This window comes from Gemmatimonas sp., from assembly GCF_036405635.1.
Lineage (GTDB): Bacteria > Gemmatimonadota > Gemmatimonadetes > Gemmatimonadales > Gemmatimonadaceae > Gemmatimonas.
The window spans coordinates 1-43,126 of record NZ_DASWXE010000196.1 but is presented as its reverse complement, the minus strand read 5'-3'; the positions used below and the strand labels follow the sequence as shown (position 1 = coordinate 43,126).

The 43,126-nt window shown below is 64.1% G+C and carries 37 protein-coding genes and 1 tRNA gene; 19 read left to right on the top strand and 19 right to left on the bottom strand.

The genetic code is table 11. From position 1 onward, the window contains the following. The 4 genes from VGE27_RS15420 to VGE27_RS15405 form a co-directional block, all read right to left on the bottom strand. Positions 1 to 439, bottom strand: a 439-nt coding sequence (locus VGE27_RS15420) for a thioredoxin family protein (protein WP_331050561.1), incomplete at its 3' end; no start/stop codon positions are given. Continuing rightward, positions 436 to 648, bottom strand: coding sequence for a hypothetical protein (locus VGE27_RS15415; RefSeq protein WP_331050560.1), 213 nt, complete (start codon positions 646 to 648; stop codon positions 436 to 438). The genes VGE27_RS15420 and VGE27_RS15415, both read right to left, overlap by 4 nt. A gap of 13 nt (positions 649 to 661) precedes the next feature. Further along, a complete protein-coding gene (locus VGE27_RS15410; RefSeq protein WP_331050559.1) occupies positions 662 to 1,441 on the bottom strand; it encodes a Stp1/IreP family PP2C-type Ser/Thr phosphatase in 780 nt (259 codons plus the stop codon). 74 nt (positions 1,442 to 1,515) lie between these two features. Continuing rightward, on the bottom strand, positions 1,516 to 3,423 hold the full coding sequence (locus tag VGE27_RS15405; RefSeq protein WP_331050558.1) for an ABC transporter ATP-binding protein: 1,908 nt from the start codon (positions 3,421 to 3,423) through the stop codon (positions 1,516 to 1,518). Positions 3,424 to 3,466: 43 nt separating this feature from the next. Between VGE27_RS15405 and uvrA the strand changes: the two genes are divergently transcribed. The 4 genes from uvrA to VGE27_RS15385 all read left to right on the top strand — a co-directional run bounded on the left by uvrA (position 3,467) and on the right by VGE27_RS15385 (position 8,247). Continuing rightward, entirely contained in the window at positions 3,467 to 6,331 is a 2,865-nt protein-coding gene (gene uvrA, locus VGE27_RS15400) for an excinuclease ABC subunit UvrA (RefSeq protein WP_331050557.1), read from the top strand. A gap of 107 nt (positions 6,332 to 6,438) precedes the next feature. After that, positions 6,439 to 6,511, top strand: a tRNA-Asn gene (locus VGE27_RS15395). A gap of 598 nt (positions 6,512 to 7,109) precedes the next feature. Continuing rightward, complete coding sequence (locus tag VGE27_RS15390; protein ID WP_331050556.1) at positions 7,110 to 7,736, top strand: hypothetical protein; 627 nt, start codon at positions 7,110 to 7,112, stop codon at positions 7,734 to 7,736. A 379-nt stretch (positions 7,737 to 8,115) separates the two neighbouring features. After that, complete coding sequence (locus tag VGE27_RS15385) at positions 8,116 to 8,247, top strand: hypothetical protein (protein ID WP_331050555.1); 132 nt, start codon at positions 8,116 to 8,118, stop codon at positions 8,245 to 8,247. A gap of 25 nt (positions 8,248 to 8,272) precedes the next feature. Here VGE27_RS15385 and VGE27_RS15380 read toward each other — a convergent pair whose 3' ends face one another. The 3 genes from VGE27_RS15380 to VGE27_RS15370 are packed head-to-tail and all read right to left on the bottom strand — an operon-like array spanning position 8,273 to position 11,479. Next, positions 8,273 to 9,418, bottom strand: a complete 1,146-nt coding sequence (locus VGE27_RS15380; RefSeq protein ID WP_331050554.1) for a glycosyltransferase — start codon at positions 9,416 to 9,418, stop codon at positions 8,273 to 8,275. Positions 9,419 to 9,426: 8 nt separating this feature from the next. Then, positions 9,427 to 10,218 (bottom strand): phytanoyl-CoA dioxygenase family protein, encoded by a 792-nt coding sequence (locus tag VGE27_RS15375; protein WP_331050553.1) that lies wholly within the window; start codon positions 10,216 to 10,218, stop codon positions 9,427 to 9,429. Between the two features lie 34 nt (positions 10,219 to 10,252). Then, positions 10,253 to 11,479: a glycosyltransferase family 4 protein gene (locus VGE27_RS15370; RefSeq protein WP_331050552.1), complete on the bottom strand. Its 1,227-nt coding sequence runs from the start codon at positions 11,477 to 11,479 to the stop codon at positions 10,253 to 10,255. Between the two features lie 90 nt (positions 11,480 to 11,569). Between VGE27_RS15370 and VGE27_RS15365 the strand changes: the two genes are divergently transcribed. Then, entirely contained in the window at positions 11,570 to 12,100 is a 531-nt protein-coding gene (locus VGE27_RS15365; RefSeq protein ID WP_331050551.1) for a GNAT family protein, read from the top strand. Positions 12,101 to 12,167: 67 nt separating this feature from the next. Here the strand turns inward: VGE27_RS15365 and infA are convergent, their stop codons facing one another. The 5 genes from infA to VGE27_RS15340 all read right to left on the bottom strand — a co-directional run bounded on the left by infA (position 12,168) and on the right by VGE27_RS15340 (position 14,167). Continuing rightward, positions 12,168 to 12,383, bottom strand: a complete 216-nt coding sequence (gene infA, locus VGE27_RS15360) for a translation initiation factor IF-1 (RefSeq protein ID WP_012683674.1) — start codon at positions 12,381 to 12,383, stop codon at positions 12,168 to 12,170. A gap of 101 nt (positions 12,384 to 12,484) precedes the next feature. Beyond that, positions 12,485 to 12,694, bottom strand: a complete 210-nt coding sequence (locus tag VGE27_RS15355) for a cold-shock protein (protein ID WP_331050550.1) — start codon at positions 12,692 to 12,694, stop codon at positions 12,485 to 12,487. A 292-nt stretch (positions 12,695 to 12,986) separates the two neighbouring features. Continuing rightward, positions 12,987 to 13,565: an NADPH-dependent FMN reductase gene (locus tag VGE27_RS15350; RefSeq protein WP_331050549.1), complete on the bottom strand. Its 579-nt coding sequence runs from the start codon at positions 13,563 to 13,565 to the stop codon at positions 12,987 to 12,989. Between the two features lie 63 nt (positions 13,566 to 13,628). Next, entirely contained in the window at positions 13,629 to 13,835 is a 207-nt protein-coding gene (locus VGE27_RS15345; protein ID WP_331050548.1) for a hypothetical protein, read from the bottom strand. A 23-nt stretch (positions 13,836 to 13,858) separates the two neighbouring features. Continuing rightward, the gene (locus VGE27_RS15340; protein WP_331050547.1) at positions 13,859 to 14,167 is read right to left on the bottom strand and encodes a hypothetical protein; all 309 of its coding nucleotides are present in this window, start codon (positions 14,165 to 14,167) and stop codon (positions 13,859 to 13,861) included. Between the two features lie 118 nt (positions 14,168 to 14,285). Between VGE27_RS15340 and VGE27_RS15335 the strand changes: the two genes are divergently transcribed. Genes VGE27_RS15335 through VGE27_RS15325 form a run of 3 tightly spaced genes read left to right on the top strand, consistent with a single transcriptional unit; the run spans position 14,286 to position 17,753 of the window. Further along, entirely contained in the window at positions 14,286 to 15,629 is a 1,344-nt protein-coding gene (locus VGE27_RS15335; protein WP_331050546.1) for a sigma-54 dependent transcriptional regulator, read from the top strand. A gap of 7 nt (positions 15,630 to 15,636) precedes the next feature. Continuing rightward, positions 15,637 to 17,112: a HAMP domain-containing sensor histidine kinase gene (locus tag VGE27_RS15330; RefSeq protein WP_331050545.1), complete on the top strand. Its 1,476-nt coding sequence runs from the start codon at positions 15,637 to 15,639 to the stop codon at positions 17,110 to 17,112. Further along, positions 17,109 to 17,753, top strand: a complete 645-nt coding sequence (locus tag VGE27_RS15325; RefSeq protein ID WP_331050544.1) for a hypothetical protein — start codon at positions 17,109 to 17,111, stop codon at positions 17,751 to 17,753. The genes VGE27_RS15330 and VGE27_RS15325 overlap by 4 nt, the downstream gene beginning before the upstream one ends. An 80-nt stretch (positions 17,754 to 17,833) precedes the next feature. Here VGE27_RS15325 and VGE27_RS15320 read toward each other — a convergent pair whose 3' ends face one another. Further along, positions 17,834 to 18,211, bottom strand: coding sequence for a hypothetical protein (locus tag VGE27_RS15320; protein WP_331050543.1), 378 nt, complete (start codon positions 18,209 to 18,211; stop codon positions 17,834 to 17,836). 211 nt (positions 18,212 to 18,422) lie between these two features. Further along, complete coding sequence (locus tag VGE27_RS15315) at positions 18,423 to 19,313, bottom strand: dienelactone hydrolase family protein (RefSeq protein WP_331050542.1); 891 nt, start codon at positions 19,311 to 19,313, stop codon at positions 18,423 to 18,425. Between the two features lie 138 nt (positions 19,314 to 19,451). Here VGE27_RS15315 and coaBC point away from each other — a divergent pair, with 138 nt between their 5' ends. The 5 genes from coaBC to VGE27_RS15290 all read left to right on the top strand — a co-directional run bounded on the left by coaBC (position 19,452) and on the right by VGE27_RS15290 (position 27,474). After that, positions 19,452 to 20,633 carry a bifunctional phosphopantothenoylcysteine decarboxylase/phosphopantothenate--cysteine ligase CoaBC gene (coaBC, locus tag VGE27_RS15310; protein ID WP_331050541.1) on the top strand — a complete coding sequence of 394 codons (1,182 nt, stop codon included), beginning with the start codon at positions 19,452 to 19,454 and terminating at the stop codon, positions 20,631 to 20,633. A gap of 69 nt (positions 20,634 to 20,702) precedes the next feature. Continuing rightward, a complete protein-coding gene (locus tag VGE27_RS15305) occupies positions 20,703 to 21,059 on the top strand; it encodes a DUF1304 domain-containing protein (RefSeq protein ID WP_331050540.1) in 357 nt (118 codons plus the stop codon). A 135-nt stretch (positions 21,060 to 21,194) separates the two neighbouring features. Next, positions 21,195 to 23,108 carry a DUF5689 domain-containing protein gene (locus VGE27_RS15300; RefSeq protein WP_331050539.1) on the top strand — a complete coding sequence of 638 codons (1,914 nt, stop codon included), beginning with the start codon at positions 21,195 to 21,197 and terminating at the stop codon, positions 23,106 to 23,108. Continuing rightward, the gene (locus VGE27_RS15295) at positions 23,105 to 24,130 is read left to right on the top strand and encodes a hypothetical protein (protein ID WP_331050538.1); all 1,026 of its coding nucleotides are present in this window, start codon (positions 23,105 to 23,107) and stop codon (positions 24,128 to 24,130) included. Before VGE27_RS15300 ends, VGE27_RS15295 begins: the two co-directional genes overlap by 4 nt. After that, positions 24,121 to 27,474: a TonB-dependent receptor gene (locus tag VGE27_RS15290; RefSeq protein WP_331050537.1), complete on the top strand. Its 3,354-nt coding sequence runs from the start codon at positions 24,121 to 24,123 to the stop codon at positions 27,472 to 27,474. The genes VGE27_RS15295 and VGE27_RS15290 overlap by 10 nt, the downstream gene beginning before the upstream one ends. Before the next feature lie 81 nt (positions 27,475 to 27,555). Here the strand turns inward: VGE27_RS15290 and VGE27_RS15285 are convergent, their stop codons facing one another. Continuing rightward, positions 27,556 to 28,425, bottom strand: coding sequence for an endonuclease I family protein (locus tag VGE27_RS15285; RefSeq protein ID WP_331050536.1), 870 nt, complete (start codon positions 28,423 to 28,425; stop codon positions 27,556 to 27,558). A gap of 294 nt (positions 28,426 to 28,719) precedes the next feature. Between VGE27_RS15285 and VGE27_RS15280 the strand changes: the two genes are divergently transcribed. The 4 genes from VGE27_RS15280 to VGE27_RS15265 are packed head-to-tail and all read left to right on the top strand — an operon-like array spanning position 28,720 to position 36,063. Next, positions 28,720 to 29,697: an SH3 domain-containing protein gene (locus VGE27_RS15280; RefSeq protein ID WP_331050535.1), complete on the top strand. Its 978-nt coding sequence runs from the start codon at positions 28,720 to 28,722 to the stop codon at positions 29,695 to 29,697. Positions 29,698 to 29,730: 33 nt separating this feature from the next. Continuing rightward, complete coding sequence (locus tag VGE27_RS15275; protein WP_331050534.1) at positions 29,731 to 31,632, top strand: CocE/NonD family hydrolase; 1,902 nt, start codon at positions 29,731 to 29,733, stop codon at positions 31,630 to 31,632. Positions 31,633 to 31,687: 55 nt separating this feature from the next. After that, complete coding sequence (locus tag VGE27_RS15270) at positions 31,688 to 34,672, top strand: SusC/RagA family TonB-linked outer membrane protein (RefSeq protein ID WP_331050533.1); 2,985 nt, start codon at positions 31,688 to 31,690, stop codon at positions 34,670 to 34,672. Between the two features lie 2 nt (positions 34,673 to 34,674). Next, entirely contained in the window at positions 34,675 to 36,063 is a 1,389-nt protein-coding gene (locus VGE27_RS15265; protein WP_331050532.1) for a RagB/SusD family nutrient uptake outer membrane protein, read from the top strand. An 83-nt stretch (positions 36,064 to 36,146) separates the two neighbouring features. Here VGE27_RS15265 and VGE27_RS15260 read toward each other — a convergent pair whose 3' ends face one another. From VGE27_RS15260 to VGE27_RS15245, 4 genes are all read right to left on the bottom strand, one after another. Then, complete coding sequence (locus tag VGE27_RS15260; protein WP_331050531.1) at positions 36,147 to 37,937, bottom strand: hypothetical protein; 1,791 nt, start codon at positions 37,935 to 37,937, stop codon at positions 36,147 to 36,149. A 47-nt stretch (positions 37,938 to 37,984) separates the two neighbouring features. After that, positions 37,985 to 38,656, bottom strand: coding sequence for a DUF305 domain-containing protein (locus VGE27_RS15255; protein ID WP_331050530.1), 672 nt, complete (start codon positions 38,654 to 38,656; stop codon positions 37,985 to 37,987). Positions 38,657 to 38,673: 17 nt separating this feature from the next. After that, on the bottom strand, positions 38,674 to 39,810 hold the full coding sequence (locus VGE27_RS15250) for an NAD-dependent epimerase/dehydratase family protein (RefSeq protein WP_331050529.1): 1,137 nt from the start codon (positions 39,808 to 39,810) through the stop codon (positions 38,674 to 38,676). A gap of 68 nt (positions 39,811 to 39,878) precedes the next feature. Next, entirely contained in the window at positions 39,879 to 41,066 is a 1,188-nt protein-coding gene (locus tag VGE27_RS15245) for an MFS transporter (protein ID WP_345788029.1), read from the bottom strand. Between the two features lie 71 nt (positions 41,067 to 41,137). Between VGE27_RS15245 and VGE27_RS15240 the strand changes: the two genes are divergently transcribed. Further along, entirely contained in the window at positions 41,138 to 42,067 is a 930-nt protein-coding gene (locus VGE27_RS15240) for a LysR family transcriptional regulator (protein ID WP_331050527.1), read from the top strand. Positions 42,068 to 42,198: 131 nt separating this feature from the next. Continuing rightward, a partial coding sequence (locus VGE27_RS15235) for a hypothetical protein (protein WP_331050526.1) occupies positions 42,199 to 43,126 on the top strand: 928 nt, incomplete at its 3' end.

Here is a 43,126-nt window from a genome sequence, read left to right as displayed (position 1 = left end):
CGGGCACCTGCGACGCGAGCTTGGCCACATACGGCACCGAGTTCATCGAGTCACCGCAGCTGTCGATGGCGATGACCATGATGTGCCACGTACCACCCACGGCGCGCGCCCTAGCCACCAACGCCTCGGAGACCACCGCACTGTCTGCCATACGGAGCCAGCCTTCGCGACGGGCCTTTGCCGCTGCGAGGAAGTCCGGGAAGCTCTGTCCCGACTGATGCAGCGGGAGCATCGAAGAGTCGGCAACCATCGTGCTTGTCACTCGACCCGATCGGGGTCCCGGGACCGTCGCAGCCCCGTTCGCGCCTTCACCGCAGGTCACGCTGGTGCCGAGGGCGTGCAGGGCCGGCACGAACACCGTGGAGCCGAGGAGAGCAGCGGCGACGGCGAAGCCCTGAATGCCGAAGCCAGCACGACGCGGAAGCGGGGCGAAGGTCATGGGGTGTCGCCTGAAGGAGGGGAACCAGCGGAGGCATTGCGGGTCCTGCCATGCGCTTCCGCCAACTTGCGTCCGATACCGCGATAGAACGAGGCATCCACCGGCTTACCCTCCGCTTCCAGCGAGAGGGCACAGCGCTCGATGGCGTACAGCACGTTGCCCAGATACAGCGTCGCCAGTTCGCCGACCGTTTCGTCGGGCGTCGTCATGAGCGGTCCGGTATCAACCGCGGCCGACGGCAGCCTGTTCGCCCGTCTGCCCAGTCAGCACGTTGATCACCTGCACCACGATGGCCGTGATGTTGTCGAGGCCACCACGACGGTTGGCTTCGGTGATCATCGAATCCACCATACGTCCCGGCGTCTGCTTGGACTCGAGAATGCGCTTGAGCTGCGGATCCTCGACCATGCCCGTCAGCCCGTCGGAGGCGACCAGAAAGAGGTCCCCGTTGCGGATCTCACCAGTGAGCACGTCGGCCTCGACGGCCGCGTTGGCGCCCACGCAGCGGGTGATGACATTGCTGTAGGGGTGATAGCGCGCCTGCTCGGGGGTCAGGAAACCGGCGTCGACCTGTTCCTGCACGTAGGAATGATCCTTCGTGATCTGCCGGAACACGCCATCGCGAAGCAGGTATACACGCGAATCGCCGATATGGCCGATGATGTAGCGCCCCTGTCCGATCAGCAGGCAGGACGCGGTGGTCCCCATGCCCTGCTTTTCGGCTTCCTGGATGGTACGCTCGTAGATGGACCGATTGGCCGCCTTCAGGGCGTCACCCATGCGGGTGCCGCTCTCGGCCTTGGTCAGGTCGCGAACATCGGTGAGGTCCCGGGCGACAATCTGCACGGCCATTTCACTGGCAACTTCGCCAGCGGCGTGCCCACCCATGCCATCTGCGACGATGAAGAGACCGCGCTCTCGATCGGCGTCCGCATATAGGCTGTCTTCGTTGCCTGCCCGAATGCGTCCGACGTCGGTGCCAGCGGCGACAGAAAGCTGCACGTGGAAAGGGTGGTTCGTCTCGGGAAAATGACGCGGGGCGCTCCTTCGGGGGTGCGCCTTCGTAAGTTGCGAAGCTACCCGGAAGCCGCGGCGCTTGGCAAGCTTTCCAGGGGGGCAATAGTGCCCGCTTGCAGCCGGAAGAGGCGTTCATACATGCCCCCGGCAGCCACCAGTGCCCGGTGTGGCCCCCGCTCCACCACCTCTCCGTGGTGCAGGACCAGGATTTCATCGGCATCCACGATGGTGCTCAATCGGTGGGCAATGGCCACCGTGGTGCGTCCCTGCATGAGCGTGGCGACCGCCTCCTGGATCTGCGCTTCGATGGTGGAGTCGACCGCACTGGTGGCTTCGTCGAGGATGAGCAGCGAGGGATCAGACGCAATGGCGCGGGCGAAAGCGAGCAACTGACGCTCTCCCACGCTGATGCCGCCGCCCCGCTCGCCCAACTCGTGTGCCCAACCGCCCACCAGTCGCCCGATCACCCGGTCGGCGCCCACCCGCGCCGCGGCCGCATGCAAGGTGGCATCATCGATAGGCGATCCCAGTCGCAGGTTGGCGCTGATGTCGCCGGCAAAAAGAAAGATGTCCTGCTGGACGTATCCCATCACCGACCGCAGGACATCCACCGGAATATCCCGGATATCTTCGCCATTCATGAGGATGCGCCCGCGCTGCGGGTCGTGGAACCGGAGCAGCAGGTTCACGATGGTGGTCTTCCCTGCCCCGGTGTGCCCTACCAGCGCCAGCGAGTGTCCGGGCTCCACGGTGAAGCTCACCCCCTTGAGCACCCAACGGGGCGCGTCCGACGCGGCGTCCGGGGCCAGGACCTGCACATGGTCCTCGCTGATGCCACTCCCCGACTCGTACGCGAACCAGACGTCGTCGAACGTGATGGTGACGCCTGCGCGACGCACGCGGGCCACCCGATCGGCGAGGTCCGGCGTTGGAGCCAGGCCGGGCGCCGGTGGCGTATCCAGCAACGCGAAGATGCGCTCGGAGGCAGCCATGGCCGCCTGCAGGATGTTGTACTTCTCCGACAGATCCTGCAGTGGTTGGAAGAAACGGCGCACCAGCTGTAGAAACGCCGCCACCGTACCCACGGTGAGGGCCTCGCGCTCCACAAGAAATCCGGACGTCACCAGCAGGCTCGCCAGCGCCAGTGTGGTCAGGAACTCGATGGCCGGGAAATAGAGCGCGTAGTACGTGATGGACTTGAGCTGGGCATCGAGGTGCCCCTGGTTCAGCCCTTCGAACCGCGCGATTTCATCGGCCTCGCGACCAAACAGCTGCACCACGCGAATGCCAGAGAGTCGCTCGCCGAGATATGCGTTGAGCTGCGCGACCCGCGTGCGAATGATGCGATAGCTCGAACGCACCCGATTCTGGAAGACGCGCGACACGATCAGCACCAGCGGGATCACCGCAAAGGCCGCCAGCGCCAGCTGCCAATCGATGAACAGCATCACCACGCCAATGGTGCCCAACGTGAACAGATCACCAATCCCGGCGACCACACCGGCGGTGAACAACTCGTTCAGCGCTTCGACATCGCTGGTGACCCGCGTGACCAGGCGCCCCACGGGTGTACGATCGAAGTAGCTGATGGGCAGCTGCTGCAACCGCGTGAACAGCTCCTGGCGCAGGTCACGCATGACGCGCTGGCCGATGAGCGCGGTGAGCACCGTCTCCCCGTAGGAGGAGGCAAACTGCACCAGCAGCAGCGCCGCAAACGCCCCGGCGGCGCGCACCACCAGCCCCGCATCCCGGGACGGAAACGCCGTATCAATCACCCAGCGGGTGAGCATCGGCCCAGCCAGCTGCATGCCGGCGGTGATGGCGATACAGCCCAGGGCCGCGGCCACCAACGGTCGGTACGGCCGCACATATGTGAGCAGCCGGCGCACAAGACGTGCGTCGTAAGCGGAACCGTTGGCTTCGTCGTCGTGGGCGCCTGCGGGGCCCCCTCGTGGTCCTGGCGGCATGCGACCGAGGAATCTAGTTGGCCCCGCGGATAGTTTTCAGGCGATGAAGGACACGATTCGCATCCTCGGCGCCCGCCAGCACAACCTCAAAGGCTTCGACCTCGAACTGCCACGACGCGCCATCACGGTCGTCACCGGTGTATCGGGCTCAGGAAAGTCTTCGCTCGCCTTCGACACGCTCTATGCCGAGGGCCAGCGCCGCTATGTGGAATCGCTGTCCGCCTATGCGCGCCAGTTCCTCGAGCGCATGGAAAAGCCCGCGGTGGACAGCATCGAGGGCATCTCGCCCGCCGTGGCCATCGAGCAGAAGAATCCCACGCGCACGTCGCGTTCCACCGTGGGCACGGCCACCGAGATCTACGACTACCTGCGCCTGCTCTGGGCCCGCGTGGGCCGCACCTTTTGCCCCAAGTGTGGTCGAGAGCTGCGTCCCGACACGGTGCAATCGGTCACCGATGCGGTACTGGCATTGCCCGACGGCACACGGTTCATGGTGGCCTGCCCACTGGTACGCTCGAGCAAGGTGTCGCACACGGTCATCGCCGAGAACCTGCGCGCGCGCGGTTTTGTGCGTGTGGCTGTGCCGTCGAAGAAAGGCCTCGAGGTGCTCCACCTCGATGACGTGAATGAGGAGTCGCTCAACCTCGCCACGCGCGAGCAGGTGTCCATCGTCGTAGACCGATTGCGTGTGGAGGACTCGGCACGCGGCCGTATCGCCGATGCCGTGCAAACGGCGTTCACTGAAGGCGACGGCGACGCGCGCATTCTCTTCACCGAAGCCATCGTGCCACCGGACGTGGTGGCCGAGCGCGTGGGAGCGGCCGCGGGCAAGGCAGTGTGGCAACTGGCATTCACCGAACGGTTTGAATGCTCCAACGATGGCACGCGGGCGCCCACGCCCACACCGCAGCTCTTTTCGTTCAACAACCCGCGTGGCGCCTGCGCGACGTGCAATGGCTTCGGCGCCACGCTCGATTACGACCTCGGCCTGATCGTTCCCAATCCCGAGCGCACGCTGCGCGACGGCGCAATCGATCCGTGGACCGCGCCGCGCTACGAAAAACAGCGGCGCCTGGTCGTGGACTTTGCGCGTACGCTGGGCGTGTCGGCCGATGCACCGTGGAGCAGCCTGCCTGCCGAAGCGCAGGAGAAGCTGCTGCACGCCCGGACGCGTGCCTACACGGGCATCTTTCCGTTTCTCGAGGCGCTCGAAGAAAAGAAGTACAAGCAGTACATCCGCATCTTCCTGCGGCAATATCAGGCAGCGCGGTCGTGTCGTGATTGCGGCGGCACCAAGCTGCAACCCGAGGCGCTGCAGGTGCGCGTGGACGGCCGCACAATCGCCGAGGTGGCGCAGTGGCCGGTGCGCGACTTGCGCACGTGGATCGAGGCGCTGTCGCTGAGTGGCAGTGACGCCGTGATCGCCGATGCGGTGTTGCGCGAAGCGCGCGCCCGCACACGCTTTCTGGCCGATGTGGGGCTCACCTATCTCACACTCGACCGGGCGACACGCACGCTATCGGGTGGTGAAGCGCAGCGCATCACGTTGTCGAATGCATTGGGTGCCGCGCTGGTGGACGCCACGTATGTGCTGGATGAACCGAGCATCGGCCTGCACCCGCGCGACCTCGACCGGTTGTTGTCACTGCTCACGCGACTGCGTGACCTGGGCAATACGGTGGTCATGGTGGAGCACGACCTCGAAGCCATGCGCATCGCCGACTACATGGTGGAGATGGGGCCGGCTGCCGGGGAACACGGCGGTCAGGTGGTGTTTGCCGGGCCGATGTCGCAGGTGGAACAGAGCCCGCTCACCGGCCAGTACCTCACAGGCGCCCGTCGCATCAAGGTGCCTGCCAAGCGCCGCGCCGCAGGACCACGTTGGCTGGAGCTCAAGGGCGCGCGTGCGCACAACGTGCATGGAGTGGACCTGCGCATCCCGCTGGGCGCGATGACCGTGGTGACCGGCGTGTCCGGTTCGGGAAAGAGCACGTTGGTGCACGACGTGCTGTTTCACGCACTCGAGTCCAAGCTGCACGGTGAGCATTCGGCCAAGGAGCATCTGGGCGAGACCGTGGGCAGCTATGCCACGCTCGCCGGCTTCGAACATCTCGATGACGTGGTGCTGGTGGACCAGAGCCCCATCGGCAAGTCACCGCGATCGAACCCGGTCACATATGTGAAGGCGTTCGACGAAGTGCGTCGATTGTTCGCCGAGTCCCCGTTGTCGAAAACGAAGGGCTTCGCGGCCGGGCACTTCTCGTTCAATGTGGCGGGCGGGCGCTGTGAACATTGTGAGGGTGCCGGCGCCATCGAAGTGGAGATGGTGTTCATGGCCGATGTGTTCGTGCCATGCGACGCGTGTGGCGGCAAGCGCTTCAAGCCCGAGGTACTGGAGGTTCGAGTACGGGGCAAGAACATCGCCGATGTGCTGGAGCTGACGGTGGATGAGGCCATCCGCTTCTTTCCGCGCGAGGACAAGCTGGCGCAGGCCTTGTGGCATGTGCAGCAGGTGGGGCTCGGATACCTGCGGCTGGGTCAGCCGGCCACTACGCTGTCGGGTGGCGAGGCGCAGCGTCTCAAGATCGCGCGCGAGCTGGCGCTGACGGCGCGTGGTGAGGCGCGGAAGCTGTATGTGATGGACGAACCGACCACCGGCCTGCACCTGGAGGACATCCGCCGGCTGGCCCAGGTGTTCGAGCGGCTCCTCTCGCAGGGGCACACGCTACTGCTGATCGAGCATCACCTGGATGTGATCAAGCTGGCCGACTGGATCGTGGACATGGGTCCCGATGGCGGCGACGGGGGCGGCCGGGTGGTGGCGATGGGCCGGCCAGAGGAGATCGTGCAGGTGGCGGCGTCGCACACCGGTCGCTGGCTCAAGACCGTGCTTCCCGGCACCCCATAGAGCCATCCGCAGGGCGATTGTGCGCCGGTTCCGCTTGACTGGGGCGCCGGCGGAGGTGATTATATCAGGCTCTGGCGCGCTCCAAACGGGGCCGTTGGAGGTGTTATTCCCGGGTAGCTCAGGTGGTAGAGCAGGTGACTGTTAATCACCCTGTCGGGGGTTCGAGTCCCTCCCCGGGAGCTGCAATAACAAAGTGTTTGCAAGAACAGGCGCTCCGGAAACGGGCGCCTGTTCTTGTTTGGTGTGACTTTGGTGCATGTCTCGCCTCCTCCGACGCTCAGCGGCCGTCCTGCTCGGTCTCGCGACCTCCGCTTGTTCAACTACCTCGGCTGACGTTCGCGATGGACAACGTTGGACAGTAGCCGACCGTCCCTCGGTGGACTTCGGGGATGATATCAATGGGGAGGCGGAGTCAGCGGGGGATGCAAATGGCGTCACGCGCTCCCCGGATGGCGGCTTCATTGTGGCAGACCGTCAGTCGTCCTCCATCCGATTCTTCTCCGCCAATGGCACCCTTACGAACAGCGTAGGTCGCCAGGGGCGTGGCCCAGGTGAGTTCGCCCGTCTCTCGCACCTCATGCGGTGCGGCGACTCGTTGTTCGTGTTCGACAGCGGTAACTACGGCGTGTATTCGCTCGGAGGCGTGCGACATCGCCAGTTCACCCTGAAAGGACCAGGGCCTACCGATCGAGCGTACCGTACGGCGTGCAATACCAACGGTGTGTTGCTGAGCTATGCGTGGGACCTGCTGAAAGACCTCCCCCATCGATCACAGGTCATGCGCACCACGGTCGCGTATTGGCTTTCCAACAGCGACGGACACCCGATCACCATACTCGGTCGACTGCCCTCCTCCGAGCGGTGGGCGTCCATCACGAACACGGTGAGCGGATCCTCGCCGCTGCCCCTGGGTCGGCAACCTGTGATAGCGGTGGGGAGCACACAGGCCTATGTCGGGCTTGCCGACAGCTTCGCGATCGATGTCTTCAGTCTTGATGGACGTCGGACCGGTACGATCAGAAGAGATGCTCCATTGCGACCGACCACCGCCGAGGACATCGAGCACTTCAAGTTGGTGGATTCGCTGGGGCGCAGCGTGGCCGACAACATGCAGAAGGTGGAGGAATGGAAGACCATGCAGTTTTCGTCGACCCTCCCGCCCTACGCCGCAATGATTGTCGACGTGGCCGACCACCTCTGGGTGAAGATCTTCCCTGATAGCAAAGAAGTGCGCGCCACCTGGGTCATCTTTGCGGCGGACGGTTCCGAGCAGGGAACGATTGAGCTCTCACGAGACTTCCAGATCAACGAAGTAGGAGTGGACTACGTGTTGGGGATAGAGACCGATACACAAACCGGCATCAAACGGGTGAAGAGCTTCCCCCTCACCCGCCCCAAGCCCTGAGATGCGCTGCGTTCGTATTCACCGCGGCGTGAGCGTCTCACTTCGAACTTTGTCCATGCACAGCATTCTTCGCGCGTCGATTCTTGGACTGGCAGCGGGGATCATCGCCTTGGTTGATGCGTCAGCACTGTCATGCCAAACGCGAGCCGAGGCACCCTGCCTCACCACTGACACCGCACACGAAGCCGAGCTGGTCCGAATCGCCCGCCAGTTCGGGCGTGACCCATGGCCTGGCTCCCGGCGCGTGGCGTTGGGTATCCCCATCATCACTCCCGACAGTATTGCGTTGAGCAGTGACCGAGCGACCCGCGATTCAGCGGCCACGGTCTATCAACGATGGAGAGTGGTGCACCATGAACCCAGCATCCGGGTTCCCTTCATGTTGGTCCGCCTGGGCAATTCCGGGTACTACCTTGGCACGGCCTTTATTCGCCGGGAATCGGCAACGGTGGAGTACGTGGTGTTCGACAGCAACATGACCATCGCGGGCACCGTGGCGTATATCCGCTAGGTCTGTACACGCACGAAGCAGCGGCTCAGCGTCTGGTCGGCTCCCATGTGACCTGATGCGCGCCACGAGCCAGGCGAATGCCGGCCACCAGCACCGAGGCATGCACGACGGCGAGGTACAGAAGTGCCCGGAAGAGGGCCAGCTTGCTGAGACTGGGGATTCCGACCGCCAATAGCGCGCCACTCCAGGCCAGCAATTGCATGGACAGCATCATGCGCCAGAAGGCGGAATCAGCGGCCAGGTGTGCGCAGGCAGCCAGGATGCCCAGTGTGAGTAGGGGCAAACTCCAGCGCAGGACCTTATGGCTGATTACCTGAAACACGAGAAACCACGCCTTCGCACGCAGGAACCGCGGGAAGAACACCCAGATCACTCGCATGCCGTGAATAATTGTTCGGACTTTGCGTTCGAACTCCGCCACGGGATTGCTCACCACCCGATAGCTGCACCGCGCCTCTCCTTCCGTGACCACGCGAAAGCCCTGCAGTCGCGCCGTGAGCGGAAGCGCCAGATCGCTGGAGAGATTGCCAGGCCAGTTCTCACAAATCGAACGACGGACAGCGAAGAAGCATCCGCTGGCGCCAATCATCACGCCGAGGGCCGACTCCGCCCGACGCACCAGCATCTCATAGCGTACATACAAGCCTTCACCTTCTACCTGATCTTTGTGGGTCTCCGGCACATCGACGCCAGACACACAACCGACCGTTTCATCGGAGAACCCGTGAGCGATCGCGACCAGGGACGAATCTGTCAAATCCGTGGTCGCGTCGGTGAATACCAGAATGGATGCACGCGCGCGTTCCACGCCCAACTGCTGGCAGAGATCCTTTCCGAGGCGTTTCGGTGCGACGACCAACTGCACACCCTGCCCCTGAAACTCGCGAACGATTTGGTCGGTGTCGTCCGTCGAGCAATCCGAAACGACAATGACTTCCCGATGCGCCGACGGCCAGGCAATCGAAAGCAGGTTCTCCAGCTTGTTGCGAATGCACGTCGCCTCGTTGTACGCCACAACCACAACAGCGATGTCCACCTCCCCGGTGCTCTGGGGCATGGCCGACGAAAGGACGGAAGAGCGTCCTCGGGCCGCCAGCCACAGTGCGAGTGGGTAGCCGAACCAGCTCCACGCCATCGCCAAGAAGCATACCATGCCCAGGACCAGTGCCATTGAGACACTCATGACGACGCCTTCATCGCATGGGGAGTTGCACGGGGTTCTATTCCGGCGAGTCGCGCAATGCGGTCGATCAGAATTCGCGGGCGATACTTCGAGAGACGTCCCCACGGGCCGAAATGAAGGATCCATGCGCGACGGATCTCGGCGGAAACATTCGGTCCTGTGTAGTGCATGGTAAGCGGGCCGTGGATCGTGCATCCCCCTATGGGGACCGGACAAACGCGGATATGCTCCTCCGCAGGGGCGTTCACGTGCAACGTATGGCCGTTGGGGTGATGAACGTGCGGAACAGGCCCGGAGAGATGGCTCCCCGGCACGAACTGCATGCATCCATTCTGCAGAGTCGCCTCCTGGAGTGGCACCCAGAAGTGAACCGTGTTCAGCACCCTTCTATGGCCACTGTAGGCCTGATCTTGATGCCAGTGAGTGGGCCGCTGATTGTTGGGAGTCTTGTAGATCGCGTGATCAAAGGTGTATGCCGCCGCATGGCCAGTCAGTTGACGCGCCACCGCGCGGCAGACACGAAACACCCCCGAGGCACGCAGGCGCGGTTCGAGTGAGGTCGGACGGTTGATTTCCGCGCTCCGGGCCTCGGCTTCCAGACTGTCGCGGTGTTCGGCCCCAAGATCACGCCTCACGTGCGTTGGCAACTCGTTGAATCGACTGAACAGCGGATCCAGAAGGCTCCTCACCTCATCGAGCATCGCAGCCGAGAACAAATCGGACAACACGACGAAGCCATCAGCCTCGAATGCATTCAGCTGAGCGGCTTGCAACGGTCCGTGCTTCATGGGCAGACCGGATGAGAGGGCATCTCGGATTCGCTCATGAAGTGCCCAACGCGCCTTCGGTATGCCGATCGACCGACATGCGCATCAGGCGCTCTTGTTCGTTGCCCAGGACCGCCCAATCGTGTCGCGTGCGTACGAACTCGCGCGCGCCCTCCACCAGCTTTGTCCGAAGCGTCTGTTCACGCAGCAATCGCACAATCGCGGTCGCGAAGGCACCCGGCTGATCTGCGATGAGTAGCTCCCTGCCATCGGCTACCTCCAAGCCCTCACAGCCGATGCTTGTGGACACGAGGGCTTTGGACGCCGCGAACGCATCAAGGATCTTGAGCCGGGTACCGCCGCCAAGCCGAAACGGCGCCACGAACACCTGTGCTGAAGCCAATTCCCGCGCATAGTCGTCCACGTATCCCACCACGTTGACTGACGGATGGCGGGCGGCAGCCCGCATCAGTGCATCAGGTGGCTGTGCACCAACAATACGCAGGAGGGCGTCGGGTTCCTCTTCGAGCACCAGCGGAAAAATCTCGTCGCAAAGGAACATCGCGGCGTCACGATTGGGCAACCACGTCATCGGCCCCGCGAACAAGACGGTCGGCCGCGCCGCATCGCGCTCGGCGGCAGGTGCCTTGAGTGAGGTACCATTCGGCAGGACCTCAACTCGTGCACGTGGGACGTGCTCCAGCAACCGCTGTCTGTCGACTTCGGAGACAGCGATATTGATCGCCACCGAGGTCATGGCGCGTGCTTCCAGCCGACGCAGGCGACGCGCCTCGCTCCAGCAGTACGCCTTGCGCAGCACACCAGACTCAACACCGACACGCTTGCGCATGAGATCCGATTCCGCGTTGTGATGCACCAACGCCACCGGGATTCCCTTCGGCAAGCGGAGTACGGGCATCAGCGCGATCGTGTCGACCTGAATCAGATCGTAGCGGACCTCGGCGAAGCGTTGTGCGAGCACCCGGCTCATCTCACTGGAACGAAACCTCCAGGAGGAAAACGGCTGACTCGAAAACACACCGCGGAGCAGTGTCGATGCGCTATGCCACGGCGACCGATCTGCTTCGACCTCCACCACCTGGAGCGAATTGCATTCCTGGCGAAGGGCCGCGATGGCCGCCTCCCGCGCAGGCCCCCGAGGATGCGTCTTGCGCTGCACAAACGCCACGACGTCGACAGTGTGCCGGCGGGCCGCCTCTCGTACGAATCCGAGATTTCGGCGCGCAGCCCCAGAGTCTGGCGGGTAAGGCAAGAAGTGCATAATCAAAAGCAGCCGCATGACCTAATATCGTGACCTGAGACACATTTTGCACCTGCAAGCCTCCACGCATTCCCGGATCTGAAACAGCCAATGACACCCTTCCAAATCTCGATGCGCTGTCCGGCGCAATCTGACGCTCCCGCGTTGGCTGCGGCCGTGCAGGAATCTGTAGCTGAAATTGCGCTCTGGATGAGCTGGTGCCATGCCGCCTATGGCGAGCAGGACGCCACGAACTGGATCGACTCGACCCTCGCCGCCCGCTTATCAGGCGCGGCGTACGAGTTCCTGATTGTCGACGTCGACGATCGGATCGTGGGCGTGTGCGGCGTGAACCACGTGAACGCCGTGGATCGATTCGCCAACCTGGGATACTGGGTCCGCAGTACAGCGATGGGCCAAGGCATCGCGCCCCGTGCGGTGCTGCTGGTGGCGGAGTGGACTTTCGCCAACACCAATCTCAATCGATTGGAGATCGTGGTGGCGGAGGGCAATGCGCGCAGCCAGCGCGTGGCGGAGAAGTCAGGCGCCAAGCGTGAGGCGATACTGAGGCAGCGCATGATTGTTGGCGGTCATCCGGTGGATGCCGTCATGCATTCGCTCGTGCGACCCAAAGCAGACTGAAGGCCCTGCGCACGGCGGTACCCACAAACGACGCGCGGCCGAAACGGCCGCGGTGCGTCCTACTCTTCTACTTGTGGCGGAACGTGATCCGACCGCGGCTCAGATCGTACGGCGACACTTCAACCGTGACGCGATCGCCAGCGAGGATACGGATGCGGAACTTGCGCATCTTACCTGCCACCGTGGAGAGCACCTCATGGTCATTCTCCAGCTTCACCCGGAACATGGTGCTCGGCAGCACGTCCGTTACCACACCTTCAAACTCGATCATGTCTTGTTTCATGCACGCTCCATAGTGATGGACATCAGCTGGATGCCTCCAGCGTGAACTGCGCCGAAACATCGAGGGCGCGCGACCTGTCGGTCGCGCGCCCTTCAGATGTCTTAGCGCGAGCGGGTGACGTTCTCGGCGGCGGGGCCCTTCTGGCCCTGCACGATGTCGAACTCCACGGTTTCGCCTTCGGTCAGGGACTTGAAGCCGCTGCCCTGGATGGCCGAATGATGCACGAAGCAATCCTTCTGGCCGTCCGACGGCGTGATGAAGCCAAAGCCCTTCGCGTCGTTGAACCACTTCACGGTGCCGGTCGTACGCATGTTACTGTCCTCTGGGTGTTGCTCGGTGTTCGGATGGTCGGAGCAATAGCCCGGAGGCCCTGCAAAACGATACCGACTTCCACGTGCTCGTGATCGCCCTCACGACGGGCGCCACCATTTGGCGGCTACGGTGACAACACAAACGGGCCCGCTCGCTTTGGCAGGCCCGTTCAGTCAGAACTTGTCTACGCGCGAGTGCGCATTCACCGCTTCGGGAATTGTAGGGCATCCTGTGCAAAATTGCAAATAGTCCATGGAAAAGATTTGGACTTTTGTCACAGGTCGTGTCCGGTCAGCCTTCGGAGCCCAAACGACGGGTCCAACTCGCAAGCCCGGACAACAGTTTACCTACGAACTCTCTGGTCTTTTCGTCGGTCAGCCGCCCCGCAGCATCGAACTTTTCGTGCGCCCGGTAAACAAGGATTTCCGGCTGAGGGAGTACGGGCGTGTCGGTGAAGACCAAAGACTGACGGAGTTGCGACTGAGCCCTGGCGGTGCCGGTCACGCCTGGGCTGGCGCCGAGAATGGCCGTTGGCTTGCCGGCCAGGACGGCCCCGCGAGGCGGCCGAGACGCCCAGTCGATGGCGTTCTTGAGTACGCCAGGCACCCCGTGGTTGTATTCCGGGGTGGCAATGAGCAGGGCATCGGCTTCGGCGATGGCTTGCCGCATGGCGACGACGGGTTCGGGATCGCCCTGTACTTCGAGATCCTGATCGAACAGCGGGAGCTCGCCCACCCGGTCAAAAATGCGGATCTCCATGCCGGCCGGGGCCAGCTCCTGCGCGGCACGCAGTAACGCGCGATTGTACGATGCCTGACGCAGGCTGCCAGCGATCGCACAGACAATCAGCGGACGTTCGGTCGAGCTCATGGTGTCACCTCCTGCGTTCAAAATGGCGTGCGCATTCGTACGGGCCAACCCTGCTCTCTCCGGTTACTCCCAAACGTCCGTCAGCACACGTGTGAAGCTGCCGCCGAGCAGCAGGCGAATGTTCGCATCGGAGTGCTTGCGCTGCACCATGGCCTCGGTGAGATCGAAGACACGCTTGGGGTGATTCAGCCCATGCACATGTGCCATCCCGTAAAACGTGTTCACATCGGCGGCGGTACGAAAATGATCAGAGATCTGCGCAGTGAGCATGACACCCACTTTCCCGGACGCTTTCACTGAGCGCAATCCGTGGCGTCATCGATGCGGGTGAACCACTGGCTGTTGGACGCGATGAAGCCATTCCACTGCGCGTAGCGCATGGCGTCGTCATAGCTTCCAGGTCCACTACCGAGTGCGAGCATACTCACACCGGAATCGCGAAGCTGCGCGAAGTCCTCGGCGGTGAATGTGCGCGGATCGCGGAGCCACTTCTGTCCGAGCGGGCCACCGGGTCTGCGAAAGTCGTCGAAGGCGAACTGGCACAGCATGTCGATGACCGTCGAATCACGACATGAGTGCGATGGTGCGCGTCGAGTATTCATTCCAGGCGCCAGTGTGTGCGGGACGTCACCATAACACGTAACGCACGGCGGATTCACGGTCTCCATTCGGCCCGCACGTGGGTACTACGCTGCGATCGTTCCCTGAACCCGTGTATCCATGTACGTACTCGTTGTCGACGATGAACCTGCGCTGCGTGAGGTGCTGTCCCAGCGCCTGACGAGTTGGGGCTATCGTGTGGCCACGGCTGGCGATGTGCCGGAGGCCGAGGCTGTACTGCAGGCTTCCGAACCGGATCTGGTGCTGAGCGATGTCGTACTGCCGGGGCTGTCCGGTCTCGACCTGCTGCGACGTTTCAAAGCACGCGATGCGAGCCTTCCCGTGGTGCTCATTACGGCCCATGCCAATGTCGATGCGGCGGTGGAAGCCATGAAGGCGGGTGCGACAGACTTTCTGACCAAGCCGATCGATACGGCCACGCTGCGCGCCGTGCTGGAGTCGGTGCGTAGCGACCAGCGGGAGCGTCATGCGGCCAGGTCGCTGGACGAGGCCCTGCAGGAGCCGGCGGCGGGAGGCCTGATCGGGCCGAGTGCTGCGATGCGCGAGGTGCGTGCCCAGTTGGCCTTGATCGCGTCGAGCGACGCGGCGGCACTGATCTCCGGTGAGAGTGGTACGGGCAAGGAGGTCGCGGCGCGTACCATCCATGACATGAGCTCACGATCGGCGAAGCCTTTTGTGGCCATCAATGCTGCGGCGATTCCAGAGGGGCTCATGGAATCGGAGATCTTCGGTCATGAGCGCGGCGCGTTCACGGGTGCCGTGAGCTCGCGCCCCGGGTGTTTCGAGCAGGCAGACGGCGGTACGCTGATGCTGGACGAACTGGCCGAGATGCCAATGGCCCTCCAGCCAAAACTGCTGCGAGTGTTGGAAGACGGTCGCGTGCGGCGCCTTGGCTCCGCGCGGGAGGCATCGTTCGACGTGCGCGTCATTGCGGCCACCAACCGCGATCCCATGGCAGCAGTGAACGACGGGCAGCTGCGATCTGACCTCATGTACCGCCTGAACGTGTTCAGCATCGTGCTGCCGCCGCTCCGTGACCGCGTGGAGGACATTCCCTTGCTCACGCGGCACTTCATTCATCTGTTCAACCAGAAACACGGTGCCGACGTGCAAGCCATGCGTGAGACCGCGGTGGAACGGCTGCAGGCATGGCATTGGCCCGGCAACGTGCGCGAACTCCGCAACGTGATAGAGCGATCGGTGGTGATCGCGAAGCACGGCTGGATTGAGCCGTCGCACCTCCCGCCGCACATCGGCACGTCGCGTACGATGAGTCAGGCGCTGGAATTGCCGGCCCATACCACGCTGGCCGAAGCAGAACGCCTGCTCATCCGCACCACACTGGAGCGCACGGGCAACAACAAGGCGGAAGCGGCACGTCAGTTGGGTCTCGACGTGAAGACCATCCGCAACAAGCTGCGCAGCTGGGCGCTCGACGGGTGAGGCCGGTATGACGGTAGCCCGACGACTCTGGTTGGTGCTGGGCCTCAACGTGTTGCTGCTCGGCGCAGTGGAACTCTATCACCTCCGGGCCCTGCACCGCGTGGTACGCACCACCGAGCGCCTGACCGAAGTATCCACACGCGTCGTACTGGCGCAGGCCCGCCAGAACGAACGGATTGCCACGCTGGATGAGACGCTCGCCAAGTATGCGGTGACCCGAGATCGAGGCTATCTGGCCAAGTCCACGTCATTGCGGGAAGAGTTTTCGGCGGAGCTGACCGCATTGCTGGCACTGCCGGTCAATGATGGCGAGCGAGACGCCATGTCCCGCGTGGCCACCGCATGGGATCGCGTGAACGAGGTCGCCGACCGTCAGGACCGGCCAGCCGCCCGCGCCTCTGCACAAGCCGCGGCGTTGGCCGAGATGCGGCAGGCGCTCGATACCCTGCGAGCATCGGTGGATGCGCTGGGCGATGCGGCGCAGACGGCTATGCGCGACGGAGCCGCAACGGCACGGGTATCGGCGGACAATGCGGAGCGTGTGTCCTGGATCGCGGCCGGCGCGGCGCTGTTGGTGGCGCTCATTTCGGGGCTGCTGCTCCGACGGTCCATCACCAAGCCGCTGCGCGCACTGAGCGCGGGGACGCGATCGGTGGGACGCGGGCAGTTCGACCATCGTTTGCAGCTGGAGTGGAGTGACGAGTTCCGACAGGTGGCATCAGCCTTCAATGCCATGACGGCACGCCTGGGTGACCTGGACAAGATGAAGCACGAGTTCGTGTCGAACGTGTCACACGATCTCAAGTCACCCTTGGCGTCGCTGCGAGAAACCACTTCGTTGCTGCTGGACGAAGTACCAGGTCCACTCACCGATTCGCAGCGGCGTGTGCTCGTGCTGCAACGGGAGAGTGCCGATCGCCTGGGCGTGATGATCGCCAAGCTGTTGGAGCTGTCGCGCATCGAGTCCGGATTGCCGCTGCAATGTGAGCGCATTCCGGTGCAGGTCATGCTGGAGAATGCGGTGCAACATGCCGACGCCGCGGGGCGAGAACGTGAGGTGCGTGTGCGCCTGCTTCGCTCTCCGGGTTCCTCGGCGGTGGTGCATGCCGATGCCGATCGCATCCGTCAGCTCGTTGACAATCTGCTGGAGAATGCCGTGAAGTTTTCCCCGCGTGGCGAAGTGGTGTCAGTGGACGCCACAGTGGACGGATCACACCTGACGTTGTCGGTCGCGGATCGCGGCCCGGGGGTGTCGCGGCAGGATGCCGAGCGCATTTTCGAACGGTTCTACCAGACTCCGGCGGGACGCGCCGTGACGGGGCGTGGCACGGGGTTGGGGCTCACGATCTGCCGCGAGGTCGTCAACGCGCATCGTGGTCGCATCGGCGTGCTGCCACGAGAAGGAGGAGGGAGTGTGTTCGTTGTCGAATTGCCGGGGGCGACTCACGCAGACGGCATTGGCCGCAAGGAGGTGGCAGCATGAATGCCATGTATCGTGTGCAGGCGGCACTGGCCGCCGCGTTGCTGATGTCCACCGGGTGTGCACGCAGTGCTTTTCAGCAGCAGGTCAAGGCGGGCCAGTGGCAGGTCGCGGCGAATACCTTCCAGCGTGACTCCATGCTGCTGCGGGACGTCGAGGCGGTCAGGCGCGTCGCCCGTATTCATTCAATGCCGGACAGTGCGACCTGGGATCCCGGACGCGCCCTGGAGCTGCTGCGGGCATCGCGTTTGTATATGGGCACGGAAAAGGTGCCAGAGGGGGACCTGCGCCTCGAGCAACTCTTGCAACTCATTTTGCAGGAGCGTGACACCCATCGCATAGTGCTGGATTCGCTGCGCGATTCCCTACGTCAGCAGAGCGACACGGTGCAGCGCATGCGCGCTGAGCAACAACGGCTCGAGTCTGCGAGCACGGCCACGGAGGGTGAGCGGGTGCTGCTGCAGCGTCTCGTGGCGAGACTCGAAACCGACTTGCGCGAGCGAGAAGTGCAGATCGCCACGTTGCGCTCTGAACTGGAGCGTCTCAAGGCGATCGACCTTTCACGTCCGTCTCGCCCGGCCTCTTCGCCGGTGCCAATCATCGAACGTCCACGCGAACGAGGCGTCGAGCCGCCGGGGCGCTGAACGAGCGCTCCGACGACCGACGCCACGGTGTCCCTCACGAGTCAGCTGGGGAATGACACCGGCCGAAGCCGGAGCGTCGATCATTCCGCCGGCGTGACCTTTACTTCACCGGCGCAAGTGGTCGCGCCGGCCGTGAGAGTCAGGGCCCATGCACCCGCCGCGGCATTGCTGGCATCCACCTTGAGCGTGTAGTTCTTGTTGTCGGCGCCCTTGGTCACCGAGCTCACCTTGAGGTTGCTCTCACGCGCCACATCAGCCTTGGGCTGTTCCATCAGCTCTTCGGAGAGCGTGACCGTTACTTCCTGCTCGCCCGGACGTACCGACACCGCCTGTGAGACCGTCGCAGAGCACGCCGCCTTGATGGGCGGCACCGGAGCGGGCTTGGCACCGACCGACGTCGTGAGCACGATGGCCGCAATGGAAAGTCCCGCGAATCCGGCAGAGAGTTGGTTCGTCATATGGCCTCCTGGCACAAAGGATTTACCTATTGAACGCTGGCATGACGGCGCGTCTTCCAGTCGGTTCTCTATAAGGCAACCCGCGTGCCAGTCGCTCTCATTCTGTAAAGCACAACCAATCAACGCCTTGAACGGTTGAGTGCACGGGTCGTGCGTGCAGGGAATTCAGGGAATCGGGGAGGTTCTCCCTGCACACGACGTCCGTATGTGATCAGCGTACGTGCTGACGGAAGAAGGTCACCGTACGCCCCCAGGCCAGCTTCGCCGCTGCAGCGTCATAGCGCGGTGTGGTGTCGTTGTTGAAGCCGTGCTGGGTGCCGGGGTACAGGTGTCGCTCATAGGACACCTTGGCGGTCTTCAGTGCGTTTTCGAAGTCCGGCCATGCCGCATTGATACGGGGATCGTTCTCAGCAGACTGAATCATCAACGGCGCCTTGATCTTCGGCACGTCTGCGAGGTTCGGTGACGAGCCATAGAAGGCCACGCCAGCCGAGAGTTCTGTACCGAGTTGTGTGGCGAGGAAGTTCACCATGCCGCCGCCGTAGCAGAAACCGACGGCGCCGATCTTCCCGTTGCACTCCGGGCGCTTTGCGAGGAAGCGCGACGCCGCGATGAAGTCCTGCTGCGTCTTGGGTTGTTCAAGCTTGGGGAAGAGTTCGCGCGCCTTCTCTTCGTCGCCGGGATAGCCACCCAACGGAAAGAGGGCATCGGGCGCGAAGGCCACGAATCCGTCGACCGCCAGGCGCCGTGCGATGTCTTCGATATGGGGATTGAGTCCACGATTCTCGTGAATGACGAGCACACCCGGGGCCTTGCCCGACGCTCCCGTGGGGCGCGCCAGATACCCGCGCATGGTGCCATAGCCATTGGGCGACGGAAACTCGATGTGTTCCTGTTCGATGCGCGAGTCACCCGGCTTGATGACCTGCGCCTCCAAAAACTTGGGACTCAACTGTTCGAGCAGCATCGCGGCGGTGACACCACCCACCGCATACTTGGCCGCCTTGTCGAGAAACGTGCGGCGGTCGATGCCGCCGTGCACATACGCGTCGAACAGGATCAGGAGTTCCTGATCGAAGTCGTGAGCCGTCTTCTGTTCCATGGGATACCTGGGAGGCGCAGGCTGAGGGAGCGGGCGGGAACGTCGCACTGTTGCGAGCCGAGCCAATCTACCGCCTCCGGAGCGGTGGCGGCGGCTCCGCTGGTGGCAGGACTCCCGCCGCGCGCACTACCTTTGGCTATGCAGAAATCCCGGATCCTCTTTGTCGTTACCGGATCGATCGCGGCGTTCAAGGCAGCGCAGGTCGTGTCCCGCCTCGTGCAGAACGGCAACGAAGTGCGTGTCGTGGCCACCCCTGCCGCACTCCAGTTTGTCGGCGCGGCGACCTTCGAAGGGTTGACCGGACATCCGGTGCTCTCGGACCTGTGGGAGCACGGCCGCGCCATGGATCACATCCACCTCAGTCGATGGTGCGACTTCGGCGTGATCTGCCCTGCCACTGCCAACACCATCGCGCACATGGCGCATGGCTTGGCGGAGGACCTGGTGGGCGCGCTCACATTGGCCTGGCCACGCGAGAAAGCTTTGCATGTGTTCCCGGCGATGAATCGCGAGATGATCAGTCATCCGGCGACCGTGGAGAACATGGCCAAGGCGACGCGCGCGGGGGTGATCATGCATCCGAGCAGCGGGGGCAATCTCGCTTGCGGGGAAGTGGGCGAAGGACGATTGCTCGAACCCGATGACATTGTCGCCCGCCTCACCCCTGCCCGACTCGGCAAGATCCTCATCACGGCCGGCGCCACGCGCGAACCCATCGACGGCATTCGTTTCGTCACCAATGTGAGCACGGGGCGCACCGGCGCGGCGATCGCGGACAACCTTGCTGCCAAGGGCTGGCAGGTGACGTTTGTGCATGGACAGGGCTCGGCGCTGCCCAACGCGTCGATCGCCCGGGTGCCGTACGGATCCTTCGCTGATCTCGATGCCACCCTGCAACGCGAACTGGCCGCGCAGCGCTACGATGCGGTCATCCATGCGGCGGCCGTGAGCGACTATTCGGTCGACTCCGTGAACGGTGGTGCGGCCGATGGCAATGTGAAGCTGCGCAGCGGCGAGGCGCTCGAGCTGCACTTCAAGCCGAACCACAAGATCCTGCCGAACATCAAGCGGTACTCGACCAACCGCGATGTGCAGGTGATCGGCTTCAAGCTGACGCTCAACCAGACGGAAGACGGCACCGCCGAGATTGCGCGTGGGTTGCTGGGCGAATCGGTCGACGCGGTGGTGGCCAACGACTGGTCGCGTATCGACGGGTCGGCCCATCCGGGCCAGTTGGTCTCGCAGGCCGGTGCGGCGTCGTTCACCAACGTCGCAGAATTGAGCACGTTGCTGCATCGTCGGCTGCAGTCTGGGCGGTAGCCTCGTTGGGGACGGGTGCCCCTGCTGGAGCAACGGACTTTTAATCCGTAGGTCTACCATAGGTCTACCATGATGCTGGCCAGCCAGATCGCGACCGCACTCGTCGCGCTGATCCACGTCTATATCCTCGTCCTCGAGATGTTTCTGTGGACGACTCCCCGCGGACGCCGAGCGTTCGGGCTGACGCCGGAGTTCGCCGAAGCGACGAAGGTGCTGGCCGCGAACCAGGGCCTGTACAACGGTTTTTTGGCAGCGGGACTCGTGTGGGGGCTCTGGCTGGGGACGACGGGCACTGCCGTCCGCGGATTTTTCCTGGGCTGCGTGATCGTGGCGGGCGTGTACGGGGCGGCCACGGCCAGCCGGAAGATCCTTTATGTACAGGCTGTCCCTGCCCTGATCGCCTTGGTCCTCCTGATGGCCGCCTGAACCTCACGGCCCAGATCGGTTCCAGTTCGGTACAGAACGATCGGATGTCGAGGGACGGACGCGGGAGCATATTCCCCCGCGTAGATGAAGCGCACTGGCTGCAGGGCGCTTCAAGGCTTTCCTCCAGATCCGTTTATGACCGCCCCCATGATTCCCGCATTGGACGGGCCACGATCCCGGCACAGGGATCGCACCACCGCGCTGCTTCGCGGCGTGTTCCTCGGCACCGCAGTGCTCGCGCTGACCGCCTGCGACGAAGCCGTCGCCCCAGCGGGCAAGTCTGCCGATGTCGCCATTCGCGTCTACCTCGATCGCGACAACTCGGGCGACTTCACGGCTGCTGACAGCGGCCTCGCCGGCGTCGCCTTGTCGCTGGCACCGGTGGAAACCGGCGATGGTTCACCGGCGTCTGCGACATCAGCGGCCGGCGGACTCGCCACCTTTCCGCAGGTCGTTCCCGGATCCTATACGGTAACGCTCCCCACGACGGCGCCCGCTGGTGCGGTGCTCGCCACCACCACCGTTCCCCGTGTGGTGATCAGCGCGACCGGTCAGGTGCGGGCAGACGATGTGCGGTATGGCTACCTGCCTGCCACGGTGAGCGGACGCGTCTTCCGCGACGACGATGGCAACGGCTCGTTCAACACTGGCGATACACCGGGTGACGGTTTGTACGTGGTGCTGCGCCGCGGCACGACACGCGTGGATTCGTTGCTGGCGGACGCGCAGGGCGCGTTTGCGTTCCGCTTCCTCGCGCCGGGCACGTATACGGTGGAGCTCGAAAATCCTGCCACCATCACCTACGCCGGTGGCGCAACGCGCACGGTGACCCTGGCGGCAGGAGCCACCAATGCTGTGAACGCCATCTTCACGGGTGCCTTGATTGTTCCTATCGCCGACGCGCGTGCGCGTGCGGTGGGTACGACGGTCGCGGTGGTAGGCAACCTGGTGGTGCGTCCGGGGCCGTTCGCTTCTGGCGCCAACTCCGAGATCTGGGTGCAGGACGCTACGGGTGGCATCGCCGCGTTCTCGGTGCCCAACGCCGACAGCGCGCAGTACCGACTCGGTGATCGCCTCGAGATCACGGGCGCCCGCAGCGTATTCAGTGCGCAGTCGCAGATCACCATTTCGCGCGTGCGCAACCTGGGCGCTGGTACGCCCGTGGTGCCTGCGGCGCAGAGCGCGGCACAAGCCAACGCCCTCACGCGTGACGGCCAGCTGGTGCGCGTGCCGAATCTCACGGTGGTCTCCATTCCCACTGGCACGGGCGCAGCATTCACCGTGCTGGCGACCGATGCGGCGGGCGATACCCTGCAACTGCGCATCGCCGGCGTGGCCACAGGTCTTTCGCGCGCCAGCTTCACCGTGGGCAACCGCTACAACGTGACCGGTGTGCTGACGCGCTTCAACGCCATTGCGCAGCTCAAGATCCGCGACACTGGTGACCTGGAACTCGGCGCCGCGATCACGCCGATCGGTACCGTACGCAGTGCCGGTGTGAACGGCACGAACTACACCGTCGCCGGTCGTATCACCGCACCGCCGGGCGCGATCACCAGTGGTACGAACAACGTGAACTCCGAGCTCTGGATCCAGGACGCCACGGGTGGCATCGCCGTGTTCAGCGTTCCCACCGCCGATAGTGCCACGCTCAAGCTGGGCAACACGGTGGAAGTCACCGGCAGCCGCGGCCTGTTCAGCGCGCAGATGCAGCTGGGCACGCCCACCGTAGCTCGCACGGGCAACGGGTCGGTGGTCGCACCAGTGGCCGTCACGGGTACCGAAGCGGCGTCGCTGGCCCGCGATGGACAGCTCGTACGAATCAGCGGTTTCACCGTTGCGACCATCGCCACCGGCACAGCCACCGCGTTCACGGTGACGGGCACCGTGGACGGCGTCTCCATTCAAGTGCGCGTCGGCGGCCCCTTGCTTGGCCTGACCCGCGCCAACTTCACCGTCGGCTCGACCTACTCGATCACCGGCATCCTCACGCAGTTCAACGGCACCGCGCAGATCAAGCCGCGCTTCGCGAGTGACGTGACGCCATGAGCCTCTCCATGAATTTCCGAACGCTGTTCACCGCATGCCGCTCGGCCGGCTTGCTGTCGCTGCTCGTGGGCGCCGCGGGTATGGGCGCCTGCATCGACGATCCGGAGCCGGTCACGGCCATCGAGGCCACCGGCAAGGTGTCGGGCATCCTCTTCTTCGATCGCGACAACAACAACGTGTACACACCCACGGCGGGTGATTCGGCCATGGCCGGCGTCGCGATCCGCGTGCTCGATCGTGGCACGACGCGGGTGCTCGGTTCGGGCACCACGGGTGCGAATGGCCGCTATGAGATCAACGTGCCGGTGGGCACGCATGACCTCGATGTGGTGCGCAGCGCCGACATGATCGCCAGCAACTTCATCTGGTGCGGCGCAGCGCCCAGTGTGTACCGCAACGAAGCCACGTTCGTGCAGACGCCGCTCAAGTTCGGTTGCGTCGTGCGGGTCAACGTGGCCAAGCAAGCGGTGGCCGGTGCGAGTGTGACGATTGCCGGTGTCGTCACGGCCCAGCCGGGTCGCTATCGCGCGGCGAACGACAACCTGTACATGCAGGACCCGACCGGTGGTATCCAGGTCTTTGGTGTACCGGCGGCGCTCAATCTCCAGGAAGGAGACAGCATCGAGGTGACGGGCGTGATGGCGGCGTTCAATACGCAGTTGCAGATCACGTCGCCGCGCATCGCGCCGAACATCAAGCGTGGTGCCGAGATCCCCGATCCGGTGGTGGTGACGACGGCGCAGCTGGCCACGACGACCAATGCACTGGCGCCCAATGTGGGCCGGCTGGTGTCGGTGCGCCGCGCCACGGTGGGCACCTTCGCCAGTGGCAACGCGCCGTTCGATGACGGCAGCGGTGCCGCGCAGGTCCGACTCGACGGCAACGCGGCCACGACAATCGGCACCACGCGATTCGTGACCGGCCGCTGCTACAACATCACTGGTATCGTTGGCTTCTTCAACAATGCGACGCAGCTCCAGCCGCGTGGCCCGTTTGACGTGACGGAGGTTCCGTGCTCGTAAGTCTTTCCCGCAAGACATTGCTCGGCGCATTGGCACTCGCCGCCGTGGCGCCGGCCCTGCCGGCTCCCTCACCACTCGCCGGCACGATCTTCTCGGCCACACTGGGCGCTCAGGAAACCACCGGCTCCATTCGTGGCACGGTGAACGGCGCCGACGGCAAGCCACTCGCTGGTGCGACCATCACCGCGACCAACACCGAAACAGGATTGGTGCGTACGGGTGTGGCCGGTGACGATGGTGCGTATGTCGTGCGCCTTCTGCCTTCGGGCACGTACCGCGTCACGGTACGCCGCCTGGGCAGCCAGCAGCAGGAGAAGACCAACATCCGCGTGACGGTGGGCTCCACCACGCCGGTCAACTTCTCGCTCACCGACGCGGCCACGCAGCTCGGTGCCGTGCAGGTCAGCGCCGCGCGTCAGGTGGACGTGGCCGACGGCGGTGTGAAGCAGGCCGTGTCGCAGGAAGAAATCCAGAATCTGCCGACACTGGGCCGTGACTTCACGGACTTCATCAACCTGTCCGGTCTGGTGAGCCCGACGCCGGAAACGACCACGGGTGGTCAGTTCTCCATCGCCGGTGCACGTCCCTCGCAGACGAACGTGCAACTCGATGGCGTGGATGCGAACAACAACTTCTTCGGTGAGAACCGGGGCGGTAGCCGCATCCCGTTCAACTTCTCGATCGAGTCGGTGAAGGAGTTCCAGATCATCACCAACGGCTTCGACGTGGAGTACGGCAACTACGCCGGTGGCATCATCAACATCATCTCGAAGGGCGGTACCAATCGCCGGAAGGCGACGATGTACGGCAACTATCGCGGTGATGCACTCACGGCGAAGAACTTCGATGGCACGAGCATCAACAACTTCAACGTCCAGCAGTACGCGTTCCAGGCGGAAGGCCCGCTGGTGAAGGACAAGTTGTTCTGGCTGGTGTCGGCGGACGGACAGCGTCGGCGCGAGCCGTACGTGCCGAACGGCCCCTCTGCCCTGCTGACACAGGCGGGCAACCTCGAGGCGCAGGCCAACGCCGCGGCCACACCCACCGAGGCGGCCACGCTGCGCAGCCAGGCGCTGCGGGCGCGACAGACGGCCGACTCCCTCGGGCGCTTCTTCAATATTCTGGACAGCCGGTACGGCATTCAGAATCCGGCCGCCTCGTACAACGAGTTCGCCACGCGCAACGACGTGCTGACGCTGTTCGCCCGTGTGGACTGGAACATCAACAGCCAGCACCGTTTCTCCCTGCGCAACAGCTGGTCGAGCTACGACAACGCCAACGAAACCTTCGCCGGTACGGCGCTGGGTGGGCTGTCGCAGACCGAGGCGTTCAAGAACAGCAGCAATTCGCTGGTCGGTGAACTGAACAGCGCTCTGGGCGATCGCACGTCCAACGTGCTGCGCTTTCAGTACTCGGCCGAGGAACGCCCGCGTGTTGGCGCAGATCTCAAGCCGCAGCTGCGTGTGAACAACGTCATCCCGGGTACCGCTTATGCCTGGGGCGGCAACAACCTGGCGTTCCGCAACAACCTGGTGGAAGACAAGTTCCAGATCGTCAACAACACCACGATCGATCTCGGACGCCACACGCTGAAGTTCGGCACGAACAACATCATCACGCACTACGAGAACGATTTCTGGAACCAGGGATCGGGCTTCTACACGTTCGACAACCTGGCCGCACTCGAGGCGTTCCGTCCACTGCAGTACACGCGCAATGTGCGCTCCGATGGTCAGGTGCCACGCGCGGTGTTCGACACGTACGAGTATTCGGTGTACGCGCAGGATCAGTGGCGCGTGACACCACGCCTGCTGGCCACGCTGGGCCTGCGCTACGATCTCTCGCGTTTCGGTGATGCGCCGGGCCGCGTGATCGACGCCGAACGGGCGTTTGGAATCCAGACGGGCATCGCCCCACTCGACAAGAACAACATCTCGCCGCGTGTGGCACTGGCATGGGACCGCAAGGGCGACGCGAGCGAAGTGTGGCGCGCGGGTGGTGGCCTGTTCTACGGTCGCCTGCCGGCCGTGCTGGGTTCGAACGTGGGTATCACCGACGTGCCGTTGCAGAATCTGGCGTGCACTGGCAGCGCAGCAGACGGTGATGCCAATGCCCCGCCGTCGGTGACGGGCTACCGTGACTGGGCGGCGAACGGCGACAACAATCCGTTCAACTGCGCGGGCGCAGCGGGCATCGGTGGTATTCCGGAATACTCGTTCTGGACCCAGGGCTTCGAGATCCCGGAGACCTATCGCGGCAATGTGGGCTACGAGCGTGAACTTGGTCGCAAGACCCGCATCTCGGCCGACTACCTGTACGCGTTCACTACCAAGCTGTACACGGTGCGCAACACCAACCTGCGCGCCCCGCTGTTCTCGCTGGCCAACGAAGGTGACCGTCAAGTCTATGTGCCGGCCACGGCGTTCCGTCCGAATGCGGCCGCTGGCAATGAGCGCCTGCTCAACACCGACTTCGGCAACCTGTTCCAGAACTACTACGACGGTCGCTCGCGATCGCAGTCGCTGACGTTCAATCTCGACCATCGCTTCGCGCAGGAATCGTCCATCAGGGCCTCGTACACGTGGACCACGGCCGATGACAACGGTTCGTTCTCCTGCTGCACGTCGTTTGCGGGCTGGAGCGAGACGCGCGTTGGCGCCGCAGGCCCGAACGACATCGGCGGCATCGGCGCGACGGACAAGGCGTGGGGCCCGTCGGGCTTCGTGCGCAACCACACGGTCATCCTCTCCGGCTTCACGAAGTTGCCGCTCGGCTTCCGCCTGAGCGGTATCTTCCGCATGCAGAGCGGCACGCCGTGGGGCCCGGAACAGGGTGGCGACCTGAACGGCGACGGACTGACCTTCAACGACCGTCCGTTCATCTTTGCGCCCGAGAACTTCCCGGTGGCCATTCCGACCAACGTGACGGGTTCGGCAGCGCAGGCCGAGTACGTGGCGGCACAGCGCGAGATCTACCGCGGCTATCTGAACGAGAATAAGTGCGTGGGCGACTACGTGGGTCAGATCATCCCGCGTAACACCTGCCGCCAGCCGTGGTTCAACCGTCTCGATCTGTCGCTGCGCAATCGCATCCCGACGCGAGCCGGCCAGCACGCCGAACTGTCGATCGACTTCTTCAACGTGCTGAATGGTCTGAACTCGAACTGGGGCCGCTACCAGTCGGTGTCTGCGGCGCGCCGCAACCTGATGGTGCCGGTATCCTACGACGCCACGGGCCAGTCGATCCGCTATAACCTGACGGACTTCTTCGGCGACAAGACGCCGTTGGGCACGAACCTGCTGTTGCAGTTCAGCATGCAGGTGGGCATCCGCTACACGCTCTGACCTGAGCGTCGCGGCACAAGGAAGGCGGGGCGCCAGAAGGTATGGCGCTCCGCCTTTTGTTTTGTGTCGCCTATCGTGCCGTCAGGTGAGCGGCAACGCTGGCAGTAAGTCGAGCAGTTCCGGCCAGTCGATGAACGGGTTCCGATTTCCCTGCGCGCGTTGCACCGCGTCATTGCGCCCGCGCTCCCAGACGTCCACGGCGTCTTCACGCGCCCATGCGATGAGCAGATCGCGCTCCTGCGCAAAGTTGAGCAGGTTGAATCCGCTCGGCCGATCGGTGCCATAGCGGATGTAGAAATACAGCAGGGCACGGGCGATATCGCCGCGCACGCTGGCCCGCGGTTCGAATACGATCTGTCCGCTGTTGCCGGTCGCATATCCCAGTCGACTCACCTCGCCGCTCCCCGATGCGGGACCGGTCCAGAGCACCGTGCCGCGGACCAACCCGAACGGATAGTTGGACCGTCGTTCGTTGGCGGCCGAGTCGGAGCTGAAGAGATGGTGCAAGTCGCTGAGCGCGGGGTCGACCTCGGCGCCGCGACTGCGTGGCCAGGTGTGTTCGGTGTTGATGCCATTCTGCGCGGCCGTGGCGCGAGTGGTGACACCGACGGCCTGTCGGCCGGTGTAGAGATCGATGATCCAGGGGCGGGTGCCACGATCCACAAATGCGTACAATGAGTCACGCGCGGTGGTGTAGCCGAGGACCCGCTGCCCACGCACGAGTTGCTGCACGGCGGTGAGGAGCGCCGCGTCGCAGCGCTGCCGGGCGGGCGCGTAGTAGGTCGCCTGCGCGGCCGGCGGCTCGGTGCGGCAGGTGTTGGTCGGGGGTGGAGCGGTCGTGGCGCCCCCACCACCGCCGCAGGAAGTGGCCAGCATCGTGGCCAGCACAGTCGTCAGCGCGATCACCATCCGGGCGGGCGATCGTTCACCGCGAGTCGGAGAAGCAGGCATTCGTGTCATCAGGGAATGATGGCAGCCTGCACATGCACGTGCGGTGATCGACGTCCGATCTCTCCGCCGACACGGATGAGGCCCCGGCAATGGCCAGGCGTGGACACAGCCGTGTGAGTGAAAAGGGACGAACGAGCTCCCCGGGGACGGCCGCCCTGAGCGGCGAGCTCGACCACGAACGGGGAGGTTGCGGTCGGTTGCTGGACAGGTGTGCCACTTGTGCAGCAAGATGGCGATATCGCACGGCTCGTCAGCCGGGCGCACTTGGCCATCAGCTTCGACACCGACCTTCCCTTGCAGACTCGTCACGGCTTCACGCTGCTCACCCTTCAGGAATTCGAGCAGTGGATCGTACAGCAGCGCGTGGGGCGCACCGTGCTCACCCTGCAGCAGCACCACACCTGGTCGCCGGGCTACCGCCAGTTCAACGGCTCGAATCATTTCGACCTGCAGCTCGGCATGAAGCGCCATCACGTCACCAACAACGGCTGGGCTGATATCGGCCAGCACTTCACGAGCTTTCCCGACGGCACCATCATGACCGGTCGCTCGCTGGAGCAGGTGCCGGCGTGCATCAAGGGGCAGAACGCCCATGCGATCTGCATCGAACACATCGGCAATTTCGACACGGGTGGCGACACCATGTCGGCGGCGCACCGCGCCACGATCGTGGGCATGACGGCCAGTATCTGCCGGCGATTCGCCATACCGGTGAACAGCGACCGGGTGGTCTATCATCACTGGTTCGATCTCGACACCGGTGCGCGCACGAACGGCGCGGGCACGACCAAGACCTGTCCGGGCACCGCGTTCTTTGGCGGCAACAAGGTGGGGCACGCCGAGCAGGGCTTTCTTCCTCTGGTACGGCAGACGCTTGGCGGTGTGGTATCAGCTCCACTCCCTACGACGGTCCGCTATGGCGTGGTGAAAGCCGACACGCTGAATGTACGCTCGGCGCCTGCGGCCAACGCCGCGCGCCGTAATGTCGTATTGGCGGGCGCGATCCTGCGTATCCACGACGAACGCGACGGATGGTTTCGCCTTTCGGCCGCGAATGATGAATGGGTCAGTGCACGGTACGTCCAGCTGGTGGAGCGGGCGACCGTCAATTCCGATGTGCTCAACGTCCGAAACGGTCCAGGCACGCAGTTCGACAAACTCGCCGCGTTGTCACGCGCGCAGGAAGTGTTTGTCCACGAACGCCGTGATGGCTGGTGCCGCATCGGGCAGGAATCGCGCTGGGTTTCACTGTCCTATCTCACGTTCGCCTGACAACGCAGGTCTTCTCCTCTCCCTGGAGTGAACATGTTCGACCCTCGTGTGCGCATGGCCGGGCTGGCCCTGCTGCTGGCCACGGCGACCACAACCGCCCGCGCACAGAACGCCCGACCGGCACCGGACCAGTCTGGTGTCGCCCGCGTGACGGCGCAGTACGTCAAGCGTGAAGTCAGCATCCCCATGCGCGACGGCACGAAGCTCTTCACGGCGATTTATGTGCCGCGTGACAGCAGCAAGACGGTGCCCATCCTCCTCATGCGCACGCCGTACAGCGTGGCCCCGTACGGCGCCGCAGCGTATCCCGCACAGCTTGGCCCCTTCCCCGATATCGACAAGGAAGGCTGGATCTTCGTGAACCAGGACGTGCGCGGCCGCTACATGAGCGAAGGCTATCACCAGTTCATGACGCCGAATCGCGGGCCGAATCGCAAGAGTGGCGACGTCGATGAATCCACCGATACGTACGACACGATCGAATGGATCCTCAAGAATGTCCGTCACCACAATGGGCGTGTGGGTACGTGGGGCAACTCGGCACCCGGCTTCTTCGTGACCGCCGGCATGATCGACGCACACCCCGCGCACAAGTTCGCCTATCCGTCGGCGCCGATGGTCGACTGGTGGATGGGCGACGACCGCCACATGAATGGCCTCTTCAAGTTGTCGCAGACGTACAACTTCATGCGCAACTTCGACCAGCCACGCAACGGCCTGATCACGCAGTACCCGGCTGGTCCGGCGTCCGGCACCACGGACGGCTATGCGTGGCACCTCGGCATGGGCGCGCTGTCCAAGTACGGCCCGGGCCCGATGCAGGGACGCGTCGCCTTCTGGGACTCCATCGCCGCGCATCCCGACTACGACGCGTTCTGGCAGGCGCGCGCCATCTGGAAGCACGCCAAGAACATCACACCGGCCGTACTGCTGGTTGGTGGCTGGTACGATGTGGAAGATCCGTACGGCATGCTGCGTCTCAATGAGAGCATGCAGGCGGACAGCCGCAGCACCAAGCAGATGTTCGTGGTGGGTCCCTGGTCGCATGGTGGCTGGAACCGCGCCGACTTCCCGACCTTCGGTGCGTTCACCAACGGCAGCCCCACCGGGAAGTTCTTCCGCGATTCCATCGGTATGCCCGCGTTCCGCTGTCTCCTCAAGGACGACTGCGGCAACTTCCAGTTCGGCGGAGCGCTGATGTTCGAGGCTGGCACCAATCAGTGGAAGCGATTCGAGGCGTGGCCGCCCAAGCAGGCCCGCCAGCGCACGCTGTACCTGCGTGAGCAGGGACGTGTCGCGTTCGATGCGCCGACCGCGGCCGCAGCGGCAGGCGCCGATCGCTACGTGAGTGATCCGGCCAAGCCGGTGCCGTACACGATGGGCACCACCTTTGGCTTCAACGCGCAGTACCCCACCGAAGACCAGCGCTTCGCGTCGCGACGTCCCGATGTGCTGGTGTACCGGTCGGAAGTCCTGACGGAAGATCTCACCGTGGCCGGTCCGCTCTCGGCTCTGCTGCATGTCGCGAGCACCGGCACCGACGCCGACTTCGTGGTGAAGTTGATTGACCAGTATCCCAATGACGCCGCCCCCGAATTCGAGGGTGGTCCGCGCCTCGACGCCTATGAGCGTCTGGTACGTCCGGGTGTGGCCCGGGCTCGCTGGCGCAAAGGCTACACCCGCAGCATTCCGCTCGTGGCCAATGTCGCGGACACCATCCGCGTGCCGCTCGATGACGTGATGCACACGTTCAAGAAGGGCCATCGCATCGTCGTGCACGTGCAGAGCTCCTGGTATCCCGCCGTCGACCGCAATCCACAGCGTTTCCTTCCCAACATCTACAAGGCCAAGGATTCCGATTTCCAATCCGCCACGATGACCATCTACCGCACGGCGGCGCGCGCGTCGCACCTGTCGCTCACCGTCATGCCGTAACCGCACGTCCCCTGCTCCGCCCCCACGTTTCCCTCCACAAGCAGGAGCCTTTGTCATGACAGGCGTATTCACCAGGCGGGCCTTACTGGCCACAGCCGCAGCGCTCAGTGCGCTCGTGCTGTCCGCCAGCACACTACTCGCGCAAACGCGCACGATCTCGGGCCAGGTGCTCGAAGAGGGATCGCGCGCGCCGATCACGGCCGCACAGTTGCAGGTCCAAGGCACCAACCTCGGCGCCCTCACACGCGAAGATGGTCGGTTCACCATCGTTGGCGTGTCCACAGGCGAGGTGGTGCTCGTGGTGCGTCGGCTCGGCTACCCGATGACCCGCATCACGGTGAGCCCGACCAACAACACGCTGGAGATCGTGCTCAAGAAGGACGTGCTCAACCTCGACCAGGTCGTGGTGACGGGTCAGGCCACGGGCATCTCACGCCGCAATCTCGCCAACGACGTGGCCAGTGTGAGCGGCGCCGATATGAACAAGGTGTCGGCGCAGTCCATCGAAAACGCCATGCAAGGCAAGATCGCCGGTGCGCAAATCGCGCAATCCACCGGCGCTCCGGGTGGCGGCAATCGGATCCGCATCCGCGGCATCTCCTCGATTCTCGGATCGGCGCAGCCGCTGTACGTGATCGACGGTGTCATCGTGACCGACGTGTCCATTGGATCCGGCACCAACAAGGTGACCCGCGCGTCGGGCACCGGCATCTCGGTGGGCAACCAGGAGGCGCCGGTGAATCGTATCGCCGACCTCAATCCCAACGACATCGAGAATGTCGACGTGCTGAAGGGATCGGCGGCGGCGGCCATCTACGGCTCAAAGGCGTCGGGGGGCGTCATCATCATCACCACCAAGCGCGGCAAAGCAGGCAAGCCGCGTTTCTCGCTGCGCATGGGTGGGGGTACGTCAGAGCTTGCCTACCGCAACGGCTCACGGCACTTCCAGTCGCTCTCGGACGCGGTCGCGGTCTTCGGCGCCGGTATCACGCCGTTCTACGACCCCAATCGTCAGCTCGACTACGAGTCGTTGGCCTACGGCAACAAGCCCCTCAACTCCGATCTTTCGCTCAGTGTGAGTGGTGGCAGCGACGATACGCGCTACTTCGTGTCGGCCAGCCGGCGCAACGAAGAGGGCATCGTGGCCAACACGTTCGCTCGCAAGACGAACGTGCGTGTCAACCTCGATCAGCGCATCTCCTCGCGCATCAACCTGCAGGTGGGCAATGAGGTGCTCAACAATGCCAGCGATCGTGGCCTGTTCGGCAACGACAACGCCGGCAACTCCATCGCCTACGCGCTGACCAAGATTCCGAGCTTCCTGGATCTCCGCCAGAACGCCGACGGTTCGTGGCCGGTGAACCTGTTCTATCCGTCGAACCCGCTGCAGACGATCGACCAGTTCCAGAATGGCGAGAACGTGTGGCGCAACATCACCACGTCGCGACTCACGGCCGACCTGCTGACCGGCAACAATCACACGCTGCAGTTCATCGCGTTTGGCGGCGTGGACCTGCTCAACCAGACGAACCTGATCTACTCGCCACCGACGCTGCAGTTCGAGCCGGTGGATGGACTGCCCGGCACCAGCGCGAACTCCAAGACCACCAACGTCCAGCGCAACCTGAACCTGAACGTGGTGCACGGCTGGAACATGGGCTCCTCGCTCAAGGTCACGTCGCAGGTGGGTACGCAGTTCGAAGAGCGTGACTTCAACCAGACGCGCGCCTCTGCGCAAAACCTGCTGGGCGGCCTCGAAGTGGTCACCTCCGGCACGGTCCGCGACGTCGATGAATCGCGCCTGCGCGTGGAAGACTTTGGCGTGTTCGTTCAGTCAGAAGCGCTGTGGCGCGACAAGCTGCTGCTCACGGTCGGCGCCCGCGCCGATCGCTCCAGCAACAACGGCGATCCGGCCAAGTTCTTCCTCTTCCCCAAGGCGGCCAGCTCGTACCGGTTCCCCAATCTCATGCCCGGCGTGGTGGACGAAGCCAAGCTGCGCGTGGCGTACGGTGAAACGGGCAACCAGCCGCTCTACGGACAGAAGTTCACCAATCTCGACTTGTCGAGTGTGGGTGGCATCGGTGCGTTCCGCGTGGGCACGGTGCGTGCAGCGTCCGACCTGCGACCCGAGCGTCAGCGCGAATTCGAGCTTGGCGCCGATCTCAACCTGTTACGCAACCGCGCGACCTTCGCCGTCACCGGCTTCCGTCGCAACATTTCTGACCTGCTGATCACGCGCACGCTCGCGCCGACGTCCGGCTTCAGCAGCGAAACGTCGAACGGCGCCGAGATGCAGGTGACGGGCGCGGAAGTGTCGATCAACGCGTTCCCGGTGCAGACGCCGACCTGGGGCTGGACCTCGCGCCTGAACTGGGGCACGAACCGTTCGAAGGTGACCAAGCTGCCGGTGCCCACGTTCCTGCTTGGCACACCGCAGGTGGGTGCCATCCGCATCGAAGAGGGCAAGTCGGCCACGCAACTCATCGGTAATGACACGTTGCCGCAGGCTGGCGGACGCGTGGTGGTACCGACGGTCATGGGCGACGGTAACCCGCTGTGGACCGCCGGCTGGGGCAATGAAGTGCGCTTCAAAGCACTCTCTCTCTACGCGCTGGTGGACCAGCAGAAGGGCGGCATGCTCGCCAACGGTACGTGGCGCCACTACGACCTCGGCCAGAACTCGCGAGACTACGACGATCTCGACGCGTCGGGCCGCAAAGTGGGCGAAGTGCGTCGCACCAGCTACCTGCAGGTGACGCGCATCTACTACCAACCCACGTCGTACGTGAAGCTGCGCGAAGTCACGCTGACCTGGGATCTGCCGCAGAGTTGGACAACCTCGGTGTGGTCAGGCGCCAGTGGTGCCAAGCTGTCGTTCAGCGGCCGCAATCTGTACTGGTGGACCAAGTTCCGCGGTGGCGATCCAGAGGCGCAGAACTTCGGACAGGGTGGCGTTCCCGATGCCATTCAGCGTAACCGCGAGCTCGCGGCGTATCCGGCAAGCCGCAGCTTCTGGCTCAACTTCAGCGTGGACTTCTGACCATGACCGCCATCCGCAATCGCCGGACGCGCGCGCTGTTGCTCGCCGCCGTCTGTGCCTCCGTCGTGGCGTGCAACGCGGCGGACATCGCGAATTTCAACAGTCCCAACACCTCGCAACTCGAAGGCTCGCCTGATGCCGGTACGGTGAACACCGCCGTCGCGGGTGTGCTGGCTGGATCGCGTGCCGGCGCCGGCACCTGGGCCAGCACACTGGGCGTATTCGGCCGCGAGATCATGAACCTCGACGGCGCCGAGCCGCGCAACGTGCTGGCACTGCTCATCGGACCGCTGGAGCCTGGTGGCTTCGGCGTGGACGTGGGGTGGACCAACTCGTACCGCAACCTGCGCACGGCGTACACGATTCTCGACGTGGTGGATCGCGTGCCGGACTACAACGCCGCGCAGCGCAGCGCGGTGAAGGGCTTCGTGAAGACCTTCATTGCCCAGGAGTACGTCAACCAGCTGCGCGTCCGTGACACGTTCGGCCTCGTGTTCGATGTGCCGAAGGACGCCGCGCAGCAGGGCGCATTCATCACCCGTGATGAGGCCTACACGAAGACGGCGGCACTCTTCGACGAAGCCCGCACGGACCTTGCCGCAGGTGGCACCGCATTCCCGTTCACGTTGACGACAGGCTTCGCGGGATTCAACACGCCGGCCACCTTCGTACGCGTCAATCGCGCGTTCAAGGCACGCATGGAGACCTATCGCGGTCGCTGGGCGGATGCGTTGAGCGCGGTGAACGAGTCGTTCATCAGCACGGCGTCCGGCACAGCCGCTTCGCTGAACACGGGTGTCTACCACGTGTACAGCACGGCGTCAGGTGACGCCGTGAATCCGCTATTCGACCCGACGCCCCGCGCGTTGGTGGCGGTCCCGGAGTTCCTCACGGAGGCGCGTACGCGTGCGGATGGTTCACGAGACCTGCGAGCCACCTCCAAGGCGGTGGTAGGCACGGTCAATCTTGCCACGCAAGGCATCAGTTCGAACGTGCGGCCCACGGTGTACCCCACCAACGTCACGCCGCTGCCGATCATCCGCAATGAGGAGCTCATTCTCATTCGCGCCGAAGCCAACATCGGCCTTGGCAATCGTGCCGCAGCGATCACGGACCTCAACTTCGTGCGCACGAACTCGGGTGGGCTACCGGCACTGGCCAACGACTTTGCCGGCGACCTGATCACCGAGCTGCTGTACGACCGCCGCTACTCACTGTTCTTCGAGTACGGCCATCGCTGGGTGGACTCGCGTCGGTACAACCGGCTTGGTGAACTGCGCAAGCAGTTGGCCACGCATCGGGTGTTCCCGTTGGTTCCGATTCCCATCGATGAATGCAACCAGCGCACCTCGGCCCTGCCCCGTGGCTGCGTGAACGTCGCCGGCAACTGACCGGACTGCCGTAGGCATGAACAAAGGGCGGCGTGGTCATCACGACCACGCCGCCCTTTGTGTTTGTGCAGGTCTCGCAGCGACTACTTCGCCAGATCCTTCACCACTGCGCTCAGCGCCTTCACGCGGGCAGACTCCGGGCTGCCGCCAGCATCCTGATCGAGCTGTGCGGCCAGCTTGTTGAGCGCCGTAGCACGCGCGGCACCCTTGGCCTTCTCAGCGGCATCGAGCTGCGCCACGACGCCACTCAGCCACGGCTTCTGCACCGCCGTGTTACGCGCCATCTGGTCGGTGTAGGAACGCGCCACGACAAAAGCAGCCGGCCAGACCAACTGCGGCTGTTCCTGCGGATTGAAGTGACCGAACTTCACCAGCTTCGCCGCTTCGAGTTCGTTCTTGGAAATGTGCTCGCTCGGCAGAAGCTCCCACACATCGAGACCACGCGCGATTTCCGAGCCGTAGATGTGGCCGTTGTACCAGTAGGCCGACCAGTGACCGGCGCTCACCAGTTCGCTGCCATTCATCGGGCCCCGATCGAAGAACGCAATCTCGAACGCGTGATTGGGATCGGTCCAGTCGAACACGTTCACACCGCCCTGATACCATGACTGCACCATGACTTCGCGGCCGGGAATCGGGATCAGCGAGCCGTTGTGCGACACGCAATTCTCCTGGCTGCTCTGCGCGGCGGGCAGCTTGAAGTAGCTCTTGAAGTCGAGCTTGTCGCCGTTGCGCACGAAGATCGCATCAGCGCCCCACTCCTTCTTGTCCGTCGCGCGGCAGCGCGGCGCCGTGCCGCCGCCCCATTCGTCGGAGAACAGCACCTTGCTGCCGTCGTTGCTGAACGTGGCCGAGTGCCAGGCCGACATGTTGGTGTCCGCTGCGGCGTAGAGACGCTTGGGGTTCTTGACGTCGCTGATGTCGAGCAGAATGCCGTAGCCACTGCACGCGCCACCGGCGAGACCCACGGCCGGATAGGTGGTGATGTCGTGGCACTGCGTCGGTCCGCGCCCTGCCACCGACGGGCGCGCGGGTGAACCCGCCGGACGCTCCCGGCGATCGCCGGGGGCATCACCATGACGCACCGCTTCACCCAGGCCTTCGAAGATGCGCGGCGAGCTGACGATCGCGGCCGCCGCGGGATTCTTGAGCGGCACCTTGATCACTTCGATGCGGAACAGCGCGCTGTTCGGATCGACGTCCGGCGCGAGCGCCGAGCATCCGGCCAGCTCTTCGCTCGAACGGACACCCGCGGAACCAGACACGTAGATGTAGACATTCTCCGAATCCTTCGGATCCGTCACCAGCGTGTTGGTGTGCGAACCGCGGCAGGTCTGCACCATCGCTACCGACTTCGGCTTCGCGACATTACTGATGTCGAAGATGCGGATGCCACGCGCGCGATCCTTGCTGACCTCCGCTTCGACGCCCTCGAGGCCACAGTCGACACGACCGGCCACCGCTTCCGCCGACACGAACAGCAGGTTGCCATACACCGTGACGTCGGACTGCGAGCCGGGGCAGACAAACGCCGTGCGCAACTTCGGCTTGCTCGGGTTGGCGATGTCCCACACCTGCCAGCCGCTGTAGTTGCCCTGGAAGACCAGGTTGCCGTTGAACGCCAGGTCGGAGTTCTTGAGCCGCGCATCACCGGGCGTGCTCATGTTGAGGAACGACTCGGACGGCTTGGTCGTGGACACGAGCTTCATGTTCCATTCGGCCGTACCAGCATCGAACCACCCCGCCTTGAGACCAACACGGGGATCGGGCGACGGCTGCGCGTGCGCGTCGGACGACAGGGCCACCTGTGCCGCAGTGGCACTGACCGTCAGCAGCGGGATGCTGCGCAGCAGGGATCGAAACGGAGTTCGCATCGGGGGCGGTGACGTGGAGGGTGACGTGGAAGGGGACCGAAAGTGCATCAGGGCTTGGGGCGCGTACGGAGCATCAGCTCCATGCGGTCGATCTCGGTGCTCTGATCGGCGACCACATCGGACACGAACTTGAAGACGTCATCATCATTGGCCGATCCCTTGGCCGACATGAGTTCGTCGACCATGCTGATCGCACCGCGATGGTGCTGGATCATGAATGTCAGGAAGTACCAATCGAAGGCACCGCCCTTTGCGACCTTGAGCGTGTCCATCTGCGCGGGTGTGAGCATGCCCGGCATCATGGTCGCGGCCGCACCGGTCTGCGCAGCCGACATATCCATGCCGGCATGATGGGCGTGCGCCATCTGCTCCATGTTGCCTGACGGCACCTCCTTCTTGCGGGTGCGTAGCCAGGACTGCATGAACGCGATCTCGTCGGTTTGCGCCACCGAGATACGACCAGCCAGCACCTTCACCTCCGAGCTGGCCCCATTCGCTTCGGCGAACGACGACATGGTCACGGCCTGCGCGTGGTGCCCGATCATGCCCTGCATGAACGACACATCGGCAGCGGTATACGGCGGAATGCCGCCATCGAGCGCCGCCATCTGCGCAGGGGTGAGCGGCCGCTTGGCCGCGGTCGTACCCGATGCGCAGGCACCAAGCACGAGCAGCGAACCAAGCACGAGGAGACGGGGCGTGTATGTGCGGATGTTCATGAGCTGGCCTGAAGAGATCACTTGGGCTTGCGCGCCTTCCACATCGCCAGCAGCTCCGCCTCGCGCGCCGGCGAGAATCCGGTCTTCGGAGCGGCCTGTCGATCGGCAGGCAAGGTCTTCCACCAGGCGAGCGTGTCGCGGGCGGTATCTTCCATCGGACGCACGGTCAGGCCGGCCTTGAGCTCTGGCGTGAGGTCGAAGCGCGCAAAACCCGCGGTGCGCCCCTTCATCACCTGAAAGACCGGCAGCTCGCGGCCATACGGCGCATGGCCCTGCTCGCGCAGGAAGTCGGCATCCACCCACGTGTAGGTGGGGTTGCCGCCCACGCCCTTCTGCACACGCGACAGGAATTCCTTGAACGGCATGCCGCCCTGCGGTCCGACGCCGTTGTACACACCAAACGTGCGGTTCTCGCACAACGTGACGCAGAACTTCATGAGATCCCGCACGTCGATGATCTGCACATGGTCAGTACCATCACCCGGCGCGATCATCTCGCCGCCGCGCGCGACGCGCACCGGCCAGTACGTGAAGCGATCGGTATCGTCCTCGGGTCCCACAATGAGCCCCGGGCGCACCACGGTCACCCGTCCCGGCATGGCCGCATGAGCCGCCTTCTCGGCGTAGGCCTTGGCGTGCCCGTAGGTGAGGGGCTTGCCCGCTTCAATGGGCGAATTCTCGAGTGTCAGCACGGGCGCGTTGCTGTTCATCGGCACCGAGCTCAGGTCGTAGTAGACCGAGCGCGTGGAGATGAACAGGTACTGGTCGACGGAGTCGCGCAGCACCTCGGTGGACAGCTTCACCCACTCCGGTGCGCTGGAGAGCGAGGCCGACTCATCGATGACCGCGTCCCACTTCCGGCCCTTGAGCGCGCTGAGGTCGCTGGCGCGGTCGCCGGCCAACTCCTCCACGTCCTTGCCGAACATACCCTTCCCGCTGCGGCCGCGGTTGAAAATGGTCACCTGATGACCACGCTTCAGCGCCTCGCGCACGTTGTGCGGGCCGACGAAGCCCGTACCGCCGAGGATGAGGATCTTCTTGGGTGCCGGTGTCCAGAGGGGAGCCGCGCGCAGCAGCCCGGGGGCGAGCGTGGCGGCAGAGGCGGCGCCTAGGGCGGCAAGCCCTGTGCCGAGGAACTCGCGGCGGTTGTACATGGTGACCGGGGCGTGGGGTTCAGGGGCGGTGCACTGATCCCAAGTGTACGACGGCGCCCCGGGAAACGTTAGAAGCGGGATCTCCCCAGGCGGACCAGCAACGCCATCACGGATGTTGTGGTCGCCAAAGCCGTAACCGCCTGCCACCCCCACTGCGAAAACAGGACGCTGCCAAGCGCGGCACCGAGTGCCATTCCGACAAACATGCCGGTGATGAGCACCGCATTGAGCCGACTCCGTGCCTCGGGTTCGAGGCTGTACACCAGAGTCTGGTGCGACACGAGTGTGCTCTGCACACCGAGATCGAACAGGACGGCACTCACACCCAGCAGCACCAGCTGCGCTCCGATACTCAGCACGGGCATGGCCGCCATCAGCGCAAAGCCGATCACCGCCATCGCCGCTCCCACGCGTGTCATGTGCTCCGGGCCACGACGATCAGCGACGCGTCCAGCGATCGGTGCGGCCAGCGCACCCACGGCACCAGCCAATCCGAACGCCCCTGCGGCTGCACTTCCCAAATGGAACGGAGCAGCATGCAGCATCACCGCGAGCGTGGACCAGAACGCGCTGAATCCCACCGACAGCAACCCCTGAGCCAGGGCGGCCTGCCGAAGTGGGGCATGCCGCCGGGCCAGCGCTCCGAGCGAGCGCAACAACGAGAGGTAGTCGAGCTGCGTGGTGACCGCGAACGCCGGCAGGCTGCGATACATCGCCATGCCCAGCAGCGCGATGCTTGCCGCAGCCGCCATGAACATGACACGCCATCCAAATTGTTCGGCCACGACACCGCTGATCACCCGCGACAGGAGAATCCCCAGCAACAATCCTGTCATGACCATGCCAACGATGCGCCCTCGATGCGATTCCGGCGCCAGCGTAGCCGTGGCAGGCAGGATGTCCTGCGCGAGTGTGGCGGACAGGCCGATGACCAGGCTCGCCGCGAGCAGCGGCGCGATGCTGTACGAGTTGCCGGCGACCATCAGCGCGGTGGCCAGCACGACACTCTTGATGAGGATCAGTTGTCGGCGATCGATGCGATCACCAAGCGGCGCCAACAGCAGAATGCCTGCCGCATATCCAAGCTGGGTCATCATCGGGACGAGACCGATCGATCGCGCCGACGTGCCGAGATCAAAAGCCACGGCGCCCAGCATCGGCTGGCAGTAATAGAGCGCCGCCACAGACAAGCCCGCGCCAGCGGCGAGCAGCAGAACCATCGGACCGGAGAGTCCGGTTGTACGGGATGTATTCACAGCCGGAGTATGTCATACGCCGAGGAGGCGCTGTAGTGGACCATTCTGCACATCTGTCATACGTTATGCGCATGACAGAGCCTGTTGCCACCGAGCCGGGAGCAGCTGATCGGATTCCCCTGCTGCGCACGTTTCTTCGCATCGTCGAGGCCGGCAACCTGTCGGCCGCGGCGACGCTACTGGGTACCACGCAACCCACCGTCAGTCGTCGGCTCCAGGCGCTCGAACGCGCATTGGGTGTCCCACTGGTTCATCGCACCACGCACTCCATGCGGCTCACCGAAGACGGCGAACGATGCTATGAGCGCGCCAAGGCACTGCTCGCCAATCTCGATGCGTTCGAAGCGGAGATGCGGGGAGACCGGGATCAGCCCGAGGGCACATTGCGAGTCGTGGTACCGCATGCGTTTGGCCAGCATCAACTGATCACGCCACTGGTCGAGTATTTGCGCCGCTATCCTCGCGTGTCCGTGGAGTGGTTGCTGCATGACACCTTGCCCAACTTCATCGCCGATGGCATCGACTGTGCCATTCTGGTGGGCTCGAATGCGGATCGCAGTGTGCGGGCCATTCGTGTGGGCGAGGTCCCCCGGATTGTCATTGGCGCACCATCGTTGTTCGACAATCGAGCGGCCCCGACCCACCCGTCAGCACTCGAGGAACTGCCCTGGATCGCCCTGCGCACGTTCTACCGACAAAGCATCACGCTGGTGCACAATGACCGCGGCGAACGCCTAGAGCTCGGCATTGCTCCCCGCATGAGTACAGACAGCCTCTACGCTATGCGAAGTGCCGTGCAGCAGGGGCTTGGTATCGGCATGGCATCATCATGGCTTGTCGCCGATGACCTCGCCGCGGGCCGCTTGGTGCATGTCGCTCCAGACTGGCACGGAGATCCACTGCCTGTGCACCTCGTGTATCCCAGGGCCCGCTTCTATCCCGCCCGCCTCCGCCGCTTCATCGAGGTGATGCGCGTCGCGCTCCCGGCCGCGATCCAATAGCGACCCAGTCGCGATCCCATTGCGAACCGGTGTCCAGAAAGAGAATGGGACAGTCGGAAGCAGCGGAGAAACCGACATCCGTAGTGGGCGTACGGAAATGAAGGTGCCCCCCTCCCTCCGAATATCGAACGATGCCGACTGCTTTCCCTATTGCTGTCGCCGCCGCCTTGCTGCCGATTGCCGTCGCGAATGTGGGCTTCCGTGCGGACGCAACGCCCTATGCACAGGCGCCAACTTGCCGACAGTCTCTCGATTCGCTCGACGCGAAGGTGCGGAGAAACTATGCCGGTCATCTACTCGAGGTGACCGGCCCCCGCGCACAAGCCCATCACGCGATGCTCGAATCACTGCGAGGACGCGCGGACACCGTCCGCCTCGAGGATTGCTACCCGCTGCTGAACACCTACACGCAGTGGTACGCGGATCCGCATCTGTTCGTTCTGCAAAGCCAGGTTGTGGATACCGCCACGGCGCGTATCGCGGCGGCCGGGCTGCGCCGCATTGAGGTGACGGAGGCGGGCATTCGGACCGCCATGGCTCGGGGTGCGGCTCGCGATCCGATCGAAGGCGTGTGGTACGATGGTGCTCTTCGACTGGGCGTTGTTCCCGATCCTAGCCGCCCAGGCGGGCACTTTGCGGCTGTCGTATTGGCGACCGACACCAGCAGCTGGCCAGTGGGGACAGTCCGAGCGGACATCCAACGCACCGCAGCCGATCGGTATGCGATACGGCTCCGCACCAAGGGGTTCGCCGAAATGCAACTGAACGCCACGCTGCATCGTGGTGATTTGCTTCGCCTGTCTCCCGGTATCTGGGGCCGTGCCTATCCGAGTGACAGCGCCCGGATCGGCATGCTGGACACGGTCGACGCCCACAAACCCACCGTGGTCGTGCGAGAGCGATCGGTGGTGTTCTCCATTCCTTCCCACGATCCACAGTACACACGACGGATCGACAGTCTGGTCGGCGCGCATGCCGATGCCATTCGTGTTCGGCCGCTGCTCATCATCGATCTTCGCGGAAACGAAGGAGGCGGTTCAGGTACGACACGCGCGTTCA

Bases quoted from the DNA above. Each gene is read 5' to 3' on its own strand.
- VGE27_RS15415 (WP_331050560.1), bottom strand. From the start codon at position 648: ATGACGACGCCCGACGAAACGGTCGGCGAACTGGCGACGCTGTATCTG.
- VGE27_RS15405 (WP_331050558.1), bottom strand. From the start codon at position 3,423: ATGCCGCCAGGACCACGAGGGGGCCCCGCAGGCGCCCACGACGACGAA.
- uvrA (WP_331050557.1), top strand. From the start codon at position 3,467: ATGAAGGACACGATTCGCATCCTCGGCGCCCGCCAGCACAACCTCAAA.
- VGE27_RS15390 (WP_331050556.1), top strand. From the start codon at position 7,110: ATGCGCACCACGGTCGCGTATTGGCTTTCCAACAGCGACGGACACCCG.
- VGE27_RS15385 (WP_331050555.1), top strand. From the start codon at position 8,116: ATGTTGGTCCGCCTGGGCAATTCCGGGTACTACCTTGGCACGGCCTTT.
- VGE27_RS15380 (WP_331050554.1), bottom strand. From the start codon at position 9,418: ATGGCACTGGTCCTGGGCATGGTATGCTTCTTGGCGATGGCGTGGAGC.
- VGE27_RS15375 (WP_331050553.1), bottom strand. From the start codon at position 10,218: ATGAAGCACGGACCGTTGCAAGCCGCTCAGCTGAATGCATTCGAGGCT.
- VGE27_RS15370 (WP_331050552.1), bottom strand. From the start codon at position 11,479: ATGCACTTCTTGCCTTACCCGCCAGACTCTGGGGCTGCGCGCCGAAAT.
- VGE27_RS15365 (WP_331050551.1), top strand. From the start codon at position 11,570: ATGACACCCTTCCAAATCTCGATGCGCTGTCCGGCGCAATCTGACGCT.
- infA (WP_012683674.1), bottom strand. From the start codon at position 12,383: ATGAAACAAGACATGATCGAGTTTGAAGGTGTGGTAACGGACGTGCTG.
- VGE27_RS15355 (WP_331050550.1), bottom strand. From the start codon at position 12,694: ATGCGTACGACCGGCACCGTGAAGTGGTTCAACGACGCGAAGGGCTTT.
- VGE27_RS15350 (WP_331050549.1), bottom strand. From the start codon at position 13,565: ATGAGCTCGACCGAACGTCCGCTGATTGTCTGTGCGATCGCTGGCAGC.
- VGE27_RS15345 (WP_331050548.1), bottom strand. From the start codon at position 13,835: ATGCTCACTGCGCAGATCTCTGATCATTTTCGTACCGCCGCCGATGTG.
- VGE27_RS15340 (WP_331050547.1), bottom strand. From the start codon at position 14,167: ATGAATACTCGACGCGCACCATCGCACTCATGTCGTGATTCGACGGTC.
- VGE27_RS15335 (WP_331050546.1), top strand. From the start codon at position 14,286: ATGTACGTACTCGTTGTCGACGATGAACCTGCGCTGCGTGAGGTGCTG.
- VGE27_RS15330 (WP_331050545.1), top strand. From the start codon at position 15,637: ATGACGGTAGCCCGACGACTCTGGTTGGTGCTGGGCCTCAACGTGTTG.
- VGE27_RS15325 (WP_331050544.1), top strand. From the start codon at position 17,109: ATGAATGCCATGTATCGTGTGCAGGCGGCACTGGCCGCCGCGTTGCTG.
- VGE27_RS15320 (WP_331050543.1), bottom strand. From the start codon at position 18,211: ATGACGAACCAACTCTCTGCCGGATTCGCGGGACTTTCCATTGCGGCC.
- VGE27_RS15315 (WP_331050542.1), bottom strand. From the start codon at position 19,313: ATGGAACAGAAGACGGCTCACGACTTCGATCAGGAACTCCTGATCCTG.
- coaBC (WP_331050541.1), top strand. From the start codon at position 19,452: ATGCAGAAATCCCGGATCCTCTTTGTCGTTACCGGATCGATCGCGGCG.
- VGE27_RS15305 (WP_331050540.1), top strand. From the start codon at position 20,703: ATGATGCTGGCCAGCCAGATCGCGACCGCACTCGTCGCGCTGATCCAC.
- VGE27_RS15300 (WP_331050539.1), top strand. From the start codon at position 21,195: ATGACCGCCCCCATGATTCCCGCATTGGACGGGCCACGATCCCGGCAC.
- VGE27_RS15295 (WP_331050538.1), top strand. From the start codon at position 23,105: ATGAGCCTCTCCATGAATTTCCGAACGCTGTTCACCGCATGCCGCTCG.
- VGE27_RS15285 (WP_331050536.1), bottom strand. From the start codon at position 28,425: ATGCCTGCTTCTCCGACTCGCGGTGAACGATCGCCCGCCCGGATGGTG.
- VGE27_RS15275 (WP_331050534.1), top strand. From the start codon at position 29,731: ATGTTCGACCCTCGTGTGCGCATGGCCGGGCTGGCCCTGCTGCTGGCC.
- VGE27_RS15270 (WP_331050533.1), top strand. From the start codon at position 31,688: ATGACAGGCGTATTCACCAGGCGGGCCTTACTGGCCACAGCCGCAGCG.
- VGE27_RS15265 (WP_331050532.1), top strand. From the start codon at position 34,675: ATGACCGCCATCCGCAATCGCCGGACGCGCGCGCTGTTGCTCGCCGCC.
- VGE27_RS15260 (WP_331050531.1), bottom strand. From the start codon at position 37,937: ATGCGAACTCCGTTTCGATCCCTGCTGCGCAGCATCCCGCTGCTGACG.
- VGE27_RS15255 (WP_331050530.1), bottom strand. From the start codon at position 38,656: ATGAACATCCGCACATACACGCCCCGTCTCCTCGTGCTTGGTTCGCTG.
- VGE27_RS15250 (WP_331050529.1), bottom strand. From the start codon at position 39,810: ATGTACAACCGCCGCGAGTTCCTCGGCACAGGGCTTGCCGCCCTAGGC.
- VGE27_RS15240 (WP_331050527.1), top strand. From the start codon at position 41,138: ATGACAGAGCCTGTTGCCACCGAGCCGGGAGCAGCTGATCGGATTCCC.